This window comes from Streptomyces sp. NBC_01465 (assembly GCF_036227325.1).
GTDB lineage: Bacteria > Actinomycetota > Actinomycetes > Streptomycetales > Streptomycetaceae > Streptomyces.
In genome coordinates this window covers 3,566,426-3,623,165 of sequence record NZ_CP109467.1, presented here as the reverse complement: position 1 = coordinate 3,623,165, position 56,740 = coordinate 3,566,426, and the positions used below count along the sequence as shown (strand labels likewise).

At 68.2% G+C, this 56,740-nt stretch carries 49 protein-coding genes and 3 rRNA genes (2 of these 52 cut by a window edge); 33 read left to right on the top strand and 19 right to left on the bottom strand.

The window, feature by feature from the left end:
- Both OG707_RS17070 and OG707_RS17065 read left to right on the top strand, forming a co-directional pair.
- A protein-coding gene (locus OG707_RS17070) for an amino-acid N-acetyltransferase (protein WP_329119103.1) crosses the window boundary here: on the top strand, window positions 1–499 show its 3' portion. 23 nt of this gene lie to the left of the window's left edge; the window shows 499 of its 522 coding nt (coding positions 24–522); its start codon lies off the left edge, out of view; its stop codon occupies window positions 497–499.
- A gap of 144 nt (window positions 500–643) precedes the next feature.
- Window positions 644–976 carry a histone-like nucleoid-structuring protein Lsr2 gene (locus OG707_RS17065; protein ID WP_329119101.1) on the top strand — a complete coding sequence of 111 codons (333 nt, stop codon included), beginning with the start codon at window positions 644–646 and terminating at the stop codon, window positions 974–976.
- Here OG707_RS17065 and OG707_RS17060 read toward each other — a convergent pair.
- Window positions 955–1,509, bottom strand: a complete 555-nt coding sequence (locus tag OG707_RS17060) for an SCO3374 family protein (protein ID WP_329119099.1) — start codon at window positions 1,507–1,509, stop codon at window positions 955–957. The two genes, OG707_RS17065 and OG707_RS17060, sit on opposite strands and share 22 nt — an antisense overlap.
- Before the next feature lie 435 nt (window positions 1,510–1,944).
- On the opposite strand from OG707_RS17060, the gene OG707_RS17055 reads away from it, so the two are divergent.
- The gene (locus OG707_RS17055) at window positions 1,945–4,473 is read left to right on the top strand and encodes an ATP-dependent Clp protease ATP-binding subunit (RefSeq protein WP_329119097.1); all 2,529 of its coding nucleotides are present in this window, start codon (window positions 1,945–1,947) and stop codon (window positions 4,471–4,473) included.
- A gap of 64 nt (window positions 4,474–4,537) precedes the next feature.
- Here the strand turns inward: OG707_RS17055 and OG707_RS17050 are convergent, their stop codons facing one another.
- Window positions 4,538–5,371, bottom strand: a complete 834-nt coding sequence (locus tag OG707_RS17050; RefSeq protein WP_329119095.1) for an alpha/beta fold hydrolase — start codon at window positions 5,369–5,371, stop codon at window positions 4,538–4,540.
- Between the two features lie 90 nt (window positions 5,372–5,461).
- Window positions 5,462–8,518: an NACHT domain-containing protein gene (locus tag OG707_RS17045; RefSeq protein ID WP_443071487.1), complete on the bottom strand. Its 3,057-nt coding sequence runs from the start codon at window positions 8,516–8,518 to the stop codon at window positions 5,462–5,464.
- A 403-nt stretch (window positions 8,519–8,921) separates the two neighbouring features.
- On the opposite strand from OG707_RS17045, the gene OG707_RS17040 reads away from it, so the two are divergent.
- On the top strand, window positions 8,922–9,638 hold the full coding sequence (locus OG707_RS17040) for a M23 family metallopeptidase (protein ID WP_329119092.1): 717 nt from the start codon (window positions 8,922–8,924) through the stop codon (window positions 9,636–9,638).
- Here the strand turns inward: OG707_RS17040 and OG707_RS17035 are convergent.
- Window positions 9,628–10,203, bottom strand: a complete 576-nt coding sequence (locus tag OG707_RS17035) for a TetR/AcrR family transcriptional regulator (RefSeq protein WP_329119090.1) — start codon at window positions 10,201–10,203, stop codon at window positions 9,628–9,630. The two genes, OG707_RS17040 and OG707_RS17035, sit on opposite strands and share 11 nt — an antisense overlap.
- Window positions 10,204–10,309: 106 nt before the next feature.
- On the opposite strand from OG707_RS17035, the gene OG707_RS17030 reads away from it, so the two are divergent.
- Complete coding sequence (locus OG707_RS17030) at window positions 10,310–11,893, top strand: MDR family MFS transporter (protein WP_329119088.1); 1,584 nt, start codon at window positions 10,310–10,312, stop codon at window positions 11,891–11,893.
- A 65-nt stretch (window positions 11,894–11,958) separates the two neighbouring features.
- Here OG707_RS17030 and OG707_RS17025 read toward each other — a convergent pair whose 3' ends face one another.
- From OG707_RS17025 to OG707_RS16995, 7 genes are all read right to left on the bottom strand, one after another.
- Complete coding sequence (locus OG707_RS17025; protein ID WP_329119086.1) at window positions 11,959–13,125, bottom strand: low temperature requirement protein A; 1,167 nt, start codon at window positions 13,123–13,125, stop codon at window positions 11,959–11,961.
- A gap of 258 nt (window positions 13,126–13,383) precedes the next feature.
- Window positions 13,384–14,691, bottom strand: coding sequence for a two-component system sensor histidine kinase CseC (gene cseC, locus OG707_RS17020; RefSeq protein WP_329119084.1), 1,308 nt, complete (start codon window positions 14,689–14,691; stop codon window positions 13,384–13,386).
- Between the two features lie 10 nt (window positions 14,692–14,701).
- Window positions 14,702–15,403 carry a two-component system response regulator CseB gene (gene cseB / locus OG707_RS17015; RefSeq protein WP_329119082.1) on the bottom strand — a complete coding sequence of 234 codons (702 nt, stop codon included), beginning with the start codon at window positions 15,401–15,403 and terminating at the stop codon, window positions 14,702–14,704.
- Window positions 15,404–15,418: 15 nt separating this feature from the next.
- Window positions 15,419–16,084, bottom strand: coding sequence for a hypothetical protein (locus OG707_RS17010; protein ID WP_329119080.1), 666 nt, complete (start codon window positions 16,082–16,084; stop codon window positions 15,419–15,421).
- Window positions 16,072–16,641 (bottom strand): SigE family RNA polymerase sigma factor, encoded by a 570-nt coding sequence (locus OG707_RS17005; protein WP_329119078.1) that lies wholly within the window; start codon window positions 16,639–16,641, stop codon window positions 16,072–16,074. Before OG707_RS17005 ends, OG707_RS17010 begins: the two co-directional genes overlap by 13 nt.
- Window positions 16,642–16,782: 141 nt before the next feature.
- Window positions 16,783–17,712, bottom strand: coding sequence for an A/G-specific adenine glycosylase (locus tag OG707_RS17000; RefSeq protein WP_329119076.1), 930 nt, complete (start codon window positions 17,710–17,712; stop codon window positions 16,783–16,785).
- Window positions 17,713–17,728: 16 nt separating this feature from the next.
- Window positions 17,729–18,358, bottom strand: a complete 630-nt coding sequence (locus OG707_RS16995) for a phosphatase PAP2 family protein (RefSeq protein WP_329119074.1) — start codon at window positions 18,356–18,358, stop codon at window positions 17,729–17,731.
- Between the two features lie 164 nt (window positions 18,359–18,522).
- On the opposite strand from OG707_RS16995, the gene OG707_RS16990 reads away from it, so the two are divergent.
- Window positions 18,523–19,335 carry a hypothetical protein gene (locus OG707_RS16990; protein WP_329119072.1) on the top strand — a complete coding sequence of 271 codons (813 nt, stop codon included), beginning with the start codon at window positions 18,523–18,525 and terminating at the stop codon, window positions 19,333–19,335.
- Window positions 19,336–19,393: 58 nt separating this feature from the next.
- On the opposite strand, the gene disA is transcribed toward OG707_RS16990, so the two are convergent.
- Window positions 19,394–20,521: a DNA integrity scanning diadenylate cyclase DisA gene (disA, locus tag OG707_RS16985; protein ID WP_329119070.1), complete on the bottom strand. Its 1,128-nt coding sequence runs from the start codon at window positions 20,519–20,521 to the stop codon at window positions 19,394–19,396.
- A 44-nt stretch (window positions 20,522–20,565) separates the two neighbouring features.
- The gene (radA, locus tag OG707_RS16980) at window positions 20,566–21,978 is read right to left on the bottom strand and encodes a DNA repair protein RadA (protein ID WP_329119068.1); all 1,413 of its coding nucleotides are present in this window, start codon (window positions 21,976–21,978) and stop codon (window positions 20,566–20,568) included.
- Between the two features lie 149 nt (window positions 21,979–22,127).
- Between radA and OG707_RS16975 the strand changes: the two genes are divergently transcribed.
- Window positions 22,128–23,771, top strand: coding sequence for a BACON domain-containing protein (locus tag OG707_RS16975; RefSeq protein WP_329119066.1), 1,644 nt, complete (start codon window positions 22,128–22,130; stop codon window positions 23,769–23,771).
- Here OG707_RS16975 and OG707_RS16970 read toward each other — a convergent pair.
- The gene (locus tag OG707_RS16970; protein ID WP_329119064.1) at window positions 23,768–24,571 is read right to left on the bottom strand and encodes a hypothetical protein; all 804 of its coding nucleotides are present in this window, start codon (window positions 24,569–24,571) and stop codon (window positions 23,768–23,770) included. The genes OG707_RS16975 and OG707_RS16970 overlap by 4 nt on opposite strands.
- A 40-nt stretch (window positions 24,572–24,611) precedes the next feature.
- On the opposite strand from OG707_RS16970, the gene OG707_RS16965 reads away from it, so the two are divergent.
- The 6 genes from OG707_RS16965 to OG707_RS16940 all read left to right on the top strand — a co-directional run bounded on the left by OG707_RS16965 (window position 24,612) and on the right by OG707_RS16940 (window position 30,741).
- Complete coding sequence (locus tag OG707_RS16965; protein WP_329119062.1) at window positions 24,612–25,544, top strand: Ppx/GppA phosphatase family protein; 933 nt, start codon at window positions 24,612–24,614, stop codon at window positions 25,542–25,544.
- Between the two features lie 23 nt (window positions 25,545–25,567).
- Window positions 25,568–26,386: a sugar phosphate isomerase/epimerase family protein gene (locus OG707_RS16960; RefSeq protein WP_329119060.1), complete on the top strand. Its 819-nt coding sequence runs from the start codon at window positions 25,568–25,570 to the stop codon at window positions 26,384–26,386.
- Entirely contained in the window at window positions 26,383–27,036 is a 654-nt protein-coding gene (locus OG707_RS16955) for a TetR/AcrR family transcriptional regulator (protein WP_329119058.1), read from the top strand. The genes OG707_RS16960 and OG707_RS16955 overlap by 4 nt, the downstream gene beginning before the upstream one ends.
- A 134-nt stretch (window positions 27,037–27,170) precedes the next feature.
- Window positions 27,171–29,024 carry a dihydroxy-acid dehydratase gene (gene ilvD, locus OG707_RS16950; RefSeq protein WP_329119057.1) on the top strand — a complete coding sequence of 618 codons (1,854 nt, stop codon included), beginning with the start codon at window positions 27,171–27,173 and terminating at the stop codon, window positions 29,022–29,024.
- A gap of 75 nt (window positions 29,025–29,099) precedes the next feature.
- Window positions 29,100–29,591 carry a hypothetical protein gene (locus OG707_RS16945; RefSeq protein WP_329119055.1) on the top strand — a complete coding sequence of 164 codons (492 nt, stop codon included), beginning with the start codon at window positions 29,100–29,102 and terminating at the stop codon, window positions 29,589–29,591.
- A gap of 394 nt (window positions 29,592–29,985) precedes the next feature.
- Entirely contained in the window at window positions 29,986–30,741 is a 756-nt protein-coding gene (locus OG707_RS16940; protein WP_329119053.1) for a class I SAM-dependent methyltransferase, read from the top strand.
- Window positions 30,742–30,744: 3 nt separating this feature from the next.
- Here OG707_RS16940 and OG707_RS16935 read toward each other — a convergent pair whose 3' ends face one another.
- Window positions 30,745–31,206, bottom strand: a complete 462-nt coding sequence (locus OG707_RS16935) for a hypothetical protein (RefSeq protein ID WP_329119051.1) — start codon at window positions 31,204–31,206, stop codon at window positions 30,745–30,747.
- Between the two features lie 103 nt (window positions 31,207–31,309).
- On the opposite strand from OG707_RS16935, the gene OG707_RS16930 reads away from it, so the two are divergent.
- From OG707_RS16930 to proC, 3 genes are all read left to right on the top strand, one after another.
- Window positions 31,310–32,080, top strand: coding sequence for an ABC transporter ATP-binding protein (locus OG707_RS16930; RefSeq protein WP_329119049.1), 771 nt, complete (start codon window positions 31,310–31,312; stop codon window positions 32,078–32,080).
- Window positions 32,077–32,814 carry an ABC transporter permease gene (locus tag OG707_RS16925; RefSeq protein ID WP_329119047.1) on the top strand — a complete coding sequence of 246 codons (738 nt, stop codon included), beginning with the start codon at window positions 32,077–32,079 and terminating at the stop codon, window positions 32,812–32,814. Before OG707_RS16930 ends, OG707_RS16925 begins: the two co-directional genes overlap by 4 nt.
- A gap of 93 nt (window positions 32,815–32,907) precedes the next feature.
- The gene (gene proC / locus OG707_RS16920; RefSeq protein WP_329119045.1) at window positions 32,908–33,735 is read left to right on the top strand and encodes a pyrroline-5-carboxylate reductase; all 828 of its coding nucleotides are present in this window, start codon (window positions 32,908–32,910) and stop codon (window positions 33,733–33,735) included.
- Here the strand turns inward: proC and trpS are convergent.
- The gene (gene trpS, locus OG707_RS16915; RefSeq protein ID WP_329119043.1) at window positions 33,732–34,733 is read right to left on the bottom strand and encodes a tryptophan--tRNA ligase; all 1,002 of its coding nucleotides are present in this window, start codon (window positions 34,731–34,733) and stop codon (window positions 33,732–33,734) included. The two genes, proC and trpS, sit on opposite strands and share 4 nt — an antisense overlap.
- Before the next feature lie 748 nt (window positions 34,734–35,481).
- On the opposite strand from trpS, the gene OG707_RS16910 reads away from it, so the two are divergent.
- The 11 genes from OG707_RS16910 to OG707_RS16860 all read left to right on the top strand — a co-directional run bounded on the left by OG707_RS16910 (window position 35,482) and on the right by OG707_RS16860 (window position 47,459).
- Window positions 35,482–37,007 (top strand): 16S ribosomal RNA (locus tag OG707_RS16910).
- Between the two features lie 302 nt (window positions 37,008–37,309).
- A 23S ribosomal RNA gene (locus OG707_RS16905) occupies window positions 37,310–40,435 on the top strand.
- A gap of 77 nt (window positions 40,436–40,512) precedes the next feature.
- Window positions 40,513–40,629 (top strand): 5S ribosomal RNA (gene rrf / locus OG707_RS16900).
- Together the 16S, 23S and 5S rRNA genes form the textbook arrangement of a ribosomal RNA operon.
- Window positions 40,630–40,696: 67 nt before the next feature.
- Window positions 40,697–41,341: an HAD family hydrolase gene (locus tag OG707_RS16895; protein ID WP_329119041.1), complete on the top strand. Its 645-nt coding sequence runs from the start codon at window positions 40,697–40,699 to the stop codon at window positions 41,339–41,341.
- Window positions 41,342–41,382: 41 nt separating this feature from the next.
- The gene (locus OG707_RS16890; protein ID WP_329119039.1) at window positions 41,383–42,606 is read left to right on the top strand and encodes an MFS transporter; all 1,224 of its coding nucleotides are present in this window, start codon (window positions 41,383–41,385) and stop codon (window positions 42,604–42,606) included.
- Window positions 42,557–43,735, top strand: a complete 1,179-nt coding sequence (locus OG707_RS16885; RefSeq protein WP_329119037.1) for an acetoin utilization protein AcuC — start codon at window positions 42,557–42,559, stop codon at window positions 43,733–43,735. Before OG707_RS16890 ends, OG707_RS16885 begins: the two co-directional genes overlap by 50 nt.
- Before the next feature lie 93 nt (window positions 43,736–43,828).
- Window positions 43,829–44,644, top strand: a complete 816-nt coding sequence (locus tag OG707_RS16880) for a phosphatase (RefSeq protein WP_329119034.1) — start codon at window positions 43,829–43,831, stop codon at window positions 44,642–44,644.
- Between the two features lie 129 nt (window positions 44,645–44,773).
- Complete coding sequence (locus OG707_RS16875; RefSeq protein WP_206963731.1) at window positions 44,774–44,986, top strand: helix-turn-helix domain-containing protein; 213 nt, start codon at window positions 44,774–44,776, stop codon at window positions 44,984–44,986.
- Window positions 44,987–45,118: 132 nt separating this feature from the next.
- A complete protein-coding gene (locus OG707_RS16870; RefSeq protein ID WP_003948845.1) occupies window positions 45,119–45,217 on the top strand; it encodes a 30S ribosomal protein bS22 in 99 nt (32 codons plus the stop codon).
- 168 nt (window positions 45,218–45,385) lie between these two features.
- Window positions 45,386–46,435, top strand: a complete 1,050-nt coding sequence (locus OG707_RS16865) for an NAD-dependent epimerase/dehydratase family protein (protein WP_329119031.1) — start codon at window positions 45,386–45,388, stop codon at window positions 46,433–46,435.
- A gap of 1 nt (window position 46,436) precedes the next feature.
- Window positions 46,437–47,459 carry a lysophospholipid acyltransferase family protein gene (locus OG707_RS16860; RefSeq protein ID WP_329119029.1) on the top strand — a complete coding sequence of 341 codons (1,023 nt, stop codon included), beginning with the start codon at window positions 46,437–46,439 and terminating at the stop codon, window positions 47,457–47,459.
- Window positions 47,460–47,642: 183 nt separating this feature from the next.
- On the opposite strand, the gene OG707_RS16855 is transcribed toward OG707_RS16860, so the two are convergent.
- The 3 genes from OG707_RS16855 to OG707_RS16845 form a co-directional block, all read right to left on the bottom strand.
- Window positions 47,643–48,812, bottom strand: a complete 1,170-nt coding sequence (locus OG707_RS16855) for a DUF5667 domain-containing protein (RefSeq protein WP_329119027.1) — start codon at window positions 48,810–48,812, stop codon at window positions 47,643–47,645.
- A gap of 201 nt (window positions 48,813–49,013) precedes the next feature.
- Window positions 49,014–49,820: an ECF subfamily RNA polymerase sigma factor, BldN family gene (locus tag OG707_RS16850; RefSeq protein ID WP_329119025.1), complete on the bottom strand. Its 807-nt coding sequence runs from the start codon at window positions 49,818–49,820 to the stop codon at window positions 49,014–49,016.
- A 297-nt stretch (window positions 49,821–50,117) separates the two neighbouring features.
- The gene (locus OG707_RS16845; RefSeq protein WP_329119023.1) at window positions 50,118–51,062 is read right to left on the bottom strand and encodes an HAD family hydrolase; all 945 of its coding nucleotides are present in this window, start codon (window positions 51,060–51,062) and stop codon (window positions 50,118–50,120) included.
- Between the two features lie 116 nt (window positions 51,063–51,178).
- Here OG707_RS16845 and OG707_RS16840 point away from each other — a divergent pair, with 116 nt between their 5' ends.
- The 6 genes from OG707_RS16840 to hemB form a co-directional block, all read left to right on the top strand.
- Window positions 51,179–51,454, top strand: a complete 276-nt coding sequence (locus OG707_RS16840) for a glutaredoxin family protein (RefSeq protein ID WP_329119021.1) — start codon at window positions 51,179–51,181, stop codon at window positions 51,452–51,454.
- A gap of 274 nt (window positions 51,455–51,728) precedes the next feature.
- Window positions 51,729–52,454, top strand: a complete 726-nt coding sequence (locus OG707_RS16835) for a redox-sensing transcriptional repressor Rex (protein ID WP_329119019.1) — start codon at window positions 51,729–51,731, stop codon at window positions 52,452–52,454.
- Entirely contained in the window at window positions 52,451–53,953 is a 1,503-nt protein-coding gene (locus tag OG707_RS16830; protein ID WP_329119017.1) for a glutamyl-tRNA reductase, read from the top strand. The genes OG707_RS16835 and OG707_RS16830 overlap by 4 nt, the downstream gene beginning before the upstream one ends.
- Window positions 53,950–54,906 (top strand): hydroxymethylbilane synthase, encoded by a 957-nt coding sequence (gene hemC / locus OG707_RS16825; protein ID WP_329119014.1) that lies wholly within the window; start codon window positions 53,950–53,952, stop codon window positions 54,904–54,906. Before OG707_RS16830 ends, hemC begins: the two co-directional genes overlap by 4 nt.
- Window positions 54,903–56,561, top strand: coding sequence for a bifunctional uroporphyrinogen-III C-methyltransferase/uroporphyrinogen-III synthase (locus OG707_RS16820; protein ID WP_329119013.1), 1,659 nt, complete (start codon window positions 54,903–54,905; stop codon window positions 56,559–56,561). The genes hemC and OG707_RS16820 overlap by 4 nt, the downstream gene beginning before the upstream one ends.
- Window positions 56,562–56,643: 82 nt before the next feature.
- Window positions 56,644–56,740, top strand: partial view of a porphobilinogen synthase gene (hemB, locus tag OG707_RS16815; protein ID WP_329119011.1) — the 5' portion only. 887 nt of this gene lie beyond the right edge of the window; only the first 97 of its 984 coding nucleotides appear in the window; the start codon lies at window positions 56,644–56,646; its stop codon lies beyond the right edge, outside the window.

The following is a 56,740-nucleotide window of genomic DNA, read 5'->3' as shown; positions in this document are numbered from 1 at the left end:
CATCACAGTACGCAGGGCCAGGACGAGCGATGTGCCCGCGGTTCGCCGTCTCCTCGACGCGTACGTGCGCGACCGGATCCTCCTCGACAAAGCAACGGTGACGCTTTACGAGTCCATCCAGGAGTTCTGGGTAGCTGAACGCGACGCCGATGCCAAGGTCGTCGGTTGCGGAGCACTTCATGTGATGTGGGAAGACCTGGCCGAAGTGCGCACTCTCGCGGTGGACGGCGAGTTCCGGGGGGCCGGAGTCGGGCACCAGGTGCTGGACAAGTTGTTGCAGACCGCCCGCTGGCTCGGGGTGCGGCGGGTATTCTGCCTGACCTTCGAAGTCGGTTTCTTCGCGAAGCACGGCTTCACGGAGATCGGTGAGACTCCGGTCGACGGAGATGTCTACGCCGAGCTCCTGCGTTCCTATGACGAGGGAGTCGCGGAGTTCCTCGGTCTCGAACGAGTGAAGCCGAACACCTTGGGCAACAGCCGGATGCTTCTGCACCTGTGATCGCGGGAACGGGCCGGAACCCTATGTCCGAATCGCGTACGTTTCCCGCGTTACAGCGCTCCTGAACCTTGGACAGGGGTTTGTGTTTTCCTGGGAAAAGCGGTTTCCTTTCCGCGTACTGCATTTTCGATGAAAGGAAATCCGGTGGCACAGAAGGTTCAGGTCCTTCTTGTCGACGACCTCGACGGCGTCGAGGCGGACGAGACGGTGACGTTCGCGCTGGACGGCAAGACCTACGAGATCGACCTCACCACCGCCAACGCGGACAAGCTCCGTGGCCTGCTCGAGGAGTACACCAAGGCCGGCCGGCGTACCGGTGGCCGTGGCGTGGGCCGCGGCAAGGCGCGTATCGCTGTCGGCGGCAACAAGGACACCGCCGAGATCCGCGCATGGGCCAAGGCCCAGGGTCACGAAGTGAATGACCGCGGTCGTGTGCCCGCGAACATTCGCGAGCTCTACGAGCAGGCCAACGGCTGATTCTCGGTACAACGCAACAATCGGGCCCGGTGGCATTCTGTCGCCGCCGTGTCCACGAGCCGTACCAGGTCGGGGGCGCCCCCACGCTCCCCGAACCCGCGAAATGCGGGCAGTGTCGGCTCCACCTCGTGCCCCGGCTCGGGGGGCCGCAGCCATGTGGCGGCCCCCCGCGAGCCCGGCCACGACGGCGGTACGGGGGCGGCGATATGCCCGCCCGTACCGATCGCGGTCAGGTCCAGCGGGACCGACCCCCACTCCAGCCAGTCGAGCAGCCCCGGCAGTTCATCGGCGCTCCCGGCCCCCACGAGGAACCGCATCCGCTGCCCCAGAAGGGCCACCGGACCGGTCAGGGGCAGCCGCCGCAGCACCGCGTACCCCGCATCGGCCGGCAGCTCCAGTACGTCGAACCGCAGCCCGGTCAGCAGCTGCACCGGGTCCCCGTCCGCGGTGGCCCAGCCGAGCGAGGTCTCGTACCAGTGGGCGCAGCCCTCCTCGTCGAGCGGCGAACGCGGCTGAGGGAGGGGGAAGACCATGACCGGAGCAACGGCAGGGAACGCGCGGGAGTTACGCTGTGTTGGGGTGCGACTGCTCTCCGTTGATGCGTCAGGGGCGTACGGGCGCATTCGGGGGCGCAAGGTTGTTCGCCCGTAGCTGAGGGAACCGGGGCGCGCCGCATGGAGTGTCAGTGGTTGCGGGTAAGACATTCCTAGTGGGAAGGGGCGACACGCAGCCCGGGACGTCTCGCGTTCGCCATCGGCGTACTGGAGACAGGGGTATCTGCCTGGCCTGCGGGAACATCGTCTCGCACCATCGGGTTGGAGCAGTTGTCGGCTGTTCGGGGCAGGAGGTCCGGAACGGGTGTCGGCAGTTGGAATGAGCTGTCCCGCCCTGCGGGACTAGCATGCGGAAGGACATGGGGAGGGGACACGCCCCTCTCACGGCCCGACCGCTCTGAGGAGCGATTAACGATGTTCGAGAGGTTCACCGACCGCGCGCGGCGGGTTGTCGTCCTGGCTCAGGAAGAAGCCCGGATGCTCAACCACAACTACATCGGCACCGAGCACATCCTCCTGGGCCTGATCCACGAGGGTGAGGGTGTCGCCGCTAAGGCCCTGGAGAGCCTCGGGATTTCGCTCGAGGCGGTCCGCCAGCAGGTGGAGGAGATCATCGGCCAGGGTCAGCAGGCCCCGTCCGGTCACATCCCCTTCACCCCTCGTGCCAAGAAGGTCCTGGAGCTCTCGCTCCGGGAGGCTCTTCAGCTCGGCCACAACTACATCGGTACGGAGCACATCCTGCTCGGCCTGATTCGCGAGGGCGAGGGCGTAGCCGCCCAGGTCCTCGTGAAGCTGGGCGCCGATCTGAACCGGGTCAGGCAGCAGGTCATCCAGCTGCTCTCCGGCTACCAGGGCAAGGAGACCGCCGCAGCAGGCGGTCCCGCCGAGGGCACGCCCTCGACCTCGCTCGTCCTGGACCAGTTCGGCCGCAACCTCACCCAGGCTGCCCGCGAATCCAAGCTCGACCCGGTCATCGGGCGCGAGAAGGAGATCGAGCGGGTCATGCAGGTGCTGTCGCGCCGTACCAAGAACAACCCGGTCCTCATCGGCGAGCCCGGCGTCGGCAAGACGGCGGTCGTCGAGGGCCTGGCGCAGGCCATCGTCAAGGGCGAGGTGCCCGAGACCCTCAAGGACAAGCACCTCTACACGCTGGACCTCGGCGCGCTCGTCGCAGGCTCCCGCTACCGCGGTGACTTCGAGGAGCGCCTGAAGAAGGTCCTCAAGGAGATCCGCACCCGCGGCGACATCATCCTGTTCATCGACGAGCTCCACACCCTGGTGGGTGCGGGTGCCGCCGAGGGCGCGATCGATGCGGCTTCGATCCTGAAGCCGATGCTCGCCCGTGGTGAGCTCCAGACCATCGGCGCCACGACGCTCGACGAGTACCGCAAGCACCTCGAGAAGGACGCGGCTCTTGAGCGCCGCTTCCAGCCGATCCAGGTGGCGGAGCCTTCCCTCCCGCACACCATCGAGATCCTCAAGGGCCTGCGCGACCGGTACGAGGCCCACCACCGCGTCTCCATCACGGACGAGGCACTCGTCCAGGCGGCGACGCTCGCGGACCGGTACATCTCGGACCGCTTCCTCCCGGACAAGGCGATCGACCTGATCGACGAGGCCGGCTCCAGGATGCGCATCCGCCGGATGACCGCGCCGCCGGACCTCCGCGAGTTCGACGAGAAGATCGCGAACGTCCGCCGCGACAAGGAGTCGGCCATCGACTCCCAGGACTTCGAGAAGGCAGCTTCCCTCCGCGACAAGGAGAAGCAGCTGCTGGCCGCGAAGACCAAGCGGGAGAAGGAGTGGAAGGCCGGCGACATGGACGTCGTGGCCGAGGTCGACGGCGAGCTCATCGCCGAGGTCCTCGCGACGGCGACCGGCATTCCGGTCTTCAAGCTGACCGAGGAGGAGTCCTCGCGTCTGCTCCGTATGGAAGACGAGCTGCACAAGCGCGTCATCGGCCAGAAGGACGCCGTCAAGGCGCTCTCCAAGGCCATCCGCCGTACGCGGGCCGGTCTGAAGGACCCGAAGCGCCCCGGTGGCTCGTTCATCTTCGCCGGTCCGTCCGGTGTCGGTAAGACCGAGCTCTCCAAGGCGCTCGCCGAATTCCTCTTCGGCGACGAGGACGCACTGATCTCCCTCGACATGTCGGAGTTCAGCGAGAAGCACACGGTCTCGCGTCTCTTCGGTTCTCCCCCCGGTTACGTGGGTTACGAAGAGGGCGGCCAGCTCACCGAGAAGGTGCGCCGGAAGCCGTTCTCGGTCGTGCTCTTCGACGAGGTCGAAAAGGCCCACCCCGACATCTTCAATTCCCTGCTCCAGATTCTGGAGGACGGTCGCCTGACCGACTCGCAGGGCCGGGTCGTGGACTTCAAGAACACGGTCATCATCATGACGACCAACCTCGGGACCAGGGACATCTCCAAGGGCTTCAACCTGGGCTTCGCGGCCCAGGGCGACACGAAGTCCAACTACGAGCGGATGAAGAACAAGGTCTCGGACGAGCTCAAGCAGCACTTCCGTCCCGAGTTCCTCAACCGTGTGGACGACGTCGTCGTCTTCCCGCAGCTGACGCAGGACGACATCCTCGAGATCGTCGACCTGATGATCGGCCGCGTGGACGAGCGCCTGCGGGACCGGGACATGGGCATCGAGCTCAGCTCGTCCGCGAAGGAGCTGCTGTCCAAGAAGGGTTACGACCCGGTGCTGGGCGCGCGTCCGCTGCGACGCACGATCCAGCGCGAGATCGAGGACACGCTGTCGGAGAAGATCCTCTTCGGCGAGCTGCGCCCCGGTCACATCGTGGTCGTGGACACGGAGGGCGAGGGCGAGACGAAGGCCTTCACCTTCCGCGGCGAGGAGAAGTCGGCACTGCCCGACGTCCCGCCGATCGAGCAGGCGGCAGGCGGCGCCGGCCCGAACATGACGAAGGACGCGTCGTAGTTCTTACGCAGCGACGCATGGAGCGGCCCCGGAACCCTTGCTGGTTCCGGGGCCGCTCCGCGTTTCAGGCGGTCATGAACTCCCGCAGATCAGCGGTGAGTTGATCGGCGTGCGTGGTCATGAGGCCGTGGCCGCCGTGCTCGTACACCTTGAAGGCGGCGTCCGGGATCAGGGCGGCAGACCGGCGGCCGGTGAGGTCGATGGGGGCGGAGGCGTCGTCGGTGCCGTGGATGACGAGGGCGGGGACGGCGATCTTCGTCATCTCCGGGGCGACGTTCATCGTGACGAGGATGTCGAAGATGGCGTTCCCGGCGCGGGCGGTGGCCGCGGCGCACTTGTCGACCATGTAGCGGGCGTATCCGGGGGAGAGCTGGTTCTCCGGGAACTGCAGGGCGAAGAAGCCTTCGAGGCTGTCGTCGAAGAACGCCATCCGGTCGCGGCGGAAGGCGTCGCCGCCGGCCTGGAGGAGCGCGGGGTCGACACCCTCCGGATGATCGGCGGAGCGTGCGGGGCCCGGCGTCATTCCGGCGACCAGGGCTATGCGGTCGACCCGGCCCTCGCTGCCGTGCCGGGTGAGGTAGCGGACGGCCTCGGCGGTCCCGATCGAGTGGCCGACGAGGGTGATGCCGGTGAGGTCGAGATGGTCGACGAGTGCCGCGATGTCGCCGGCGAGCGTATCGAGGTCGAACCCGCCCCAGACGTCGTCGGACCGCCCGTGCCCGCGCCGGTCGAGACCGACGCAGCGGTAGCCGTCGGTGGCGAGGGGGAGCATCTGGCGCTCCCACATCTCCGTGCCGAAGTAGGCGCTGTTGATGAAGAGGATGGTGCGGCCGGTGGACGGGCCGTAGTCGACGTAGTGGAGGCGGGTGTTGTCGGTGGTGGTCTCGAAGTACGGCATCGGCGTGGGTCCTTCCCCGTGGTGTGGTCGGTGGGTACGGACTCATCGTGGCGGGGGATGGTTGTGGGCGCGATTACCTCTGAGGGAATGTCAGAAGCCGTACACCGGGCTGATGGTGACCTCGGCGCCGGGGAAGAGGACCGCGTAGCGCTCCGCGGTGCGAATTCTTCCTGAGGGTGACGGGGCGAGGGAGACCGTGCGGAGGTTGGGGAAGAGGCGCGCCAGGGCGGAGAGGTCCTCCGACCCGTACATGTTGTTGATGCCGAGGTGCGTGACGTGAGGGAGGGCCGGGGCACTGTCGGCGGCATCGAGCACGGTGCGGTGCAAGTAGAGGGAGTCCAGTTCGGGCAGGCTCGCGACCTCCGCCCAGTCCTCCGGGGTGAGGCGGCCCGCGTGTGGACCGAGGCTGAGCCGCGTCAGCGTCGGCCACCGGCCGAGGCCGCGCAGGCCGGTGTCGGTGACCGCGTCGTGGCTGAGGAAGAGGAAGGTCAGCGGCGCGGCTGCCGGGAGCGCGGAGAGGTCGTCGCCGGGCAGGGGCTGGCTGACACTCAGGCTGGTGAGGCGGGAGAGCGACGCCAGTCCTCCCAGGTTCGTCAGGCTCCTCAGGGCGGAGATGCTCAGCCAGGAGATCCCCGTGTCCATGAGGGGTGACAGATCGCTCACCAACGGGCAGTCGTCCAGCACCAGTTGGAAGAGTTCGGGGAAGTGCGTCAGGGGTTCGACGTCGGCCAGGCCGGGGTTGGACCTGATGTTCAGCTGGCTCAGCGTGGGCCGGTGCAGGACCGCGAGGGCGTCCGGAACGTCATGGGCGCCGATCAGGGCGATGCTGTGGTGCGGGGCCATGCGCCGGAGCGTGCGGAGCTGTTCCGGTGTGGTGATCGTGAGCTGGAGGTCTTCGGGGGCGAGGTGTGCGATCACCTCGTCCGCGTACTCATCGGCGTCGAACCGGTGCCAGGTTCCGGCCAGTTGGGCCCGTACGCGGAGATTCGGATGGGAGCGGTAGCTCTTCAGGACAGGGAGTGCCGCGTCGGTGGCGATCCGTGATGCCGTGATCGTCACCCCCAGTGCCTCCTCGTCGGTCAGGCCCTCGGGGCCGGGGAGCAGTTCCAGGACCAGCGGACCGGCTTCCGCCAGGATGCGGGCCTCGGCCGTGGTGCTCGGCGGGATGAGCTGGGCCGCACGGGACTCGACCTCTGCGCGGACCCGGGGGTCAAGTTCCGGTGCGTCCTCCAGACAGGCCATGGCGAGGAGGCGCAGCCGGGCGTTGGTCGCGGGGTCGTCGGCGGTGTCGGCCTCCGTCTTCAACTTGGCCAGGATCGCCGTCCGTTCATGGGGGCGGGCGTGGGCGACAGCCATCCGGATGACGTCCTCCCACGTGGGATCGGCTGCCCGGCTCGCCAGCACATCCAGGTGGCCGTCCTTCACGGCGGCTTCGGCGCCCAGGTAGTCCAGGAACGTGCGGTGGACGAAGTTGACGATGCCGTCGGCCGGCTGGCGCAACAGGCCGCTGCGGAGGAGGAGGTGGCGGAAGACCGCCGGGGCGTCGGCGCGGCCGGTGGCGGTCGTGATCGATGGGAGATTGCGGTCGATGATGGCCGTCGCGTCCTGCTGGTCCATTTCCGTACGGCCGCTGAGGATCAGTGCGTATGCGATGCGCTGCAGCAGTGAGCGGCGGGCCTCGGTGCCCAGGTCGATGCCGTCGGGTGCGCCCATGCCACGCTCCATGTCGCGCCGGTCCAGGAGCATGGCGAGCGCCGCGTCGTACAGCTCCTTGCGGCCTCGCGGGAGGAACCCGCGGCGCTCGCGGAAGAGGGCGCAGATGAGGCCGCACATCAGGGGGTTGGTGGCCAGTTGGGCCAGCCCGGGGCGGGTGCGGAGCGCGGAGAGCAGCCTCTCCTCGTACTCGGCCGCGTCCGCGGCCCCGTGCCAGCGCCGTACGAACGCAGCCACATCGGAGCTGGTCATGGGGGCCAGGGTCAGTTCGCGGAAGCCGTCCAGCCAGTCGGGGCGCACAGCGGTGGGGCGGCTCGTGACCAGCCAGTGGTTGCCAGGGAACGCGGTGGTGAGGTCGAGGAGCCAGGACTTGGTACGGGCGCGGTCGGGGCCGGGGATTTCGTCGAGGCCGTCGACCATGACCAGGGCGCGGCGGGAACGCAGTACGCGCTCCGCCCAGCCGTCCGGCGGGGTGTGCGGGCAGGCGACGGAGGCCAGGAAGAGGGCCGGTGTGGGGAGGGTGTCCGCGCGGATCAGGGTGCGCAGGGGGAGGACGAAAGGGATCCGGCCACGGTCCGCTGTGATCGCCAGCCACTGGACGAGGGTGGTCTTGCCGGAGCCCGCGTCGCCCCGCAGCAGTACCCGCTCGTGGTCCAGGAAGGCCTCCTCCGCGGGGAGCCTGACCGTGGTGGGCTCCAACTGCTCGCCGGGCAGGCCGAAGCTGTGCGGCTGGGTGCCGGTCGCCTCCAGGCTGAGATACGCCGCGTCCAGCGGCCACCGCTCCGGGAATTCGCGCAGGTCGATCCCGTAAATGGTGAGGGCGTTGTGCTTCTGCGTGATGTGTTCGCGGTAGCGGCTCTCGAAGGCCGCGTCCGCCGAGCCTGGGAGGGGATTGCGGGCTATCAATTCGTCGATCAGGGCTATGAGTTCGGCCTGGCGACGGCTCTGCGCGACCAGCGTCGCCGGGATGAACGTCGAGCGCTGGGTGAAGAAGTTCAGGATGTGCAGGCAGGCCGTTTCCAGGAGGCGTTCGTAGAAGTACGTGGCGTCCGCGGAGAGTTCGCGCTCCGGAGTGTCGGCCGCGCGGCGCAGTTCGCGGGCCAGGGACCGGTGGCCGAGTTCCACGGCCGCCACGTCGCTGAGCGTGAGGTCGCCGAGCGCGTAGAGCGTGGTCGTGAGGGCGTCGACCACCGCCCATTCCTCGTCCGCGGGGGCCGGGCGTTCTTCCGTACGGAAGGCCTCCTTCACCAGGGCCGCCGCCAGGTCGTGCATGTCCGTGCCCGTCAGGGTGCGTTTCTCGCCCTTGAAGGAGACGTACGACGCGATGCGGACCGGCCTGTCGACCAGGCCCGCGCCCGGGCCCTCCGCCTGGAAGAGCTTCTTGATGAGCGGGCTGGCCACGCTCGACGCGATGCGCATGACTACGGGATCCACCACGACGCGAAAGCGTAGTAAAGGCGCAGGGTCTTTGGTCCCGAAACGGACAGGCTTCGGGCCCGCCGGCGGTGACAAGGCGCACAGGCCTTTTGAGGCCTACTAGGCCCGGTAGGAGATCCGCTTGGGGTGGATTCGGGACTTTCGGGTCGGGTGGGACCGGGTCTTTGGTCCCTCGGGGGTAAAGCCGGGGGCGGGCAGGGATCGAGCTCGGGTTAAACCCGATTCGGAGGGCGGGTTTCTCGTGGGTGGAGAGGGCTGGCTAGAGGCGTATTTCCCGAGGGCTCTCTACGGCCTTTATTCGTAGATGGCTGATTTGGGGCGGTCTGGGGGGCCGCGTTACCAAGGATGAGTTCCCCCGGCCCGTCTGGCTGGGATGCCCCCTGAGTTCGGAGTACCTGCCATGTCGAAGCGCGCCTCTTCCCACATAGCCAACCGGTCCCTGCGTCGCGGTGTCGCCACCGTCGTGGCGGCCGGTATCGGCGCAACCGCGCTGTTCGGTGCGGGTGCGGCGTTCGCGGCTGACAACGACACGATCCTGGCGGGCACCACCAACGCCGCCTCCGCTCTCGACAAGCAGGCCGACGCGCAGTCCACCGCCGCCAAGAAGGCCGCGGAGGCTCAGAAGAAGTCGGCGGCCGCCGCCAAGAAGTCCGCGGACGCCAAGGCCGCTTCGGCGAAGAAGCTCGCGAGCGAGTGGGTCACGCCGGTCGACAACTACACGCTGGGCTCGACCTTCGGGACCGGCGGCAACCTGTGGTCGAGCGGTTCGCACTCGGGCCAGGACTTCGTCGTCGCGTCCGGTACGCCGGTCAAGGCCGTCCACGGCGGCACCGTCGTGAAGGCGAGCAACAACCTGGACGGCGCCGGCGACGGTTCCGCGTACGGCAACGCCATCGTGATCAAGCACGACAACGGCACGTACTCGCAGTACGCGCACCTCACCTCGGCCAACGTGAAGGTCGGCCAGACCGTCACGACCGGCCAGGTCATCGGCTACTCGGGTTCCACCGGCAACTCGACCGGCCCGCACCTGCACTTCGAGATCCGTACGACCCCGGACTACGGCTCCGCGGTCAACCCCGTCGCCTTCCTGCGCGGCAAGGGCGTCACGGTGTGACGTCCGTAATCCCTGTGTGAGCCTGGCTCATCAGCTCCGTGGCGACCTCGAGGACAGCCTTGCGCTTCTCCTCCGGGTCGCCTTCGGCGTCCTTGAGGGCGAACATGCCGGCGTGCATGGTGAAGAGCGCGCTCATGCAGCGGACCTGGTCGGCGAGTGAGGCGTCCGGGACGTTGATCAGCTCGCGCAGGCTCAGCATCCGGTCCTTGAAGCTCTCGCCGATGCTGAGTTTGTGCACCGTGCCCTGGTTCTCCTGCATGAAGCGGAAGAGAGGGGACGCGGTGTCGAGCGCCTCGCTGTAGCGGCGCAGGATCTCCTGCTTCGTCTCCAGGGTGCTGGGCTGTCCCTGCGCCCAGGTGATCAGCTCGTCGATCGGGGCGGTCCGGTCCCGGAAGAGACTGACGAGGATGTCTTCCTTGGTCTTGAAGTGGTAGTAGAGCGCCGCTTTGGTGACGTCCAGTTTCTCGGCGATCTCCCGGAGAGAGGTCTTCTCGTACCCCTGCTCGGCGAAGAGCTCCAGCGCTACGTCCTGGATGCGCTGCCGGGTGTTCCCTCTGGCCATCATGGACTCCGATACTTACTTGACGCCCGGCTAGTTACGGGTCTACCTTCCCCAGTGTAGCCAGCTTGCCGGTCGGCAAGTAAGTACCAAATGGGGAGTGGTGGGGAAGATGGCCGGGACTGCCAACGTGGCAGACGCGATACCGGAGGCGAAGGACGGACCACAGCCGCGCAGCGTGCGGGTGGTCCTCTTCGCGCTGATGATCGCGATGCTGCTCGCGATGCTCGACAACATGATCGTGAACACCGCGATGCCGACCATCGTCGGCGAACTCGGCGGGCTCGAGCACCTGTCGTGGGTCGTCACGGCGTACACGCTCGCCACCGCCGCCTCCACCCCGATCTGGGGCAAGATCGGCGACATGTACGGGCGCAAGGGCGCCTTCCTCACCTCCATCGTGATCTTCCTCGTCGGCTCCGCGCTCAGCGGCATGGCGCAGGACATGGGCCAGCTCATCGGCTTCCGCGCCATTCAGGGGCTCGGCGCCGGCGGCCTGATGGTCGGCGTGATGGCGATCATCGGTGACCTGATTCCGCCGCGGGACCGCGGCAAGTACCAGGGCATGATGGCCGGGATCATGGCGCTCGCGATGATCGGCGGCCCGCTGGTCGGCGGCACCATCACTGACCACCTCGGCTGGCGCTGGACCTTCTACATCAACCTCCCGCTCGGCGCGGTCGCGCTGGCGATGGTCACCGCCGTACTGCACCTGCCGAAGAAGCGGGCGCGCGGGCGGATCGACTATCTGGGCACCGCACTGCTCACCATCGGGATCACCTCCATCGTGCTGGTGACCACCTGGGGCGGTTCGCAGTACGAGTGGGGCTCCGCGATCATCATGGAGCTGATCTTCCTCGGCGTCGCCTCGATCGTCGGCTTCCTCTTCTGGGAGACCAAGGCCGCCGAACCGGTCGTGCCGCTGCACATCTTCCGCAGCCGCAACTTCTCGGTGATGTCGGTCATCGGCTTCATGACCGGCTTCGTGATGTTCGGCGCGATGCTCTTCCTGCCGCTCTACCAGCAGTCCGTGCAGGGCGCCTCGGCGACCAACTCCGGTCTGCTGCTGATGCCGATGCTGCTCGCGATGATGGCCGTCTCGCTGATCGCGGGTCGTGTCACCACCAGCACCGGCAAGTACAAGGTCTTCCCGATCGCGGGCGGCGCGCTGATGACGGTGGGTCTGTACCTGCTGTCGACGATGGACGTCGACACCTCGCGTCTGTCGACCGGCATCTACATGGCGGTGCTCGGCGCCGGCATGGGCTTCCTGATGCAGATCACGATGCTGGTCGCGCAGAACAGCGTGGAGATGAAGGACATGGGCGTGGGGTCCTCCACGACCACCCTCTTCCGTACGCTCGGATCCTCCTTCGGTGTCGCGATCATGGGCGCGCTCTTCACCAACCGCGTCAACGACGAGATGGCTTCGCGGCTCGGCAAGGCGGCGGGTGCGCTTCCGTCGGCGCAGCTGGACGCGGCCGGTCTGAAGAAGCTGCCGGAGCAGGTGCAGGAGGCGTACAAGTTCGCGGTCTCCTCCGGTGTCCACGCCGGGTTCCTGCTCGGTGCGTGCATCGCGGTGGCGGTCTTCGTGGCGGCGTTCTTCGTCAAGGAGGTCGCGCTGCGGGGGGCCGGTACGCCGGCTCCTGCTGCTCCGCAGGACGCTGACAAGGACAAGGCCGAGGCCTCCGTCTAGACGGTTTTGACACTCTGACCCAGCCCTCCCCGAACGGCCCCGGTGCATCCGCACCGGGGCCGTTGTCAGTGCTGGGCCTGGGCCGCCGTGGCCAGCCTTCGGCGGTGGTTGGGGGACTCGGCCGCGACCGATGCCGTGACCAGGGCCGCCAGGAGGGCGAGGAGTACGGGGACCGGAAGGTGCGTGGAGACCGGGAGCAGGGCCAGGGCGAGGGCGGCCGTGATCACGCGGATGGCGACGACCGGGTCGCGTACGCCGGTGAAGGCGGACCGGACGGCGGAGGTGGCGAGCAGGAAGAGGGCCACGCCGCCGAGGATGCAGGCCGCCGCGGAGAGGGGGAGGTGTGCGGCAGAGGTGGCTATCGCGGTGCCGAGTGCGCCGCCCGTCACGGCGAGGCCCAGCTGGACCGGCAGGTGGCCGAAGACGTACGCGTGCAACAGGCGTGGGTTCCGGGCCAGTTGGGCGTGGGCGCCGGGGCGGGTGCCGCTCGCGCTGAAGTACGACCACCAGAGGCTGGCGCAGAGTGCGAAGGCGGCGGCGGCCCCGGCTGCCGCCTCGGGGGCGGTACGGGCGTGGACCAGGCCGTTGGTGAAGCCGAGCACCGCTTCGCCGAGCACGATGATCGTGAACAGGCCGAAGCGTTCGCGCAGATGCTCCACATGGTGCGTGGCGCGGGCGATGCGGCGGCCGGAGAGCAGCGGCAGGGCCAGGTCCGTGGCCATGCCCGCCGCCCAGGCCCCGTAGCGGAGCGGGCCCGGCGCGAAGGCCAGGCCGCCGGCCCACAGGACGGCCGAGGCCGCCGAGCCCGTCGCGAACGAGCGCAGCAGTGGGGTGAGTTGGGTGTCCGTACGCGACTCCCAGGCGTACAGCGCCGCCACGCCCGCGCGGGCGCAGAGGTAGGAGATGACGAAGCCCGCGTCGGCGCCGGGGGAGTGGCCGACGCCGCCTATGAAGACCGCGAGGCCGCAGACCGCGGCCAGTCCGCACATCGTGAGCAGCCGGTGCGCGGTGTTGTCGCGGTCCGCCCTGTTGGCGCGTACGGCATAGAGCACCCAGGTCCACCAGAGCGGTACGAACAGGGCGGCGGCCGCGGCCACCGCCCCGCCCGTGGGGTGTTCGCCGATGCGGTGGGTCACCTGGCCGACGGCGGCGACGAAGACGAGGTCTCCGAACAGTTCGAACCAGGTGGCCCGGCGCTCGGTTGGGGCCTCTTCGAGGGATTCGGTGGTCACCGGCCAGACGGTAGATTCGTTCCGCCCGTCACGTCCAGCACGATTCCGGTGATGAAGCCGTTGCGCGCGATCCCCAACTGGCCGAGCTGATGCAGGAGTTCACGGGTGCACGGCGTACGGCGCTGCGGGAGCTGCCGGCGCGGGGGCAGCTGGGGAAATCAAGCCCGTCAAGGGGGTCCCCCCTGCTCGAACGAAGTTGAGAGCTTGGGGGAGATTGAGGACAAGCGGCCGAAGGTCGCTTACAGGAGGCTGAGCGCGCTAGGCCCGAGTTCGAGGCAGCACCGGATAGCTCCCCGTGTTCGTCGGCGCGTGTTCCGGAAGCCACAGCACCGCGATCGCCCCGCCCGAGATCTTCGCCCCCTCGGGCGCCGCATTGCGGAACGTGAGCCGCGCCCCCAGCACCTTCGCCTGCCCGGCCGCGATGGTCAGCCCCAGTCCGTGTCCGTGCCCGGCCCGGTCGCTCGATCCCGTACGGAAACGGCTCGGCCCCTCCCGCAGCAGATCCTCCGGGAAGCCGGGCCCGTGGTCGCGCACCCGGACCACCCGGCCCTCGACCGTGACCTCCACCGGCGTCGACCCGTGCTTGGCCGCGTTGCCCAGCAGATTGCCCAGGATCCGCTCCAGGCGGCGCGGGTCGGTGTTGACCCACGACTCGTGCACCACCCGGACCTTGACCTCCGGGTCGAGCACCGTCACGCGCCGGCTGACGAACTCGCCCAGCGCGATCTCCTGCAGCTCCGCCCGCTCCGACGCGCTGTCGAGCCGCGCCACTTCCAGTACGTCCTCGACCAGCGTCCGCAGGGCCTGCGCCCGGTTGCGTACCAGCTCCGTCGGACGGCCCGGCGGCAGCAGCTCGGCCGCCGTCAGCAACCCCGTGACGGGCGTACGCAGTTCGTGCGCGATGTCCGCGGTGACCCGGCGCTCGGCGGCCACCCGCTCCTGCAGGGTGTCCGTCAACGCGTCTACGGCGCGCGCCAGTTCATCGGTCTCGTCCCGTACGACACCGCCGATCGCGTCCCGCACCCGTAGATCCGTCTGCCCCTGGGCGATCTTCCCGGCCGCGGCCGCCGCCTTCCGCAGCCGCCGCGAGAGCTGTCCGCCGATCAGCACTCCGAGCGCGCAGCCCCCGATGACGACCGAGACCGAACCGATGACCAGCGCCCGGTCGAGGTCGTCGAGCACGCCCGCGCTGTCCCGGTAGACGTTGTGCACCGAGAGCACGTCGCCGTTGGGGAGCGGGGAGGCGGCCCAGACGTCGGGCGCGTTGTTGTGGTGCTCGTCGACGAAGGTGGAGCGCCGGCGGTCGTTGGCCTTGTCGCGCAGCGGCTTGGGCAGCAGCGGGTCGTTGATCTTCGCCCCGAGCGCCTGGGTCTTCTTGTTCGGGTCGTACAGCCGCTGCGCCCAGTCGAGGCGGCCCAGCTGGGTGTCGCGCGCGTTGTCGAGCATCGAGACCCGGGCCGCGTTGTGCACGACCAGGCTGAGAGCCACCGCGACCAGCGCGCCCACGGCCGCGATCGCGATGGAGATCTTCCAGCGGACACCCGTCCGCAGGGCCAGATGTCTCATGCAGCAGGCCTCATGCCTTGAGCTTGTAGCCGAAGCCGCGGACGGTCTCGATCCGGTCCTGGCCGATCTTGGTGCGCAGCCGCTGGACATGGACGTCCACGACCCGCGTGTCACCGCCCCAGCCGTAGTCCCAGACCCGCTCGAGGAGCTTGTCGCGCGAGAGCACGGTGCCGGGCGCGGAGGAGAATTCGAGCAGCAGCCGCATCTCGGTCGGCGTCAGCGCCACCGGCTCGCCCGCCTTCCGTACCTCCATGCCCTCCGTGTCGACCTCCACGTCGCCGAAGACCAGCACCCCGCGCGCGTCGGGCTCACCGTCCTCCAGATCGCCCGCGGCGCCTCCCGCATGACCGAAGCGGCGCAGCACCGCGCGGATCCGGGCGACCAGGACCGCGCCGTCGAAGGGCTTGGTCACGTAGTCGTCGGCCCCGGCCTCCAGGCCGAGCACCACGTCGATGGAGTCGGCGCGCGCGGACAGCATGATCACGGGGACGGTCGACTCGTCGCGGATACGGCGGCAGAGGCTGACGCCGTCGAGGCCCGGCACCATCACGTCGAGCAGGGCGATGTCGGGCCGGTCCGCGCGGAACGCCTCGAGACCGGAGAGCCCGTCCGGCATGGCGGTGACGGTGAAGCCGTCGCGCTCCAGCGCGAGCTGGGTCGCCTCGCGGATCACGTCGTCGTCCTCGACGAAGAGGACATGGGTCTCGGCCATGGTTCGGCTGCCTTCTCAGTTGTCCGTCGTCGGAGCGGAGGTCGCGGTGCCGTCCCCGCTGCTGACTGCCTTGGAGAAGTCGGTGTGCACCGAATCGGTCTCGGTGAACTTACCCGCGGCCCAGTGGTACGTGATCACGTCCTCGCTGGAGGAGTACCCCATCGCGTCGCCCTTGGCGTACTGCTGCTTCGTGACGACAAGATCGCCCCGGTCTATCTCGGAGTAGACGGGCGGCTCCTCGGCGGCGAAGACGTTCTTGTACGTACCGGACTCCTCACGGTAGACGTACGTGGCGACACCCATGGCGTCGCTGCAGGTCATCAGGTTGACCACCACATCGGGGCTGCCGCTGTTGGTGAGCGTCCCGTAACTGACGTCGATCGGGTACTCGCTCCCGCCGCACGTCTTCAGCTCCCGCTTCACCGCGGTGCTGACCTTGGGATCCCCCTTGATCAGCGCTGCCGCGTCGACCCGCTTGGCGGCCACGGCCGACTGCCCGGTGCCCGACGGCTGCGGAACGGGGCTGCGCGTCTCCGCCGCCGACCGGGCCGCTCCCGCGTCCCGCGCCCCCGTGCCGTCGCTGTCGCAGCCGGCCACCAGGAGCCCGAAAGCGGCGAGCCCGGCCACTGCCGTGGTGCCCGCCGCCAGCGTGTTCCGGTTGCCCTTGTTCAGGCCGCGCACCGCTCCCGCCCCATCTCTGCAAACTCTGAATGATCTGCTCGTCCCAGGGCCTGGTCGCAGGACTCGATGGCCCGGCTCTCCAGCTCCTGCCGCAGCCGCGCGAGCGCCCGGTGCAGTGTCGACTTCACCGTACCCGCCGACATGCCGAGCGCGGCAGCCGTCTCCTCGGTGCTCATCTGCTCCCAGTGACGCAGCACGACGACGCTGCGCTGCTTGGGCGCGAGCACCTTGAGGATGTCCATCAGCAGCGCGCGGTCGGCGCGCTGCTCCGTGCCGTCCTCGACGGACGCGTCGGGCAGCTGCTCGGTGGGCACCTCGTCCAGCTTGCGGGCGCGCCACCACTCCGTACGCGTGTTGATCATGACGCGGCGGAGGTAGGCGTCGGCGAGGGACTTGTCGGCGATGCCGTCCCAGCGGCCGTACGTACGCGCCAGGGCCGTCTGCAGCAGGTCCTGCGCGTCGACGGGGTCCGGGACGAGGCGGCGGGCACTGCGCAGCAGCGCGTCCTGCCTGGTGCGTACGTAATCTTCGAACTCGAGCACCTCACCGTGCGCCATGCCCAACCGCCTCCGTCGTCCCCGTGATGTTGCTGTGCTTCGTGGTCTGTTCTCGAAGCTACGGAGGCGGTGTCACGGACTTGTGCGCACCAGCCGTCGGAGGACGCACGGCTGCCCATCGGTTATGTAACAGGTGAAGGTTTAAGTAAGGGGAAGCCGGTAAAAGCCGTCGGCCAGGGGCTCCGCCAAACCGTCGGAAACCAGTCCGTCCAGGGCGCGCGCCCGCTGCACGGGCTCGTCCCAGACGGCATCCAGCGCCTGTTGCGGTACGGGAGCGACGGCCTCCCGCAACACGGCGAGCAGCTTCCCGCGCACCTGCCGGTCGGTCCCCGCGTACGTCTGCCCGCGCCGCGGCGGCCCCTCGTGCGCCGGCTTCCCGGCCAGCTTCCACGCGCAGTGCGCGGCCACCGGGCAGCGCCCGCAGTCCGGGCTCTTGGCGGTGCACACCAGCGCCCCGAGCTCCATCGAGGCCGCGGCCCAGCCGGCCGCCCGCGCCTCGTCCTCGGGCAGCAGGGCCCGGGCGAGACGGCGCTCGGCGGCGGTGGTCGCGTTCGGCGGGTACTCGACGCCGGTGACCGTACGGGCGAAGACCCTCCGGACGTTCGTGTCCAGGACCGCATGCCGCTGCCCGTACGCGAAAGAGGCCACGGCCGCGGCGGTGTACTCGCCGATCCCGGGCAGCGCGAGCAGCTGGGCGTGCTCGCTGGGGACATCCCCGTTGTGCCGTTCCGTTATGGCCTGCGCGGCCCCGTGCAGCCGCAGCGCGCGCCGCGGATAGCCGAGCCGCCCCCAGGCGCGGACCGCCTCGCCCGGCGCCTCGGCCGCCAGGTCGGCGGGGCGCGGCCAGCGGGCCAGCCACTGTTCGTAGACCGGCAGCACCCGGACGACGGGGGTCTGCTGCAGCATGAACTCGCTGACCATCACACCCCAGGCGCCCGCCTCGGGGCGGCGCCAGGGGAGATCGCGGGCGTTGGCCTCGAACCACGCGATGACGGGGGTGTGCAGGGCGGCGGCTGAGGCCTCGAGCCGGGTCTGCTGTGTCTGCTGGGTCTGGTCGGTGTGAGTAGTCATGGCGCCATCGATCCTCTCAGCTCCTCCGGTGCTTGGACTTCACGCCGGGCCCCGGCCCGGCGAACCACGTCACCGCGGTGTTCCCGCTCGTACGCATCGTCTCCACGAGCGAGCCCACAGGACGGGTCAGCAGCTTGGCTGCGGCGAAGGCGACGACCGCGCCGAGGAGCAGCCCCACCAGGACGTCGTGCGGATAGTGCACCCCGACGAAGACGCGCGAGAAGGCCATCAGCAGGGCGAGGGGGACGGTGAACCAGCCGAGCCGCGGCACGGCCAGCGCGAGCCCGACGGCCGCGGCGCCCGCGATCGTCGCGTGGTTGGAGGGGAACGACCAGTCGCCGACCGCCGGGCAGGTGATGAGCGAGGAGGCGGCGCCGGCGACCGCGCGGCAGGGCCGTTCCTCGTCGATCATCGACTTCACCAACTCGCTGATGACGTACGCGATCGCCGTACCGACCGGCGCGAGCAGCGCCAGCGCTATGGCACGGGAGTCGTCGCGGCGGGCGCGCCACCAGACGGTGACGAAGAGGACGCCGAAGAGCAGCAGCCCGATCTCCGTCCACACCTCCATCAGTTTCTGTACCCAATGGGGTGTCGAGTGCGCGAAGTCGAGGATGTCTTTGTAGAGCCAGGAATCACTGTGCATGGTGACGCACAGTATGAATCATCGCTCCGTTGTCACCACGAGCGATCGTCGTGCCGTGCCCCTGACGAAAGTTGGGGTTCATCAAAATGATGATCGGCAAAAGTTGTCGGTACGGGCGGCGGGTGAGGCCTGAGTTGGCCGTGATCTCTCGTACAGTTGCCGCCGTGGGATCACTGCGCAATCCGGTCGGGCCGCTTCCCTCCACCATCTACTGGCGACGGAGGGCAGTAGCGGCAACTCTGGTTGCGCTGCTCGCACTCCTGATCGCCTGGGTCGTCACCTCGGGCGGCGGCGGAGGCAAGAAGGGCAAGCCAGGGGCGGACGGCTCGCACGCCCCGTCCTCCATCACCCCGGGGCCTTCGAGCTCCGGCCCCGCGATCAGTCAAAACCCGGGCGGGCGCGACGAGTCGGGCGGCACCGGCGGCTCCGGCAGCGGTGGCGCCGACGCGGGCTCGGGCGACGCCTCGTCGGGTACGGGCACGGGCGGGACGTCCGGCAGCGACGCGATCGGCGGCGGCGCGGGCGGCGGAGCCGGAGGCGGCGACAGCGCCGGTCAGCGCGTACCGGCGGGCTCCTCGCTCCCCGACTGCACGGCGGCGGCAGTGCAGTTGACGCTGCGCAACCCCAAGAACACGTACGAGCCGGGCGAGAAGCCGAAGTTCGAGCTCGTCGCGAAGAACGTGTCGGCGACGAGCTGCAAGGTGGACTTCGGGCCGAAGGCGGCTGTGGTGACGGTCACGTCGGCGGACGACAAGGTGATCTGGTCCTCGAAGGACTGCCCCAAGGACGGCTCGCTGCTCTTCCAGGTCCCGGCCAACTCCACGATCACGCACGCCGTGCAGTGGAACCGGTCCAAGTCGGCGCCCAACTGTGCGACGCCGCCGCCCGGTTCGGCCACCCCCGGCACGTACCTGATCGAGGCGAGCCTCCCGGGCATGCCGGTCCAGCGCACGTCGATCGTCCTGTCGAAGGACTAGGTCGAAGGACTAGAGGGATCAGGAGTGGGCCGGGGGTCGCCCCCGGCCCGCCCGCTCCTCAGACGTAACGCTCGAGGATCGACGACTCCGCAAGCCGCGAAAGCCCCTCGCGCACACTCCGCGCCCGCGCCTCGCCGACCCCGTCCACGGTCTGCAGATCGTCGACGCTCGCGGCCAGCAGCTTCTGCAGGCCGCCGAAGTGCTCCACGAGCCGCTCGATGATCGCCCCGGGCAGCCGCGGCACCTTCGCGAGGAGCCGGTACCCGCGCGGCGACACCGCCGAGTCCAGCGTCTCGGGGGAGCCGCTGTACCCCAGCGCCCGCGCCACGAGCGGCAGTTCGAGCAGTTCGCCGTGGCCGAGCGTGTCCAGCTCGGCCAGCGCCTCGGGCACCGTCCGCGACCGCTTGGCCGTCGGCTCCGGTACGTAGTCGTGGACCACGAGCTCCCGCTCCGGCTCCACACCCGCGATCAACTCGTCGAGCTGCAGCGACAGAAGACGGCCGTCCGTCCCCAGCTCCACCACGTACTCGGCGATCTCCGTCGCGATGCGCCGCACCATCTCCAGGCGCTGAGCGACCGCCGTGACGTCGCGGACCGTCACCAGGTCCTCGATCTCCAGCGCGGAGAGCGTCCCCGCGACCTCGTCGAGGCGCAGCTTGTACCGCTCCAGCGTGGCCAGGGCCTGGTTCGCCCGCGACAGGATCGCCGCCGACTCCTCGAGGACCCGGCGCTCCCCGTCCACGTACAGCGCGATCAGGCGCATCGACTGCGATACGGACACGACAGGGAACCCGCACTGCTTGGAGACCCGGTCCGCGGTCCGGTGCCTGGTCCCCGTCTCCTCCGTGGGAATGGAGGCGTCCGGGACCAGCTGCACGCCGGCCCGGAGAATCTTGGTGATGTCCTTGTCGACGATGAGCGCGCCGTCGAGCTTGCACAGCTCGCGCAGGCGCGTCGCGGTGAACTCCACGTCCAGTACGAAGCCGCCGGTGCACATCGACTCGACCGTCTTGTCCATGCCGAGGACGATCAGCCCGCCGGTGTTGCCGCGGAGGATGCGCTCCAGCCCGTCGCGCAGTCCCATTCCGGGCGCGACGGCGCTCAGCGAGGCGCGCATCAGCGCTTCGGTACGGGAGGAGCCCCCGCCGGACTTTCCGGACGCTGCTGCCCGGTCGTTGGCTGCCACTGCACTCCTCCGGCTCGTACGGATGGGCGAGACCAGGGCAAAGTCTACCGGCGCGTGTCGTCCTCCCGGGGCGCCTCTGCTCGAGACCGTCGCGGAAGCACACGCAGCGCGTCCCCCATGTCGCCCACTTCGATGACCTTCATGCCCGCAGGGACCTTCCCCGGATCGGTCGGAACAAGGGCGTGCGTGAAGCCCAGACGGTGCGCCTCGGCCAGCCTCCGCTGGACCCCCGTCACCCTCCTGACCTCGCCCGCAAGCCCGACTTCGCCGATCGCGACCAGGTTCTTCGGCAGCGGTACGTCACTGGCGGCGGATGCCAGCGCGAGCGCCATCGCGAGGTCCGCGGCGGGCTCGGTGAGCTTCACCCCGCCCACCGTCGCCGTGTAGATGTCGCGCTTGCCAAGGGCGCTGATCCGGCCGCGCTGCTCCAGAACGGCGAGCATCATCGAGACGCGGGAGGTCTCCAGACCCGAAGTGGTCCTGCGCGGCGAGGGGATCTGCGAGTCGACGGTGAGCGCCTGCACTTCGGCGACCAGCGGCCGCTTGCCCTCCAGCGTCACCGTCAGACACGTACCGGGGACGGGCTCGTCGCGCCGGGTCAGGAACAGTCCGCTGGGGTCGGCGAGTCCCGTGATCCCCTCGTCGTGCAGCTCGAAGCAGCCGACCTCGTCCGTCGCTCCGTAACGGTTCTTGACACCCCGCACCAGCCGCAGCCGTGCATGCCGGTCGCCCTCGAAGGAGAGCACCACGTCGACCAGATGCTCCAGGAGCCGCGGCCCCGCGATCGCACCGTCCTTGGTGACGTGCCCGACCAGGAGCGTCGACATCCCGCGCTCCTTGGAGGCCCGGATCAGCGCCCCCGCCACCTCCCTGACCTGCGCCATTCCGCCCGGCGCCCCGTCGAGCTCGGGGGAGGCCACGGTCTGCACGGAGTCCAGGACCAGCAGCGAGGGCTTCACCGCGTCCAGGTGCCCCAGCACTGCGGACAGATCGGTCTCGGCGGCCAGGTACAGATGGTCGCTGAGCGCGCCGATGCGGTCGGCGCGCAGTCTGACCTGGCTCGCGGACTCCTCCGCGGTCACGTACAGCGTGCGGTGGTCGTCGCTCGCCGCCTTCGCGGCCACGTCGAGGAGCAGCGTCGACTTGCCCACCCCGGGCTCGCCCGCGAGCAGCACGACGGCCCCGGGCACGAGACCGCCGCCCAGCACCCGGTCCAGTTCGTCGACGCCGGTCGAGCGGGCGGTCGCCTGACGGGTGTCGACCTGTCCGATGGGCACGGCCGCCGTGCTGACCCGGCCGGCCGCCGTGGTGCGGACCGCGGGGGCGCCGCCGATCTCCTCGACCGTCCCCCAGGCCTGGCACTCGTGGCAGCGACCGAGCCATTTGGCCGTCGTGTAGCCGCATTCGGTGCAGCGGTAGGACGGCCGGTCTTTGGTGGACTTCGTACGAGCTGCCATGTCGCACACCGTAGCGGGGGCCACTGACAATCACGCCCAGCGACGGAATGCCCAGTTCCTGTCCTCTTTTGAGGGATACGTTCACCCGTAAGGATTAAAACCGGTCAAGAGGTGCGAGGGGGCCGTGCTCTGCGGCCTACCGTCGCCGGGTGACGAGCAGCAGGCTGGAGCACCCCACGCACACCACCGGCGCACACCGGGCGCAGCGACGTGCCCCCGGCCAGGCGACCCGCATCCAGCGGCCGCCCGCGCGCTACGAGGCTTATCTCGACGGCCTGTTCACCTACTGTCTCTCCGTCCTGTGCGACCACGACGCGGCGACGGCGGTCCTGGGCGACGTACTCGCCCTGTCCGAGCGGCAGTTCAGCCGCAGCCCGTCCGCCGACCCGCAGCGCCGCGCCTGGCTGTACGCGCTGGCGCGCTGGGCGTGCCTGCGCAAACTGGCCGAGCTGAAGCGCTCGCGCCCGGGGGCGCACACCGGCCGCACCACCGGGCCCGCCCCGTCCGTCCCTCAGGAGACCGCCGACAGCAGGCACCGCGAACTCGCCCTGCTGGCCTGGCCCGAGGCCGCCGGCACCACCCCCGAGCAGCGCGAGGCCCTGGAGTTGGCGGTACGCCACCGGCTCGCCCCCGCCGAAGTCGCCGCCGTCCTCGGCATGGACTCCGCATCGGCCCGCGCCCTGCTGGCCGCCGCCGCGTGCGAGGTGGAGCGGACCCGGGCCGCTCTCGCGGTCGTGGAGACCGGCAGCTGCTCCTCCGTCGCCCGCCTCACCGGCGACCGCCGGGTGCTGCTCTCCCCGGCGCTCCGCCGCGAACTCGTACGCCATGTCGACGACTGCCCGCGCTGCCGCCGCGCCGCCGAGCGCGCGGGCGCCGCGGGCCCGTGGCCGGGCTCCGTGCTGTCCACCGGGTCCCCCGCCGAACTCCCGCTGGTCGCAGCCCCGCGCCAGGCGGCGTACGTGGCGATGCTGCACGCGCCGCGGAGCAACGCCCCCCGCTTCGGGCGAAACGGTTTCCCTCTCGACCCCAAGGACCACGCGGCCCGCCGCGACCGGCTCCGCGCCAGGGCGGTCACCACCACGGTCGTGGCGACGGTGGTCGCGGCCCCCGTCCTGGCGCTCTGGGCGGCGTACCGAGGAGCGCCCTTCACCGGCGAGGGGCACGACGGTTCCCGGGTCACCGCGAGCGAGACGGACGGCCAGGGAGGCCTCAACTCCAGCCCGTACGACCACTACGAGAACGCGGGCAACGCCCGCACCGACCCGTCCCCCGGCTTCACGGCCGGCAGCCGTGCCCCCGACGTCTCGGTGGAGGTGATCAGCCCCGGCGCCGCCGCAGGCCCGAAGGCCCCCGGCGCGGGCCGTCTCACGGTCGAGGCCCAGTCGTCCGGCGAGACGACCACGATCACACTCACCAACGCGGGCGGCGCCCCCGTGCACTGGTCGGCCTGGACGGACGCCGACTGGCTCCGGTTCAGCAGCACTTCGGGAACTCTCGCCCCGGGGGGCACGTTCACGATTCAGGTGTACGTGAACCACCACCGCGATCCGGAGGGCGACTGGACGGCCCGCATCGGCATCGACCCCACGGGTGCGGTGGTCTCGGTCTCCGGCCACGGCAGGCCGCACCATCACCGCCCCCCGACGGACGACCCGACCCCGCCCACCCAGGGCCCGACACCGACCCCCACGGACAGCGCGTCGCCGACCCCGACGGACTCCCCGACACCAACGCCCACAGACAGCACGTCGCCGTCCCCCACGGAGACGGCGACGCCACTGCCCGCGAACTAGGCGACCGGATCGGCCGGATGCGGCGCCATCGGCAGCAGCGAGGACAGCCGCTCCTCGCAGAGCTCCACGAGGCGGTCGTAACCACCCTTGCCCATCAACTCGGTGAGCTCGGGCCGGTACGTGACGTACACGGGATCGCCCGCCCCGTGCGCGGACGTCGCCGACGTGCACCACCAGTGCAGGTCGTGGCCGCCGGGCCCCCAGCCGCGCCGGTCGTACTCACCGATCGAGATCTGCAGTACGCGCGAGTCGTCCGGCCGGTCGATCCACTCGTACGTCCGCCGCACCGGCAACTGCCAGCACACGTCCGGCTTCGTCTCCAGCGGCTCCTTGCCCTCCTTGAGCGCCAGGATGTGCAGCGAGCACCCCGCACCGCCCGCGAAGCCGGGCCGGTTCTGGAAGATGCACGACCCGTTCCAGCGCCGCGTCTGGCGCTCGCCGTCGTCGTCGACCTCCGTCCACCCGGAGTCGGTTCCCACGTCGTGGAACTGCCACATGTCCGGCGTCAGCCGCGCCACATGACCCGCGACGCGCTTCTCGTCGTCGTCATCGGAGAAGTGCGCACCGAGCGTGCAGCACCCGTCGTCCGCCCGCCCGGCCTGGATCCCCTGGCAACCACTGCCGAAGATGCACGTCCACCGCGACGTCAGCCAGGTGAGATCACACCGGAAGATCTGCTCGTCGTCGGCAGGATCAGGAAACTCCACCCAGGCCCGAGCAAAATCGAGCCCCTTCTCGTCACGCTTCGGCTTGGGCAGCTTTACGGCTTTGCCCGGCTTAACCTTTTTCGTCTTCGGCACACGCACAGCGTAGGTCCCCATCCGCAGTAGCGTTCCGTATATGAGACTCGGAGTCCTCGACGTCGGTTCGAACACAGTTCATCTGCTGGTCGTCGACGCCCACCCTGGCGCCCGCCCGCTGCCGGCGCATTCGCACAAGGCCGAGCTCCGTCTCGCCGAACTCCTCGACGAGCAGGGGGCGATCGGCCCCGAAGGCGTCGACCGGCTGGTCGCCACCATCAACGAAGGTCTGCAGGCCGCCGAGGACAAGGGCGCCGAAGAGGTCCTGCCCTTCGCGACCTCCGCAGTCCGCGAGGCCAGCAACGCCGACCACGTCCTCGCCCGTGTCCACGACGAGACGGGCGTCGACCTTCAGGTCCTCACCGGCGAGGAGGAGGCCCGCCTCACCTTCCTCGCCGCACGCCGCTGGTTCGGCTGGTCCGCGGGCAAGCTGCTCCTCCTCGACATCGGCGGCGGCTCGCTCGAAATCGCGTACGGCATGGACGAGTACCCCGACAAAGCCGTCTCCCTCCCGCTCGGCGCGGGCCGCCTCACCCACACCTGGCTGCCCGGAGATCCGCCCGACCCGCTGGACGTGAAGGCGCTGCGCCGCCACGTGCGCGCCCAAATCGCCCGTACGGTCGGCGAGTTCACCCGCTTCGGAAAGCCCGACCACGTCGTCGCGACGTCCAAGACCTTCAAGCAGCTGTCCCGTATCGCAGGGGCGGCCCGCTCGAACGAAGGTTTGTACATCCAGCGCCGGCTGAGTCGTAAATCACTGGAGGAGTGGGTCCCCAAGCTCGCCGCCATGACGACGGCCGAACGCGGCGCCCTCCCCGGCGTCTCCGAGGGCCGCGCCCACCAGCTCCCCGCAGGAGCCCTGGTCGCAGAGGGTGCGATGGACCTCTTCGGCGTCGAGGAGCTCGAAGTCTGCCCCTGGGCGCTGCGCGAGGGCATCATCCTGCGCCGCCTGGACCACCTCCCGCCCCGGTAGAGATGGCCCGTACGCTGTCCCTCGTGGCAGAACCAGTGGTGCGCATCCCGGATGCGAAGGTCGCGCTGTCCACGGCGTCCGTGTACCCGGAGTCGACGGCGACGGCCTTCGAGATGGCCGCGCGCCTGGGCTACGACGGCGTCGAGGTCATGGTGTGGACCGACCCCGTGTCCCAGGACATCGAGGCCCTGCGCCGCCTCTCCGACTACCACGGGGTCCCGATCCTGGCGGTCCACGCCCCGTGTCTCCTGATCACCCAGCGCGTGTGGTCCACCGACCCGTGGACCAAGCTCCAGCGCGCCCAGGCGGCCGCCGAGAAGCTCGGTGCGTCGACGGTCGTCGTGCACCCGCCGTTCCGCTGGCAGCGGCAGTACGCACGCGACTTCGTGACCGGGATCTGGCGGATGGCGAACGAGACGGACGTCCGATTCGCTGTCGAGAACATGTACCCGTGGCGCTACCGCGACCGCGAGATGCTCGCGTACGCACCCGACTGGGACCCCACCAAGGACGACTACCGCCACTTCACGGTCGACCTCTCGCACACCGCGACGGCCCGCAACGACGCCATGTCCATGATCGACCGGATGGGCGACCGCCTGGCCCACGTCCACCTCGCCGACGGCCGGGGCTCCGGCAAGGACGAGCACCTGGTCCCGGGCCGCGGCACCCAGCCCTGCGCGGAACTCCTGGAGCGCCTCGCTCGTACTTCCTTCGACGGCCATGTCGTCATCGAGGTCAACACCCGCCGCGCGATGTCCGCCGCCGAACGCGAGGCCGATCTGGCCGAGGCCCTGGCCTTCACGCGCCTCCACCTGGCCACCCGGGTCCATCAGCCGTGACCTCCGAGACCCCGCGCCGCAGGGGCCGCCCCTCCCGCGCCCAGTCCGCGACGGAACCGGACGCCAGGACCCGGATCCTCGCCGCCGCACGCACGGAATTCTCGGAACGGGGCTACGACAAGGCCTCCATGCGCGGCATCGCCAAGCAGGCGGGGGTCGACGCGGCGCTGGTCCACCACTACTTCGGCACCAAGGACGACCTCTTCGAGTCGGCCATCGAGACGACCCTGGAACCGGACCAGCTGCTCCCCGCGATCATCGGCACCTCCACCGACGGCCTCGGCGAACGCCTGGCCCGCTTCTTCATCGGCCTCTGGGAGAACCCGGCGACGCGCGCCCCGCTCCTCGCGGTGATCCGCTCGGCGCTCACCCACGAGGCGGCGGCCAAGGTGCTGCGCGGCTTCTTCCTGCGCCGCGTCCTGGAGAAGGTCGCGGCGGACCTCGACGTACCGAACCCGAAGTTCCGCGCGGAGCTCGCGGCCTCGCACATGATCGGGATCGCGATGATGCGATACGTGATCAAGGTCGAGCCCCTGGCATCGGCGGACCCGGAGGAGATCGTCGCGCTGGTGGCCCCCACACTCCAGCGCTACCTGACGGACGCGGCCCCCGTACCCCCCGTACGACCGCGCTCGGCATCCGAAGGATGAATCAGAGAGCCGAGACGGAGCGAAGCGCAGTGCATCCTGATCCCCGCGTCCCGTATCCCGGACACCCTGTCCAGATCTTGGATCCCGGGCGTAGGGTCGATCGAAGCCCCATCCCTCCTAAGGAGCGAGCGACGATGCCCGAGCTGAGGTCCCGCACAGTCACCCACGGCCGCAACATGGCAGGCGCCCGCGCCCTCATGCGCGCCTCCGGTGTACCCGGCGCGGACATCGGACGGAAGCCGATCATCGCCGTGGCCAACTCCTTCACGGAGTTCGTCCCCGGCCACACGCACCTCGCCCCGGTCGGCCGGATCGTCTCGGAGGCGATCACGGCGGCAGGCGGCATCGCCCGCGAGTTCAACACGATCGCGGTCGACGACGGCATCGCGATGGGCCACGGCGGGATGCTCTACTCCCTCCCCTCCCGCGACCTGATCGCGGACAGCGTGGAGTACATGGTCGAGGCGCACTGCGCCGACGCCCTGATCTGCATCTCCAACTGCGACAAGATCACCCCGGGCATGCTGATGGCCGCGATGCGCCTCAACATCCCCACGGTCTTCGTGTCCGGCGGCCCGATGGAGGCCGGCAAGGCCACCCTCGTCGACGGCACGGTCCGCTCGCTCGACCTGGTCAACGCGATCTCGGACGCGGTCGACGAGAGCATCTCCGACGAGGACATGCTCCGTATCGAGGAGAACGCCTGCCCGACCTGCGGCAGCTGTTCGGGCATGTTCACCGCCAACTCGATGAACTGCCTGACCGAGGCCCTCGGCCTCTCCCTCCCCGGCAACGGCTCGGTCCTCGCCACGCACACGGCCCGCAAGGCGCTGTACGAGACGGCCGGCCGCACGATCGTCGACATCACGCACCGCTACTACGACCAGGACGACGAGACGGTCCTGCCCCGCACCATCGGCAGCCGCGCCGCCTTCGAGAACGCGATGGCCCTGGACATCTCCATGGGCGGATCCACGAACACGATCCTGCACCTCCTCGCAGCCGCCCAGGAAGCCGAACTCGACTACAACCTGGACGACATGAACGAGGTCTCGCGCCGCGTTCCCTGCCTCGCCAAGGTCGCCCCGAACGTCGCCCCGGGCGGTACGTACTACATGGAGGACGTCCACCGGGCAGGCGGCATCCCCGCCATCCTCGGCGAGCTCCAGCGCGCGGGCCTGCTCAACGAAGAGGTCCACAGCGTCCACTCCCCGTCCCTCGCGGACTGGCTGAAGAACTGGGACGTCCGCGGCGGCTCCCCGTCCCCCGAAGCAGTCGAGCTCTGGCACGCGGCCCCCGGCTGCGTCCGCTCGGCAACGGCCTTCTCGCAGTCGGAGCGCTGGGACACCCTGGACACGGACGCGGCCGGCGGCTGCATCCGCGACATCGAGCACGCGTACTCCAAGGACGGCGGCCTGGCGGTCCTCAAGGGCAACCTGGCGGTCGACGGCTGCGTCGTGAAGACGGCCGGCGTCGACGAGTCGATCTGGACCTTCGAGGGTCCGGCGGTCGTCTGCGAGTCCCAGGAAGAGGCGGTCGACAAGATCCTCCGCAAGGAGATCGCGCCGGGCGACGTCGTCGTCATCCGCTACGAGGGCCCCAAGGGCGGCCCGGGTATGCAGGAGATGCTCTACCCGACGTCCTTCCTCAAGGGCCGAGGCCTCGGCAAGGTCTGCGCCCTGGTCACCGACGGCCGCTTCTCCGGCGGAACGTCGGGCCTCTCGATCGGCCACGCGTCCCCCGAGGCGGCGAGCGGCGGCACGATCGCGCTGGTCGAGGACGGCGACCGCATCCGCATCGACATCCCGAACCGCACGATCGAGCTCCTGGTCTCGGACGCCGACCTGGACACGCGCCGCGAGGCCCTGAACGGCGTCTACGCCCCCAAGTCCCGCGAGCGCAAGGTCTCGCAGGCCCTGAAGGCGTACGCGGCGATGGCCACCAGCGCGGACAAGGGTGCGGTCCGCGACATCAGCAAGCTCGGCTGACCCTTCCCCAAGCTCTCGGCTTCGCTCGAGCAGGGGAGACCCCATTCCCTCTCCCGACCGGGGATAATCGACCCCGTGAGCGAGAACTCCAGCACCACCCCCGGCGGGCCGCAGCCCGAGTCCATCCGCTTCTTCGGCACGACCTGGGTCGAGCACTCGGACGGATACGGCCTGCGGCGCGTCGCGGTAGCCGTAGGCTCCCTCGCCGCGGCGGTGGCAGCGTGTTTCGTGATGCGCTTCGCCTACCAGGGCCTGGAGATCGCCGACGTAGGCAGCTTCGTGGACCTGCTCTTCATCCTGGTCTTCTCGGTCTGCAGCGCCCTGGCGTTCGCCCGCACCTGGGAGGGCTTCCGCCGCCGCCCGGCGGACCCGTCGAGGGAAGAGGCACTGCGCAGCCTGAAGGCGATCGGCTTCATCGGATCGCTGATCGCGTACTTCTGCCGCTCGCTGATGGAGGCCCCGGGGGAGAAGCTGCGCCGGACGGAGTACGAGACGGCGCAGGCGCAGTACGAGAAGCGCAAGGGAAGCAGGACGGGCAACCCGTCGGCACGCAAGAAGCGCAAGTAGCGGAAATCCGGCGGGTCGCCCGCGAATTCCAGGCCCGGCCCGCGAAATCCGACCTCGCGTCGGCCAGATCCGGGCTCGCGCCCGCCAATTCCGGGCCCGCGCCCGCTAAATCCGGGCCCGCGCCCGCTAAATCCGGGCCCGCGCCGGCTAAATCCAAGCTCACACCCGCACAATCCAGCCCCACACCGGGCAAATTCAGCCCCTCCGGCGTTTGAGGAGCGGGGTCTGGGGCGGAGCCCCAGGAGGGGGCGCAGGGGGCGAGGCCCCCGCCCACTGGGGCCCGGGGTCTGGGGCGGGAGCCCCAGTTTCGGGAAGGGGCGGGGTGGGGGAACACCCCCCGCCGCCCACCCCGCCCCCTGGCCAACCCCGGACCACCCCCGCCAAGATGACCCGCATGACGGAAGACTTCGCGCTGTCCTTCGACACGGTGGCCGCCCAGTACGCCGCATCCCGCCCCGGCTACCCCTCCACCCTCTTCGACGCCGTGGAAGCAATGGCCGACCAGCCCCTCAAAGGGGCAAGGGTCTACGACATCGGCGCCGGCACAGGCATCGCCACCCGCCTCCTCCGCGACAGAGGAGCGCACGTCACAGCCGTCGAGCCGGGCCCCAAAATGGCCGCCCAGCTGAGAAAAGGCCTCCCCGACGTCCCCCTGATCCAGGGCGACGGAAACAGCCTCCCCCTGGCCACCGGTTCCGCGGACTTCATCACCTACGCCCAGTCCTGGCACTGGACCGACCCGTCCCGCTCCATCCCCGAGGCCCTCCGCGTGCTCACCCCGCGCGGCGCCCTCGCCCTCTGGTGGAACGTCCCGGACCCCGAGATCCCCTGGGCGGCGGCCCAGGAGGCCCGCCTCCAGAAGCGCTTCCCGGACTACCACCGCCACGGCGTGGCACCCCAGGCCGCCGCGATCATCAAGACGCTGGACGACGGCCTGCGCCCCGCCTTCCGCACCCTGCACTGGCAGCGCACGGTCCCCCTCGAAACGCACCTCGGCCACCTGGGCAGCCGTTCCTATTTCGCGGTGATGGGCCCGGAGGGCACGGCAGAGGTCCTGTCGTCCGAGCGCACCGAACTCCTCCGTACGTTCCCGGACGCCCAGATCCCCGAGTCGTACAGGCTCGACCTCACGGTCGTACGAAACACCTGACCCTCAGCGCCGCCCGAACCGCCCCACCAGCCCGACGACCCCGCCCACAACGATCCCGCGCCACAGCCCGTCGCCCACGCTCGTGAAGAAGCTCTCCGACCCGAACACCTGCCGCACGACCACATCACTCAGCGCCATCAGCGCAGCAGGCACCGCAGCGACCCGCCAGGGATGGGCCGCGGCCCAGCGCCGTATCCGGCGGTCGGACGGAGCCCCGCCCGCCTCGCCGCGCTTGCCGCCGAGCACCGCGCCCGCGCCGCCGACGACGTAAAAGAGCGTCAGCGCGACAGAAATGGCGCCGACAACAACCCCCGTCCCGAATCCGTCGGCGATCGACCCGATGCCGAGCGAGACGACCCCGCCCAGCGCTCCGACCACCGAGGCGGCCCGCCAGGGCCCGAGTGTCGCGGAGGCGACCGCCAGATTCCGTCCCTCCGCCTTGCTGATCCCACTGTTCTGCGTCATACACCCACAGTCCGCCCCCAACTGCCCCGCCCGCCATGGGGGATGACCCTGACGCACCCCTGAACCCTTGACGCCCCGCACCCACGAGCGCATTATTCAACACATGGTGAATAAAACACCGGACGCGGTCACGGCCCGCGGCCTCACCGTCGACCGCGGCCCCCGCACCGTCCTGCGCGACCTGCACTTCACGGTCCCCCGAGGCCAGATCACCGGCCTCCTGGGCCCCTCGGGCTGCGGCAAATCAACCCTGATGCGCGCGATCGTCGGCACCCAGGCCAACGTCACCGGCACCCTCGAAGTCCTCGGCCTCCCCGCCGGATCGGCAACCCTGCGCCCCCGCATCGGCTACGTCACCCAGGCCCCCTCCGTCTACGCAGACCTCACGGTCCACCAGAACCTCGCCTACTTCGCCGCGATCCTCACCCCGGGCCGCGCAGCAGCAGCCCGGCGCCGTACGGACGTGGACCGCGCGATCTCCGCCGTCGACCTCACCACGCACACCGACGCCCTCACGAAGAACCTCTCAGGCGGCCAGCTCAACCGCGTCTCCCTGGCCGTCGCGCTCCTGGGCACCCCCGAACTCCTGGTCCTCGACGAACCCACCGTCGGCCTGGACCCCGTACTCCGCCGCGACCTGTGGACCCTCTTCCACGAGATCGCGTCCCGCGGCACCACGATCCTCGTCTCCTCCCACGCCATGGACGAGGCCGAGCGCTGCCACCGCCTCCTGCTCCTCCGCGAAGGCACGCTCCTGGCCGACGAGACGCCACACGGCATCCTCACCCGCACGGCCACCACCACAGTCGAGGACGCCTTCCTCCACCTGGTCGACGAGGCAGCACCCGCACACCCCAAGGAGGAGGCCCGATGAACGCCGCCCGCACCACAGCCACCGCCGCCCGCGTCCTGCGCCAGCTCCGCCACGACCCGCGCTCGATCGCGCTCCTCCTCCTGGTCCCCTGCGTGATGCTCCTGCTGCTCCGCTACGTATTCGACGGCAGCCCCCGCACCTTCGACTCCATCGGCGCATCCCTCCTCGGCATCTTCCCGCTGATCACGATGTTCCTGGTGACCTCCATCGCGACCCTCCGCGAACGCACCTCGGGCACCCTGGAACGCCTCCTCGCCATGCCCCTCGCCAAGGCGGACCTGATCGGCGGCTACGCCCTGGCCTTCGGCGCAGTAGCCGTACTCCAGTCGATCCTCGCGACAGCCCTCGCCCTCTGGGCCCTGGGCCTGGACGTCACGGGATCCCCCTGGCTCCTCCTCCTGATCGCGCTCCTGGACGCCCTGCTCGGCACGGCCCTCGGCCTCTTCGTCTCCGCGTTCGCGACGTCCGAGTTCCAGGCGGTCCAGTTCATGCCGGCGGTCCTCTTCCCTCAACTCCTCCTCTGCGGCCTGTTCGCCCCGCGCGCCACGATGCAGCCGGTGCTCGAAGCGATCTCGTACGCCTTCCCGATGACGTACGCGGTCGACGGCATGAACCAGGTCCTCACCCACCCCGACATCACCCCCACCTTCGTCCGCGACCTGGCCGTGGTCATCGCCTGCGCCCTCGCGGTCCTGGCCCTGGGCGCGGCCACCCTCCGCCGCCGCACCGCCTGATCCACCCCTCGGACGCCGGCCCCCACCCCTCACCCCCAATGCGAGGATGACGAGACCAACAAGACCCACCCCACCGGCGAGGTGAACAGAACGATGACGAAGGCCACGGCCACGACCCAGACCGTCGCAGTCCTGGGTACGGGAAAGATCGGCGAGGCCCTCCTCTCGGGCATGATCCGAGCCGGCTGGCACCCCAAGAACCTCCTGGTCACCACGCGCCGCCCGGAACGAGCCGAAGAACTCAGCACCCGCTACGGCGTAGAAGCGGTCACCACGGCCGAGGCGGCCAAGCGCGCGGAAACCCTGATCCTGGCGGTCAAGCCCCAGGACATGGGCAAGCTCCTCGACGAACTGGCCCCCCACACCACCCCCGCGCACCTCCTCATCAGCGCGGCGGCGGGCATCCCCACCACGTTCATCGAGGACCGCCTCCCGCACGAGACCCCCGTGGTCCGCGTCATGCCGAACACCCCGGTCCTGGTGGACGAAGGCATGTCGGTGATCTCAGCAGGCACCCACGCCACACCAACCCACCTCACGCACACCACCGAGATCTTCGGCGCGGTGGGCAAGACCCTCCGCGTCCCGGAATCCCAGCAGGACGCGGCAACGGCCCTCTCCGGCTCGGGCCCGGCGTACTTCTACTACCTGGTCGAAGCAATGACCGACGCCGGAATCCTCCTCGGCCTCCCGCGCGCCCAGGCCCACGACCTGATCGTCCAGGCGGCGATCGGCGCGGCGGTCATGCTCCGGGACAGCGGCGAACACCCGGTAAAACTCCGCGAAGCGGTGACAAGCCCGGCCGGCACCACCATCAGCGCGATCCGCGAGCTGGAGAACCACGGCGTACGAGCAGCCCTGATCGCCGCCCTGGAAGCAGCCCGCGACCGAAGCCGCGAGCTGGCCTCCGGCAACGGCTAGGGCTCCAACAGCCCAATCGCCGCGTAAGCAGCATCAACAACAGGCCGAGCGAGCCCACGAGCCCGCTCGGCCCCGGCCTTCAGCACGGCCTGCACATGCCCAGGATCAGCAGCAAGCTCCGCATGCCGCTCCCGAACGGGCCGAAGCAGCTCCACCACAGCCTCGGCGACATCGCGCTTCAACGCCCCGTACCCCGAGTACTGCTCCGCGAGCTCCCCGGCCTCCTTCCCCGTACAGGCGGCCAGGATCTCCAGCAGATTGGCAACGCCCGGACTGCTCTCCCGGTCGTACACGACATCGCTGCCCCCGTCGGTCACCGCCCGCATGACCTTCTTCCGTACGACATCGGCGTCATCGAGCAGATAGACGATCCCCGCAGCCGCCCCGGTGCCCAGCGACTTCCCCATCTTCCCGCTGGGATCCTGCAGGTCCATGACCCGAGCGGCCACGGGCGGCCGAGTGGCACGAGGCACGACAAAGGTCTGCCCGTACCGCTGGTTGAACCGCACCGCCAGATCCCGCGCCAGCTCGACGTGCTGCGTCTGATCGTCCCCGACGGGCACTTCATCGGTGCGGTACGCCAAAATATCGGCGGCCATCAGCGCCGGATACGTGAGCAGCGACAGCCGCACACTCTCCCCGCGCTCCCGCGCCTGCGCGACCTTCTCCTTGTACTGGATCATGCGCCGCATCTCCCCGTCGGAGGCGGTGCACTCCATCAGGTACGACAGCCGCGCATGCTCATCCACATGGCTCTGCACGAACACCACGCACTGCTCCGGATCGAGCCCCGCAGCCAGCAACAACGTCGCCGCCTGCCGACTGAGCCTCCGCACCCGCGCCGGATCGTGCTCCATGGTCAGCGCATGCAGATCCACCACACAGAACAGCGCCTCGGCCCGGTACTGGTCGACCTCGGCCCACTGCCGTACGGCTCCCAGGTAGTTCCCCAGCGTCAGATGCCCGGTCGGCTTGACCCCACTGAAGACGGTCGTCATCTCTTCTCAACCTCCTGATCGGGCCCACCGCCACCAGCGACCGGCCTCCCGGAGGGAGATACAGAAACGGCCGCCGAAGCGGCGGCCGTTGGTACATGCGCAAGTGCCGGCCGCCGTCAGGCGGCCCACCACTGAAGGATGCACGCATGCGTTGTCATGACTCCACTGTAGCCACGAGACCTCGGCTTGACACGGGTTTCGCCGCTCCGTAATGTTCTCCGAGCTGTCCGACGTGAGTGCCGACCCCGGTCGGTCCCCGGACAGCCATCTCGCAACAACCATTTAGAACGAACGACGTCTAGTCGTTTCATTCCTATTGGCGCGCGCGAAATGAGGATCCAAACCCCGATTAGCGTCGGGGGCCAGGAATCCGCTAAAGTCTCACTCGTCGGAACGGCCCAACAGCCGGAAAGACAACCCAGATTGAATGTCCCGCCGACTGGGAATCAGGCCCGAAAGGATCTGATAGAGTCGGAAACGCAAGACCGAAGGGAAGCGCCCGGAGGAAAGCCCGAGAGGGTGAGTACAAAGGAAGCGTCCGTTCCTTGAGAACTCAACAGCGTGCCAAAAGTCAACGCCAGATATGTTGATACCCCGGCCCACTTCGGTGGGTTGGTGGTTCCTTTGAAAAAGACCTTGTCTCTTAACTGAAGGCAAGGCAACACAGCGAGGACGCAGTGAACGGTCGGTCCTATTCCGACATGACCGTTCCGCTCTTCCGATGTGTGATCCCGATTACGGGAAAACATTCACGGAGAGTTTGATCCTGGCTCAGGACGAACGCTGGCGGCGTGCTTAACACATGCAAGTCGAACGATGAAGCCTTTCGGGGTGGATTAGTGGCGAACGGGTGAGTAACACGTGGGCAATCTGCCCTTCACTCTGGGACAAGCCCTGGAAACGGGGTCTAATACCGGATAACACCGGGTTCCGCATGGGACCTGGTTAAAAGCTCCGGCGGTGAAGGATGAGCCCGCGGCCTATCAGCTTGTTGGTGGGGTGATGGCCTACCAAGGCGACGACGGGTAGCCGGCCTGAGAGGGCGACCGGCCACACTGGGACTGAGACACGGCCCAGACTCCTACGGGAGGCAGCAGTGGGGAATATTGCACAATGGGCGAAAGCCTGATGCAGCGACGCCGCGTGAGGGATGACGGCCTTCGGGTTGTAAACCTCTTTCAGCAGGGAAGAAGCGAAAGTGACGGTACCTGCAGAAGAAGCACCGGCTAACTACGTGCCAGCAGCCGCGGTAATACGTAGGGTGCGAGCGTTGTCCGGAATTATTGGGCGTAAAGAGCTCGTAGGCGGCTTGTCACGTCGGTTGTGAAAGCCCGGGGCTTAACCCCGGGTCTGCAGTCGATACGGGCAGGCTAGAGTGTGGTAGGGGAGATCGGAATTCCTGGTGTAGCGGTGAAATGCGCAGATATCAGGAGGAACACCGGTGGCGAAGGCGGATCTCTGGGCCATTACTGACGCTGAGGAGCGAAAGCGTGGGGAGCGAACAGGATTAGATACCCTGGTAGTCCACGCCGTAAACGTTGGGAACTAGGTGTTGGCGACATTCCACGTCGTCGGTGCCGCAGCTAACGCATTAAGTTCCCCGCCTGGGGAGTACGGCCGCAAGGCTAAAACTCAAAGGAATTGACGGGGGCCCGCACAAGCAGCGGAGCATGTGGCTTAATTCGACGCAACGCGAAGAACCTTACCAAGGCTTGACATCGCCCGGAAAGCCGTAGAGATACGGCCCCCCTTGTGGTCGGGTGACAGGTGGTGCATGGCTGTCGTCAGCTCGTGTCGTGAGATGTTGGGTTAAGTCCCGCAACGAGCGCAACCCTTGTTCTGTGTTGCCAGCATGCCCTTCGGGGTGATGGGGACTCACAGGAGACTGCCGGGGTCAACTCGGAGGAAGGTGGGGACGACGTCAAGTCATCATGCCCCTTATGTCTTGGGCTGCACACGTGCTACAATGGCCGGTACAATGAGCTGCGATGCCGCGAGGCGGAGCGAATCTCAAAAAGCCGGTCTCAGTTCGGATTGGGGTCTGCAACTCGACCCCATGAAGTCGGAGTTGCTAGTAATCGCAGATCAGCATTGCTGCGGTGAATACGTTCCCGGGCCTTGTACACACCGCCCGTCACGTCACGAAAGTCGGTAACACCCGAAGCCGGTGGCCCAACCCCTTGTGGGAGGGAGCTGTCGAAGGTGGGACTGGCGATTGGGACGAAGTCGTAACAAGGTAGCCGTACCGGAAGGTGCGGCTGGATCACCTCCTTTCTAAGGAGCATCTAGATTCCGCAAGGAATCCAGAGCCACTACGTCGGCAAATGTTCGACGGTGGTTAGCTCATGGGTGGAACGTTGACTACTCGGCACGGTCTCTTCAGCACAACAAGTACTGCTTCGGCGTGGAACGTTGAGCGAAGAGGGATCGGGTCGGGCACGCTGTTGGGTATCTGAAGGTACGGGCTCGTTTGAGTCTGTCCTTCGGTTGCCGGCCCCGGTACAGCACCGCGTGAGTGGTGTATGACGGGTGGTTGGTCGTTGTTTGAGAACTGCACAGTGGACGCGAGCATCTGTGGCCAAGTTTTTAAGGGCGCACGGTGGATGCCTTGGCACCAGGAACCGATGAAGGACGTGGGAGGCCACGATAGTCCCCGGGGAGCCGTCAACCAGGCTTTGATCCGGGGGTTTCCGAATGGGGAAACCCGGCAGTCGTCATGGGCTGTCACCCATACCTGAACACATAGGGTATGTGGAGGGAACGAGGGGAAGTGAAACATCTCAGTACCCTCAGGAAGAGAAAACAACCGTGATTCCGGGAGTAGTGGCGAGCGAAACCGGATGAGGCCAAACCGTATGCGTGTGATACCCGGCAGGGGTTGCGCATGCGGGGTTGTGGGATCTCTCTTTCACAGTCTGCCGGCTGTGAGACGAGTCAGAAACCGTATGGATAGGCGAAGGACATGCGAAAGGTCCGGCGTAGAGGGTAAGACCCCCGTAGCTGAAATTCATGCGGCTCGTTTGAGAGACACCCAAGTAGCACGGGGCCCGAGAAATCCCGTGTGAATCTGGCGGGACCACCCGCTAAGCCTAAATATTCCCTGGTGACCGATAGCGGATAGTACCGTGAGGGAATGGTGAAAAGTACCGCGGGAGCGGAGTGAAATAGTACCTGAAACCGTGTGCCTACAAGCCGTGGGAGCGTCGCTCATTGAGTTTACTCAATGGGTCGTGACTGCGTGCCTTTTGAAGAATGAGCCTGCGAGTTAGCGGTGTGTAGCGAGGTTAACCCGTGTGGGGAAGCCGTAGCGAAAGCGAGTCCGAATAGGGCGATTGAGTTGCACGCTCTAGACCCGAAGCGGAGTGATCTAGCCATGGGCAGGTTGAAGCGGCTGTAAGAGGTCGTGGAGGACCGAACCCACCAGGGTTGAAAACCTGGGGGATGACCTGTGGTTAGGGGTGAAAGGCCAATCAAACTCCGTGATAGCTGGTTCTCCCCGAAATGCATTTAGGTGCAGCGTCGTGTGTTTCTTGCCGGAGGTAGAGCACTGGATAGGCGATGGGCCCTACCGGGTTACTGACCTTAGCCAAACTCCGAATGCCGGTAAGTGAGAGCACGGCAGTGAGACTGTGGGGGATAAGCTCCATGGTCGAGAGGGAAACAGCCCAGAGCATCGACTAAGGCCCCTAAGCGTACGCTAAGTGGGAAAGGATGTGGAGTCGCAGAGACAACCAGGAGGTTGGCTTAGAAGCAGCCACCCTTGAAAGAGTGCGTAATAGCTCACTGGTCAAGTGATTCCGCGCCGACAATGTAGCGGGGCTCAAGCGTACCGCCGAAGTCGTGTCATTCCAGCACATACCCCCAACGGGGGCTGGGATGGGTAGGGGAGCGTCGTGTGCCGGGTGAAGCCGCGCCGGAAGGCAGTGGTGGACGGTTCACGAGTGAGAATGCAGGCATGAGTAGCGATACACACGTGAGAAACGTGTGCGCCGATTGACTAAGGGTTCCTGGGTCAAGCTGATCTGCCCAGGGTAAGTCGGGACCTAAGGCGAGGCCGACAGGCGTAGTCGATGGACAACCGGTTGATATTCCGGTACCCGCTTTGAAACGCCCAATACTGAATCAGACGATGCTAAGCCCGTGAAGCCGTCCTGATCTCTTCGGAGTTGAGGGAAGTGGTGGAGCCGGTGACCCAGATCTGTACTAGGTAAGCGATGGGGTGACGCAGGAAGGTAGTCCAGCCCGGGCGGTGGTTGTCCCGGGGTAAGGGTGTAGGCCGTGTGATAGGCAAATCCGTCACACATTAAGGCTGAGACCTGATGCCGAGCCGATTGTGGTGAAGTGGATGATCCTATGCTGTCGAGAAAAGCCTCTAGCGAGTTTCATGGCGGCCCGTACCCTAAACCGACTCAGGTGGTCAGGTAGAGAATACCGAGGCGTTCGGGTGAACTATGGTTAAGGAACTCGGCAAAATGCCCCCGTAACTTCGGGAGAAGGGGGGCCATCACCGGTGAAGGAACTTGCTTCCTGAGCTGGGGGTGGCCGCAGAGACCAGCGAGAAGCGACTGTTTACTAAAAACACAGGTCCGTGCGAAGCCGTAAGGCGATGTATACGGACTGACGCCTGCCCGGTGCTGGAACGTTAAGGGGACCGGTTAGTGACCTTTCGGGGTTGCGAAGCTGAGAACTTAAGCGCCAGTAAACGGCGGTGGTAACTATAACCATCCTAAGGTAGCGAAATTCCTTGTCGGGTAAGTTCCGACCTGCACGAATGGCGTAACGACTTCTCGACTGTCTCAACCATAGGCCCGGTGAAATTGCACTACGAGTAAAGATGCTCGTTTCGCGCAGAAGGACGGAAAGACCCCGGGACCTTTACTACAGTTTGATATTGGTGTTCGGTTCGGCTTGTGTAGGATAGGTGGGAGACTTTGAAGCTGTGACGCCAGTCATGGTGGAGTCGCCGTTGAAATACCACTCTGGTCGTGCTGGATGTCTAACCTCGGTCCGTGATCCGGATCAGGGACAGTGTCTGATGGGTAGTTTAACTGGGGCGGTTGCCTCCTAAAGAGTAACGGAGGCGCCCAAAGGTTCCCTCAGCCTGGTTGGCAATCAGGTGTTGAGTGTAAGTGCACAAGGGAGCTTGACTGTGAGACCGACGGGTCGAGCAGGGACGAAAGTCGGGACTAGTGATCCGGCAGTGGCTTGTGGAAGCGCTGTCGCTCAACGGATAAAAGGTACCCCGGGGATAACAGGCTGATCTTCCCCAAGAGTCCATATCGACGGGATGGTTTGGCACCTCGATGTCGGCTCGTCGCATCCTGGGGCTGGAGTCGGTCCCAAGGGTTGGGCTGTTCGCCCATTAAAGCGGTACGCGAGCTGGGTTTAGAACGTCGTGAGACAGTTCGGTCCCTATCCTCTGTGCGCGTAGGAATATTGAGAAGGGCTGTCCCTAGTACGAGAGGACCGGGACGGACGAACCTCTGGTGTGCCAGTTGTCCTGCCAAGGGCATGGCTGGTTGGCTACGTTCGGAAAGGATAACCGCTGAAAGCATCTAAGCGGGAAGCCTGCTTCGAGATGAGTATTCCCACCCCCTTTGAGGGGTTAAGGCTCCCAGTAGACGACTGGGTTGATAGGCCAGATGTGGAAGCCCGGTAACGGGTGGAGCTGACTGGTACTAATAGGCCGAGGGCTTGTCCTCAGTTGCTCGCGTCCACTGTGTTAGTTCTGAAATAACGAACAACCGTGTCCATATCCGGTGGTTCAATTTCATAGTGTTTCGGTGGTCATAGCGTTAGGGAAACGCCCGGTTACATTCCGAACCCGGAAGCTAAGCCTTTCAGCGCCGATGGTACTGCAGGGGGGACCCTGTGGGAGAGTAGGACGCCGCCGAACAATTTTTAGCCTCAACCCCCGAGCGTTTGCTCGGGGGTTGAGGCATTTTTGCGTTTAGGGTCAGGACATGCGATACGACCTGGTCATCTTCGACAACGACGGCGTCCTCGTGGACAGTGAGCCGATCTCCAACACCATCCTCGCCGGATATCTCACCGAGCTGGGACACCCCACCACCTATGAGGAGTCGCTTCGCGACTACATGGGGGCCGCCGTGCACCGGGTGCACGATCTCGTGCTGGAGCGGACCGGGCAGCAGCTGCCCGACGGGTTCGACGACGCGCTGCACGCTCGTGTCTTCGCCGCCTTCGAGCGGGAGCTCGAGCCCGTCGCCGGGGTCGTCGACGTGCTGGGCGGGCTCGTCGCGGAGGGGGTGCCGTACTGCGTGGCCTCGTCCGGGACGCACGAGCGGATCCGGGTGGGGCATCGGAGGACCGGGCTCGACGAGTGGTTCGAGGAGGAGTGGGTCTTCAGCGCCGAGGACGTGGGGCGCGGGAAGCCGGCGCCCGATCTGTTCCTGCATGCCGCCGAGCGGATGGGGGTGTCGCCGGAGCGGTGTGTGGTCGTCGAGGACAGTCCGCTCGGGGTCGCTGCCGCCCAGGCCGCGGGGATGGATGTGTACGGGTTTACGGCGATGACTCCCGAAGAGCGGCTCGCGGGGGCGCAGGGGTATTTCTCGAAGATGGCGGATCTGGGGCAATTGCTTGCTTGATCCATCTACCCATGGGTAGGGCGGGGGCCTAATGTGCGGCCATGACGACAGATGTTCGCCTGCGGCACGGCAGGGTGTCCCTCGGGATCAGCTTCTTCGCGCAGGGCGCGGCCTTCGCTCTGCTGGTGACGAGGATTCCTGCCATCCAGGACCGCTACGAGATATCCGACGGGCTGCTGCCCGTCTTTCTTGCGGCGGTTCCGGTCCTGGCCGGCGTCAGCAGCGTCGTCACGGAGAAGCTGGTGGCGCGGGTGCGGCCCAGTTCCGTACTGCGGTGGGTGCAGCCCGTGGTGATGCTGGCTCTGCTCGGGGTCGCGGCCGGGGACCAGTTGTGGCAGGCGGCCGTGGCGCTGGGGGTGTTCGGGCTGTCCGTGGGGGCGCTGGACGCCTCCATGAACATGCTGGGGGTCAGCCTTCAGCGGGCGTACGGGCGGAGCATCATGCTCGGCTTCCATGCGGCGTACAGCCTCGGCGGGATAGCCGGGGCCTCGCTGGCCTGGGTCGGGGCGCACTGGCATCTGTCGCTGGTGGTGCTGTATCTGCCGGTGGTGGCCGTGCTGGTGCCCGTGTGTCTGGTGGCGAGCCGGTGGTATGCCGATGCGAAGGGTGGGGCTGGCGACGTCGGTGCCGGTGAGGGTGCCGGCGGGGGCGTTGTCTTCAAGATGCTGCTGCCGCTGTGCCTGGTGATGTCGTTCGCGTACATCGGGGACTCGACCGTCTCCAACTGGAGCGCCAAGTATCTGCAGGACGTGCTGGGGAGCTCCGAGCAGCTGGCCACCGTTCCGTACAACGTCTATATGGTGACGACCCTCCTGGGGCGGGCTGTCGGGGACCTCGGGGTGCGGCGGTTCGGGGCTGTGGCGGTCGTGCGGGCGGGGAGTGTGGTGGCTGCTGTGGGGTTCGGGGTGGTGGCTGTGGCGCCCGGGCCCTGGGTGGGGATGGCCGGGTTCACCTTGCTGGGGTTCGGGTTGTGCGTGATCGTGCCGCAGACCTTCGCGGCGGCGGGGCGGTTGTTTCCGGGGAGCAGTGATGCCGCTGTCGCCCGGCTGAACGTTTTCAACTACGTCGGGTTCTTGGTGGGGTCGCCGTTGGTGGGGGCTCTGGGAGACGCCTGGAGCTATCGCGGGGCCATGATCGTGCCGATGGTCCTGGTGCTGGTGACGCTCTTCTATGCCAGGTCGTTCGGGGCCGGGGACGCCCGATACGGTGGCGGGCATGAGCGGCCGCGGACTGTTGATGTGGGACGAAGCAGTAACGAAGTATGACTTCGGGGCCGGGCATCCCATGGATCCGGTGCGGCTGGCGCTGACCATGGGGCTCGTGAGGGCTCTGGGGCTTGATCAGGCTGTTGAGGTTGTTGCGGCGCGGGCTGCCGGGGACTCTACGCTGGGGCTGGTGCACCGGGCTGACTACATCGAGGCCGTACGGGCTGCTTCGGCGGACCCTGGGAGCGCTGATTCCGCGTACGGGATCGGGACCGCTGACGATCCGGCGTTCGTGGGGATGCACGAGGCCTCCGCTCTGATCGCGGGGCAGTCCGTGGGGGCCGCGGAAGCGGTGTGGCGGGGGGATGCCGAGCATGCGGTGAACTTCGCGGGCGGGCTGCATCATGCGATGCCGGGGGCCGCTTCGGGGTTCTGCATCTACAACGATGCCGCTCTGGCTGTGGCGCGGTTGTTGGAGCTCGGGGCCGAGCGGGTCGCGTATGTGGATGTGGACGTCCATCACGGGGACGGGGTCCAGGCCGCATTCTGGGACGATCCGCGGGTGCTGACCATTTCGCTGCACGAGCATCCCCGGATGCTTTTTCCCGGGACCGGGTGGGCCGAGGAGACCGGGGGCGACGGGGCCGGTGAAGGGTCCGCGGTGAATGTCGCGTTGCCGGCGGGGACCGGGGATGCGGGGTGGGTGCGGGCCTTTCATGCGGTGGTGCCTGAGCTGTTGGACGACTTCCGGCCTGATGTGCTCGTTACGCAGCATGGGGCCGATACGCACTTCGAGGATCCGCTGGCGCATCTGGCTGTGTCCGTCGACGGGCAGCGGGCTGTGCAGGTGGCCTGTCATGAGATGGCCCATGCGTATGTGGAGGGTGGGAAGTGGGTTGCTCTGGGTGGGGGTGGATACGCGGTGGTGGATGTGGTGCCGCGGTCCTGGACCCATCTGGTGGGGATCGCCGCGCATGCGGAGGTTGATCCGGAGACGGTAATTCCGGCTTCTTGGCGGGATGAAGTGTTCGCCCGTACGCGGGAGTTGGGGCCCGGTCGGATGACCGATGGGCGGTGGCCCGTGTCGTGGCGGGAGTGGGAGTCGGGGTACGACCCTGCGGATCGGCTCGATCAGGCTGTGCTGGCTGCTCGGCGGGCGGCGTTTCCCTTGCGGGGGTTGCTGGCGTAGCGGGGTGGGATGCGCGCTCGGGCGTTACGCCAACTGTGGGGCGTATTTGGGGTTTTGGCCCCTGGTGTGACCTGGTGCGGCAGCATCGGGAGGGTGTTGAGCACTGGGGCGCTGCGTGCGCATTTGCTGGCCGCCCGGTTGGCCGGGCCCGTGGCCACCTCTCGGGAGGAGAGTCTGCGGAGTTATCGGTTGTTCGCCGCCCGCGATCCTCGTGTGACCCTCGGCCTCGATCCCGAATGGGGGTGGGGGGAAAGGGATTTGTTGCGGCTGATGGCTGACAAATGCGGGGTCTCCGACGATCCTGACCATCGGGCCGGGCCCGATGTCATTGATCCGGAGCTGACGTTGGCGGCGCTCGACGCCTTCGCCGCGCGGCTTGCGGAAGCTGTTGTGCAGGAGGTTCCGGTGCTCTTCGGGACCGGGCATCCGCACCGGCTTCTCGGGTTCTACGCCGAGTTGGCAGACGCTTTGTCGGCGGCGGGGTGTGAGGTTCTCACCCCTGCGCAGGGCCGGAGTGTCGACATAACGACCCGGTTCGGCGTACGTACGTACAACCTTGACTACGTACGGGGAGTCGCGCTGGTGCGTGAAGCAGGCGCGCGAGCCCCCGGTAGTGAGCCCGGCGTGCACACCCATTCTCCACTGCCGGTTCGGGTCGCTCTGGAGGGTGCCGCAGGGGGTGGCGGCAGGCTTCCGGGGCTCGTTGTGGGGGATCACGGGTGGGTCTGCGGTGCAGGTCAGCTGGGTATTGAGGCCATCGGACTGGCGGATACGGATGATCCCGCGCTGTTCGTCGGAGAGGCTGAGGGGCGGGTGTCCGTAGCCGTTCCGCTTGATGACGCTGTGCGGTCTGATTACTACCGACCGCTTACTCGCTATGTACTCAATCGAGCGTGTCTGTCACGGTAGGCGTCCGATGGCTGCTCCTCTTCCCCACTCGCACCACCCGCCCCTAGTCTGGGGAGTGAGCGCACAACGACGAAGAGTCACCGGAAGGGGAAGCCGGTGCCCGTCGTGTGCGGAAGGTTCAGGTGGGTCATGGCTGCTGGCAGTGAGAGGCCTCTCAACGAGGTCAAGTTCCTGACCGTGGCGGAAGTCGCCTCGGTAATGCGAGTGTCCAAGATGACCGTGTACCGACTGGTGCACAGCGGTCATCTGCCGGCGATCCGGGTGGGAAGGTCCTTCCGGGTGCCGGAGCAAGCGGTTCACGAGTACCTTCGCGAGTCCTTCGTGGGGGTCGAAACAGCGTAGAAAGGCCTAGGGGGGCCTGGGGTCTTCCCTCGGATTACGTCCCTCACTCGGCGGCAGGTAGGCTAGGCCGACGTAGGTCGTGTGGGCCCAGACGCCCCGCACCGAGTGAAAATGAAGTGAGCGAGGGTAGTCGTGGGCTCTGTTATCAAGAAGCGGCGCAAGCGGATGGCTAAGAAGAAGCACCGCAAGCTGCTCAAGCGCACCCGCGTTCAGCGTCGCAACAAGAAGTAAGCGGCAGCTGTACGTGTTTCCGAAGCCCTTCCACCAGCACGGTGGGAGGGCTTCGGTGCGTTCTGGGGGCAGTGGGGGCGGTGACTTCATGCATCGTGCGGTCATCACAGCGCAACATCGAACCGATACGGTGGCCGTTGTGGCAGACCGAAGGGGGAGGCGCTGATCTTGGGGAAGGTCGTGCTCGTCACCGGAGTGGCCCGGCAGCTCGGGGGCCGGCTTGTACGGCGTATCCAGCGCGATCCCGAGGTGGACCGGGTGATCGGGGTGGATGTCGTACCGCCCGGGCACAGTCTGGGCGACGCCCTGTTCGTACGGGCCGACATCCGCCAGCCCACGATCGCCCGCGTCCTGGCCGAGCACGAGGTCGACACCGTCGTGCACATGGACGTCACGGGGACGCCGCTGGGCAAGGGCGGCAGCCGGGCGTCGGTCAAGGAGAACAACGTCATCGGCACCATGCAGCTGCTGGGTGCCTGCCAGAAGTCGCCGACCGTCAAGCGGCTGGTGATCAAGTCCAGTACGAGCGTGTACGGGTCGGCGCCGCGGGATCCGGCCGTCTTCACCGAGACCACGCCGCCCAAGTCGCTGCCCAGCGGTGGCTTCGCCAAGGACGCGGTCGAGGTCGAGGGGTATGTGCGGGGCTTCGCCCGGCGGCGGCCCGATGTGGCCGTGTGTGTGCTGCGGTTCGCCAACATCCTGGGGCCCAGGGCCGATTCGCCGCTGGTCGAGTATCTGTCGCTGCCGGTCCTGCCGACGGTTTTCGGGTACGACCCGCGGCTGCAGTTCGTGCACGAGGACGATGTCGTCGACGTGCTGCGGGTCGCTGTGCACGAGCCTCGGCGCGGGACCCTCAACAGCGGGACCTTCAATATCGCGGGTGAGGGCGTACTGCTGCTCTCGCAGTGTTCGCGGCGGCTGGGGCGGCCCACGGTGCCGGTGCTGCTGCCGGCCGTGACCTGGGTGGGATCCGCGTTGCGTACGGTGGGCGTGACCGACTTCTCGCCCGAGCAGATCCGGTTGCTGACGCACGGGCGGGTCGTGTCGACCACGCAGATGCGGGAGACGCTCGGGTTCGTACCCGCCTACTCGACCGCGGAGGCCTTCGAGGACTTCGCGTGCAGCCGGGGGGTTGGGCTGCTGCCGCCCGAGGTACTCGCCCGCACCGTCGACCGGGTCTCCGGATTTGTCTCTTCTGCCGGCAAGGAGCGCAGCTGACATGGCCGATGCCAAGGTCATCCCCTTCGGTGACGAACCGAGGACCAGGCGGGCCAGGAACACGAAGGCCAAGCGGACCTCGGGGCGCAGTGCGGCGACGCCCTCGCCGCTCGCGCCCGTACCCGAGCGGGAGCCGGAGCAGGCCGAGACGGTCCCTGCGGAGGCTCCTGAGGCGGCCGGCGGCGCGGGGTGGGAGCGGAGGATCGCCGGGGGGCTGTCCTTCCTGCGGAGGCGGATCACCGGGGACTACGAGGTCGACGAGTTCGGGTACGACAAGGAGCTCACCGACCAGGTCCTGATGTCGATGGTGCGGCCCCTGTACGAGAAGTACTTCCGGGTGGAAGTGAAGGGGATCGAGAACATCCCGGCCGAGGGCGGTGCGCTGGTCGTCGCCAACCACTCCGGGACGCTGCCGCTGGACGGGCTGATGCTTCAGGTCGCGGTGCACGATCACCATCCGGCACAGCGGCATCTGCGGCTGCTGGCCGCGGATCTGGTGTTCATGCTGCCGGTCGTCAATGAGCTGGCCCGCAAGGCCGGGCACACGCTGGCGTGCGCCGAGGACGCGGAGCGGCTGCTGCAGCGGGGCGAGGTGGTCGGGGTGATGCCGGAGGGGTTCAAGGGCATCGGGAAGCCCTTCGGCGACCGGTACAAGCTGCAGCGGTTCGGGCGGGGCGGCTTTGTGTCGACGGCGCTGCGGGCGGGGGCGCCGATCGTGCCGTGCTCGATCGTGGGGGCGGAGGAGATCTACCCGATGATCGGGAACGCGAAGACGGTGGCGCGGGTGCTGGGCTTCCCGTACTTCCCGATCACGCCTACGTTTCCGTGGCTCGGGCCGCTGGGGATGGTGCCGCTGCCGACGAAGTGGACGATCCAGTTCGGCGAGCCGATCCCCACGGACGGGTATCCGGCGGAGGCGGCCGAGGACCCGATGCTGATGTTCAACCTGACCGATCAGGTCCGGGAACAGATTCAGCACACGTTGTACAAGTTGCTGGTGCAGCGGCGGTCCGTGTTCTTCTGACCGGGCCCTCCGGGTCGGCGGCCGGAGGCCGGCGCAGCTGTCCGAAGCCCGCGGAGCGGTGCGAGGGCAGCAGATGGGAGGGGCCGCTTCATAAGTTGCTGGTGCAGCGGCGGTCGGTCTTCTTCTGACCTTGCAGGGACAGCAAATGGCCGGGCCCCTTTCGGGGTCCGGCCATTTTTCTTGCTACTTGGCGTCCTCGCCGTCGATGCCCAGGCCCGGCAGGAGGCCGGGGAGCAGCGGCGGGAGGGTGACGTCCGGGGGCGTCGTCTTCTTGCCGTCCTTGCCGGTGGCGGGGGTGCTGCTCGTGCCCGTTTCCGGGGGGTTGAGCAGGCCGCCCGTGTTGCCGCCGATGAGGCCGCCCGTGCCCGTGGAGCCGGAGGCTGACGGGTGCGGGGTGTTGCCCGTCGTGCTGCCGCCGTGGGTGGGGGCGGAGGAGGTCGACGGGTGGGTGGTGCCCGTGGAGTCCGTGGTGGAGCCGCCGGTGCCCGTACGGCCCGTGCTGCGGCCGGGTGGGCTCGGCAGCAGGGACTGCAGGGGGGCGACTTCCTGGTCTATGGCGTCGAAGACCGAGTTGACCTCGTTGCTCATGTCGGTGAGCTGGGCCGGCAGTCGGCGCTGGAGCTGGCTCCAGGTGTCGCGGTGGGACTGCGCGAAGGAGGAGAGGGCCTGGATCGGGCCCAGTGCTCCGTTGCGCGCGTACGCCTCGTGGAGGAGGCGGTGTCCCTCGGTCGCGTCGTGCTTCATGCCGGTCAGGGCGCGCCTGACCTCGCCCAGCTGCTCGTGGTCGAGCTGGCCGGCCTTGTCCCGCTCCATGAGGCGGCGTGCCTCCTGGAGGCGGGTGGACGCCTGGTCCAGGTAGATCTCGCCGCGGTCGGCGTTGTTGTCCGCCATCCCGAGTTTGAGATCTTCCATGCCCCGCTTCAGCCCGTACAGCGAATCACCGGGGAGGGCGTTGGAACTGGCAGCGGCCACGCCGCTGAAAGCCCCGGCCGCGACACCGACGGTGAGTCCGCCCGCAGCGATGCCCTTGGACCAGCGGGAGCGGGGGCGCAATTTCCGGAGCGAGGTCGCCCTGTGGGCGCCGCGGCCGGTCCGCTGCTCGGGCACCTGAGGGCCCGCCGATGCACCTCCCTCGGCGAACATGGCCTCCATGGCTGCCACGAGCTGGGCTCGTTGCACCACTTTGACCTCAGGGTCCAGCTCGGGCGTCGGCCGTGCGCCGATGCTGTTCGCCAGGGACAGCAGCCCCTCGGGGTCTGGCTGTTGCTCAGCCGCCGTGTCCTGGAGATTCTGATCCTCCAGGGCCTGGGCGAAGGCGTTCGCCCGCCGGTGTGCCGAAACGTGTCCGATCACTGGCGGCACCTCCTCTCGTCATGACCATCGACTCCCCTCGGGGTCCAGAAGGTTGCACACCTTGAGCGCTTGCACACTTTCGAGTGAGCGCCTGCGGGCGTGGCGTGACCACAGGGAGCCTGCATCCCGCTCAACGAGCCGCACGGCACTTGGGTTACGGACGAAGGATGATCGGACCGCAGCGCCAAGGGAAATGTCGGGTCAGCGGGCATCGTCGGGAAGGAGCCGGGCCAGTGTTCGTACGGCCCGGTACTGCAAGGTCTTGATCGCACCCTCGTTCTTGCCCATGACCCGTGCCGTCTCCGCGACCGACAGGCCCTGGAGGAACCGGAGCGTGACGCACTCCTGCTGCTGGGGGTTGAGCTTGCGGACCGCCTCGAGGAGGGCCGCGTTGGAGAGGGATTCGAGGACGGAGTCCTCGGGCGATCGCTCGACCTCGTTGGCGTCGAGCATTTCGCCCGTGGTCACTTCGAGCCTGAAACGGCTCGACTTGAAGTGGTCGGCGACCAGGTTGCGGGCGATCGTGACCAGCCAGGCGCCGAAGTCACGGCCCTGCCAGGTGAAGGTGGAGATACGGCGCAGGGCGCGCAGGAAGGTCTCGCTGGTGAGATCCTCCGCCGTCGCCTTCCCGCCGACGCGGTAGTAGATGTAGCGGTAGACGGTGTCGCTGTACTGGTCGTACAGGCGGCCGAAGGCGTCGGCCTCGCCGGCCTGGGCCCGTTCGACCAGTTCCATCATGCGGGCGCTGTCGCTGTCGGCCGTGGGGCGCTTTGGTGTCGGCGCAGCGGTTGTTGCGGTGGACGTGCCGCCACGGGCGCTCCGTCTGCCGACCGCCGCGCTGCTTTCGGCGAGCGCGTAGCAGGGGCCGACGGGCGTGAGCGTGGCGGGCACAGGGGTGGCGAAGGCGGGTACGGCGTACGCGGTGGGGACGAAGCCGCGCAAGCGGTCGGCGACCGTTGCGCGCAGCGTAGCCAGGCCCGAGGCGTCAACCCCGACGTGTGGGTACACGGGACTCCCAGAGGCAGAGCTTCCATCACGTGCAGTGCTGGACCGGTCACCCGAGGTGTTGGTGGGTGGGGTCCGGTATGCGTCTGAGGAGAATAACGCTTCGTACAGGCAGTGCTACACCCAGTTGCTCAAATCATCGATTCCGTCGCTTCTGTTACGTCTTGGCGGCGGATCAAGTAGCACTTCGTGACCGATTGTTGATCAGATTGCGTCACGATCTGGTTGGCTGCGAGGGCACTTGTGGCCGAGTCGTGGGAACGGGACTGGCGGGGGCCCGGCGCGGGTACGACGTCCGGTTCAGCGGCGGCGGCGGTGCAGGGCCACCGCGGCGGCCGTGCCGCCCGCGATCGCGCCGACGCCGGCGGCGGCCGGGATGCCGACCTTGGCCGCCTTGCGGCCGGTGCGGTAGTCGCGCAGACGCCATTCGCGCTCGCGGGCGTGGCGGCGGAGTTTGGCGTCCGGGTTGATCGCGTACGGGTGTCCGACGAGCGAGAGCATCGGGATGTCGTTGTGCGAGTCGCTGTACGCGGCGCAGCGGGCGAGGTCGAGGCCCTCGGCGGCGGCCAGGGCGCGTACGGCCTCTGCCTTCGCGGGGCCGTGCAGGGGCTCGCCGACCAGGCGTCCCGTGTAGACGCCGTCGACGGACTCGGCGACCGTACCGAGCGCGCCGGTCAGTCCGAGGCGGCGCGCGATGATCGTCGCGGTCTCGACGGGGGCGGCGGTGACCAGCCAGACCTTCTGGCCCGCGTCGAGGTGGGCCTGGGCGAGGGCGCGGGTGCCGGGCCAGATGCGGTCGGCCATGTACTCGTCGTAGATCTCCTCGCCGATGGACATCAGCTCGGAGACGCGGTGGCCCTTGACGATGGACAGGGCGCTGTCGCGCGCGTCCTGCATGTGCTCGGGGTCCTCGATGCCGGCGAGCCGGAACCAGGTCTGCTGCCAGGCGAACTTGGCGAGCTCGCGGCGCTGGAAGAACTTGCGCTTGTAGAGGCCCCGGCCGAAGTGGAAGAGGGCGGCGCCCTGCATCACGGTGTTGTCGAGGTCGAAGAAGGCGGCGGCGAGGTCGTCGCCGACGACGGGGAACTCGGGCTCTCTCGCGGTGTCCTCGTCGCCCTGTTCCTGCTGGGCGTGTGCCAGCTCTTGCGACGACTTGCGGGCTGCCTCGGCTGCGGCCTCGCCTGCCAGCACACTGCGTGCCGTGGCGGAGCGCCTACGAGGGGTGAGCCATCCCAGTGCGGCCATGTCGTGAGCATAGCCAGTCTGTTCGGTGCTTCCCGACTCGTGGGGATGCCATGGCGTGAACTCTCTGGGGCGGGGTTGTTAACCGGGTGACCTTGGGACGGGCCGAGAATGGGGTCATGAGTCCCTTGCTGCGGCGTGCCAAGAAGAACCCCGGTGAGCGTGTGGTCACCTTGATCGGGAAGAGCGGGTGTCATCTCTGCGACGACGCGCGTGAGGTCGTCTCCCGGGTGTGCGGGGAAGTGGGCGCCGGCTGGGAGGAGAAGAGCATCGAGGAGGACGCGGAGCTCTACCGGGAGTACTGGGAGCAGATCCCCGTCGTACTCATTGATGGGGAGCAGCACACCTTCTGGCGGGTCGATGCCGATCGGCTTCGACGCGCACTGGGGGCTTAATCGCGAAAAACGGCTACCATCGTGGGCGATTTGAGCGGTCTCGGGGGCGTAGTCGTGAGGAGTGTGTGCGGTTTTGCCCCCTTCGGGTTCTCAACGGATCGGAATGGCCTGCGGTTCCAAGATCGCGGTGCCGAAGTGCGTGACCCCGGTCACTTTGGTCGGACAAAGCGGACACCATCTTTGTGCACGCGTTCACAAAGACATAGCCTGCATTCGACGGGGCGGTCCTGGGACAAGTGGCCGCCTGCAGCCTCGCTCATCCCGCAGGAGCACCGTGGCAACTGGCCGAACTCACCGACCGGCGACCCGTAGCCGAGGAATCCCCGAGGCCACCGTCGCCCGACTTCCGTTGTACCTCCGCGCCCTCACCGGGCTTTCGGAGCGTTCCGTACCCACCGTTTCATCCGAGGAACTGGCCGCTGCGGCCGGGGTCAACTCCGCGAAACTGCGGAAGGACTTCTCGTATCTCGGGTCCTACGGGACGCGTGGGGTGGGATACGACGTCGAGTACCTCGTCTATCAGATCTCGCGCGAGCTGGGGCTCACCCAGGACTGGCCGGTCGTGATTGTCGGTATCGGTAATCTCGGTGCCGCGCTGGCGAATTACGGGGGATTCGCCTCCCGCGGGTTCCGGGTCGCGGCCCTGATCGACGCCGATCCCGCGATGGCCGGGAAGCCCGTCGCCGGAATGCCCGTGCAGCACAGTGACGATCTCGAAAAGATCATTACGGACAACGGTGTCTCCATCGGGGTCATCGCGACTCCGGCCGGCGCCGCGCAGCCCGTGTGCGACCGGCTGGTCGCAGCGGGTGTCACCTCGATCCTCAACTTCGCGCCCACCGTGCTGTCCGTGCCGGAAGGCGTGGACGTACGGAAGGTCGATCTCTCCATCGAGCTGCAGATCCTCGCCTTCCACGAGCAGCGCAAGGCCGGCGAGAGCGCTGCGGCCGACGAGCGGAAGGGACCCGACGGGGAGCTGCCCGCCGTGATGCCGGCATGAGTCTTCTGGTCGTCGGGCTGAGTCACCGCAGTGCGCCCGTGAGCGTGCTGGAGCGGGCGTCTCTCTCCGCTGATGCGCAGGCCAAGCTGTTGCAGGACACGCTCGCTTCGGAGCCCGCGGTCGAGGCCGCGGTGCTCGCGACGTGCAACCGCATCGAGCTCTACGCCGACGTGGACAAGTTCCATGCGGGTGTTGCCGAACTGTCGACGCTGCTCGCCCAGCACAGCGGGGTGGGGCTCGACGAGCTCACTCCGTATCTCTATGTGCACTACGAGGACCGCGCCGTCCACCACCTCTTCTCGGTGGCCTGCGGGCTCGACTCCATGGTCGTCGGCGAGGGGCAGATCCTCGGGCAGATCAAGGACGGTCTGGCGCGCGGGCAGGAACTGCACACCGCCGGGCGGCTGTTGAACGACCTCTTCCAGCAGGCACTGCGCGTCGGCAAGCGCGCGCACTCCGAGACCGGCATCGACCGGGCGGGCCAGTCGCTGGTCACCTTCGGTCTTCAGCAGCTCTCCGATGGTGCTGAAGTGGCTGACTGGGCCAAGGGGAAGCGCGCGCTGGTGATCGGCGCGGGCTCCATGTCCTCACTGGCCGCCGCGACGATCGCCCGCGCGGGGGTGGCTGAAATCGCCGTCGCCAACCGGACGTTGACACGTGCCGAGCGGCTCGCGGAGATCCTCGGGTCCGCCGGCACGGGAGTTGTGGCGCGCGCCATCCCGATGGAGGACGTACGGGACGAGCTGTCCCGCGCCGACGTCGTCATCTCCTGTACGGGCGCGACCGGCCTCGTACTGACCGCGGACGCGGTGGCAGAGGTGCTCGGCCAGGACTCCGTACCGGCCGCGCGGCCTTCGGTGCCTGCGCCGGGCCGTGAGGCTCGCGCCGACGCGATGGAGCAGCACGGCGCGTGGGCCGAGGAGGTTGCCCCCGCCGTACGGGAGCGGGCTGCCGCCGCGGGCGGGCCCGTACGGCTCGCGCTGCTCGACCTCGCCATGCCGCGTGACATCGACGGTGCCGTGCACCACCTCGAGGGTGTGCGGCTCGTCGACATCGAGTCGCTCGCCGATGCTTCCGCCGACGCCCCGATGGCCGCCGACGTGGACGCCGTGCGCGCCATCGTCTCCGACGAGGTCGCCGCCTTCGGCGCCGCTCAGCGCGCCGCGCACATCACCCCGACCGTCGTCGCCCTGCGCACCATGGCCGCCGGCGTCGTCGCCGGTGAGATCGCGCGGCTCGACGGGCGCCTTCCCGACCTGGACGACAAGCAGCGCGCCGAGATCACGCAGACCGTGCGCCGCGTCGTCGACAAGCTCCTGCACGCGCCCACCGTGCGGGTGAAGCAGCTCGCGAGCGAGCCCGGCGGCGCCGGGTACGCGGACGCGCTGCGTGAACTCTTCGACCTCGACCCGCAGACGGTCGCCGCCGTCAGCCGGGCGGATCTGACAGAGCTGACCGACCTGAAGACCGCTGATTTGAAGAACCGAGGGCAGGCATGAGTGATGCCTTGAGGCTCGGGACCAGGCGAAGCAAGCTCGCCATGGCCCAGTCAGGAATGATCGCCGAGGCGGTGCAGCAGATCACCGGCCGTGCCGTGGAGCTCGTCGAGATCACCACGTACGGGGACACCTCGCGTGAGCACCTCGCGCAGATCGGCGGCACGGGAGTCTTCGTGACCGCGCTGCGCGATGCGCTGGTGCGAGGTGAAGTCGACTTCGCCGTCCACTCGTTGAAGGACCTGCCGACCGCGCAGCCCGACGATCTGGTGCTGGCCGCGATTCCCGTACGGGAGGACCCGCGCGACGTCCTCGTCGCACGCGACGGGCTGACCTTCGAGCAGCTGCCGGACGGGGCCCGCGTGGGCACCGGTTCGCCGCGGCGCATGGCGCAGCTGAACGCGTACGCGCGCAGCCACGGGCTGCGCATCGAGACCGTGCCGATCCGGGGGAACATCGACACCCGCGTCGGATACGTACGAAGTGGTGAGCTGGATGCGGTGGTTCTTGCCGCCGCCGGGCTCAACCGCATCGGGCGGGGCGCGGAAGTCACCGACTTCCTCCCCACCGACACCATCCTGCCCGCCCCCGGCCAGGGGGCCCTGGCAGTCGAGTGCACGGCAGCCGATGCCGACCTCGTTGCCCAGCTCGCCGAGCTCGACGACCCGTACACTCGGGCCGCCGTGACCGCCGAGCGATCTCTGCTCGCCGCCCTGGAGGCCGGTTGCAGTGCGCCTGTTGGTGCACTGGCCGACGTCCTGGCCGACGGGCAGAACCACACTGAAATGCGCCTGCGCGGCGTCGTCGGCTCGATCGACGGCTCCGAGCTGGTGCAGCTGTCCACCACCGGTCCCGTACCCACGTCGCACGAAGGCATTGTGGCTCTGGGGCGCGAACTCGCGTCCGAGATGCTCGCCAAGGGTGCGGCCGGTCTTATGGGGGAGCGAGCACGATGAACCCCACCGCCCCGAACCTTCCCGCCATTCCCGGACACGGGCACGTCACCTTCCTGGGTGCCGGGCCCGGCGATCCGGGGCTGCTCACACTGCGCGCCGTCGAGGCGCTCGCTCGTGCGGACGTACTCGTCGCCGAGGAGGATGTGCTCGGTGTCGTACGCGGGCATGCGCGCGCGAACGTAAGCACGCCTCAGCTGACGGTTGTTGACGAAGCGTCAACAGCCGCCGGTATCCCGGCCATCCGAGATGCCGCCAATCTTGTCATGGAGGCCGCGAGGTCCGGCAGGCGGGTCGTCCGTGCTGTCGCCGGTGACCCCGGGCTCGACGGGTGGGCGGGCGAGGAGATGCTCGCCTGCGCCGCCGAGGGGATTCCCTTCGAGGTCGTACCGGGTGTGGCGACGGCGGTGGGCGTGCCCGCGTACGCCGGTGTGCCGCTGCGTGACGCGCACGGTGCCGATGTGCGGTTCGTGGATGCGCGTACGGCTTCCAGCCGCTGCTGGACGGAGGTCGGCGCGAGCGATGCGACGGCCGTCGTCACCACGACGCTGGACACCGTGGCCGCGGCCGCCGGTGAGCTGGTCTCCGCCGGGCGCAAGCCCGACACCCCGATGACCGTGACGGTCGCGGGCACCACGACCCGGCAGCGGACGTGGTCCGCGACGCTGGGTACGGTCGCCCAGGTGCTGAAGCAGGCCAAGGTGCTCCCTTCGCCGGACGGGCACCAGTCGGTCATAGCCGTGGTCGGTGAGCGCAGTGCCGCTGCCCAGCGCGACCAGCTCGCGTGGTTCGAGTCGAAGCCGCTCTTCGGGTGGCGGGTGCTGGTTCCGCGTACGAAGGAGCAGTCGGCTTCGCTCTCCGACCAGTTGCGGAGCTATGGGGCGGTGCCTCATGAGGTGCCGACGATCGCTGTTGAGCCGCCCAGGACGCCGCAGCAGATGGAGCGGGCGGTCAAGGGGCTCGTCACCGGTCGGTACGAGTGGATCGCTTTCACGAGTGTCAACGCCGTGAAGGCGGTGCGTGAGAAGTTCGAGGAGTACGGGCTCGACGCGCGGGCCTTCGCCGGGATCAAGGTCGCGGCGGTGGGCGAGCAGACCGCTGCCTCGCTGGTGGAGTTCGGGGTCAAGCCCGATCTGGTGCCGAGCGGTGAGCAGTCGGCTGCGGGCTTGTTGGAGGACTGGCCGCCGTACGACCCGGTCTTCGACCCGATCGACCGTGTCTTCCTGCCGCGTGCGGACATCGCGACCGAGACGCTGGTCGCGGGGCTCATCGAGCTCGGGTGGGAGGTCGACGACGTCACGGCTTATCGGACCGTGCGTGCTTCGCCGCCGCCGGCCGATACGCGTGAGGCCATCAAGGGCGGGGGATTCGACGCTGTTCTCTTCACGTCGTCGAGCACTGTGCGGAACCTGGTGGGCATTGCGGGCAAGCCGCACAACGTGACGGTCATTGCCTGTATTGGTCCTGCTACGGCGAAGACCGCAGAGGAGCACGGGCTGCGGGTCGACGTCATGGCGCCCGAGCCGTCCGTGCACAAGCTGGCCGAGGCCCTCGCGGAGTTCGGCGCGGCGCGCCGGGACGCGGCGAAGGAAGCGGGCGAGGTGCCGTGCAGGCCGAGCGAGCGGCGCCCCGGGGGGCGTCGGCGGCGTACGACCTGAGGCGTAGCCTCGTGGGGGGCCCGGGTGTTGACCGGGCCCCCGACCCTGAAGTTGCTGGACCCTGAACATGCTGGAGACGTACGTGAGTTCTTCGTTCCCGGGGGCCAGGCCCCGCCGACTGCGCACCAACCCCGCGATGCGGCGGATGGTCGCGGAGACGCGGCTGCACCCGTCCGATC

Excerpts from the sequence above, each read along its gene's own strand:
- ilvD (WP_329119057.1), top strand. The coding sequence starts at position 27,171 with ATGCCCGAGCTGAGGTCCCGCACAGTCACCCACGGCCGCAACATGGCA.
- OG707_RS16860 (WP_329119029.1), top strand. The coding sequence starts at position 46,437 with ATGGCCGATGCCAAGGTCATCCCCTTCGGTGACGAACCGAGGACCAGG.
- OG707_RS16965 (WP_329119062.1), top strand. The coding sequence starts at position 24,612 with ATGAGACTCGGAGTCCTCGACGTCGGTTCGAACACAGTTCATCTGCTG.
- OG707_RS16890 (WP_329119039.1), top strand. The coding sequence starts at position 41,383 with ATGACGACAGATGTTCGCCTGCGGCACGGCAGGGTGTCCCTCGGGATC.
- OG707_RS16885 (WP_329119037.1), top strand. The coding sequence starts at position 42,557 with ATGAGCGGCCGCGGACTGTTGATGTGGGACGAAGCAGTAACGAAGTAT.
- radA (WP_329119068.1), bottom strand. The coding sequence starts at position 21,978 with ATGGCAGCTCGTACGAAGTCCACCAAAGACCGGCCGTCCTACCGCTGC.
- OG707_RS16840 (WP_329119021.1), top strand. The coding sequence starts at position 51,179 with ATGAGTCCCTTGCTGCGGCGTGCCAAGAAGAACCCCGGTGAGCGTGTG.
- OG707_RS17030 (WP_329119088.1), top strand. The coding sequence starts at position 10,310 with ATGGCCGGGACTGCCAACGTGGCAGACGCGATACCGGAGGCGAAGGAC.
- cseB (WP_329119082.1), bottom strand. The coding sequence starts at position 15,403 with ATGGCCGAGACCCATGTCCTCTTCGTCGAGGACGACGACGTGATCCGC.
- OG707_RS16875 (WP_206963731.1), top strand. The coding sequence starts at position 44,774 with ATGGCTGCTGGCAGTGAGAGGCCTCTCAACGAGGTCAAGTTCCTGACC.
- OG707_RS17000 (WP_329119076.1), bottom strand. The coding sequence starts at position 17,712 with ATGACTACTCACACCGACCAGACCCAGCAGACACAGCAGACCCGGCTC.
- OG707_RS17055 (WP_329119097.1), top strand. The coding sequence starts at position 1,945 with ATGTTCGAGAGGTTCACCGACCGCGCGCGGCGGGTTGTCGTCCTGGCT.
- trpS (WP_329119043.1), bottom strand. The coding sequence starts at position 34,733 with ATGACGACCGTCTTCAGTGGGGTCAAGCCGACCGGGCATCTGACGCTG.
- OG707_RS17060 (WP_329119099.1), bottom strand. The coding sequence starts at position 1,509 with ATGGTCTTCCCCCTCCCTCAGCCGCGTTCGCCGCTCGACGAGGAGGGC.
- OG707_RS16940 (WP_329119053.1), top strand. The coding sequence starts at position 29,986 with ATGACGGAAGACTTCGCGCTGTCCTTCGACACGGTGGCCGCCCAGTAC.
- OG707_RS16995 (WP_329119074.1), bottom strand. The coding sequence starts at position 18,358 with ATGCACAGTGATTCCTGGCTCTACAAAGACATCCTCGACTTCGCGCAC.
- OG707_RS16830 (WP_329119017.1), top strand. The coding sequence starts at position 52,451 with ATGAGTCTTCTGGTCGTCGGGCTGAGTCACCGCAGTGCGCCCGTGAGC.
- OG707_RS17040 (WP_329119092.1), top strand. The coding sequence starts at position 8,922 with ATGTCGAAGCGCGCCTCTTCCCACATAGCCAACCGGTCCCTGCGTCGC.
- OG707_RS16895 (WP_329119041.1), top strand. The coding sequence starts at position 40,697 with ATGCGATACGACCTGGTCATCTTCGACAACGACGGCGTCCTCGTGGAC.
- OG707_RS17035 (WP_329119090.1), bottom strand. The coding sequence starts at position 10,203 with ATGATGGCCAGAGGGAACACCCGGCAGCGCATCCAGGACGTAGCGCTG.
- OG707_RS16925 (WP_329119047.1), top strand. The coding sequence starts at position 32,077 with ATGAACGCCGCCCGCACCACAGCCACCGCCGCCCGCGTCCTGCGCCAG.
- OG707_RS17005 (WP_329119078.1), bottom strand. The coding sequence starts at position 16,641 with ATGGCGCACGGTGAGGTGCTCGAGTTCGAAGATTACGTACGCACCAGG.
- OG707_RS16930 (WP_329119049.1), top strand. The coding sequence starts at position 31,310 with ATGGTGAATAAAACACCGGACGCGGTCACGGCCCGCGGCCTCACCGTC.
- OG707_RS16935 (WP_329119051.1), bottom strand. The coding sequence starts at position 31,206 with ATGACGCAGAACAGTGGGATCAGCAAGGCGGAGGGACGGAATCTGGCG.
- hemC (WP_329119014.1), top strand. The coding sequence starts at position 53,950 with ATGAGTGATGCCTTGAGGCTCGGGACCAGGCGAAGCAAGCTCGCCATG.
- OG707_RS16820 (WP_329119013.1), top strand. The coding sequence starts at position 54,903 with ATGAACCCCACCGCCCCGAACCTTCCCGCCATTCCCGGACACGGGCAC.
- cseC (WP_329119084.1), bottom strand. The coding sequence starts at position 14,691 with ATGAGACATCTGGCCCTGCGGACGGGTGTCCGCTGGAAGATCTCCATC.
- proC (WP_329119045.1), top strand. The coding sequence starts at position 32,908 with ATGACGAAGGCCACGGCCACGACCCAGACCGTCGCAGTCCTGGGTACG.
- OG707_RS17050 (WP_329119095.1), bottom strand. The coding sequence starts at position 5,371 with ATGCCGTACTTCGAGACCACCACCGACAACACCCGCCTCCACTACGTC.
- OG707_RS16845 (WP_329119023.1), bottom strand. The coding sequence starts at position 51,062 with ATGGCCGCACTGGGATGGCTCACCCCTCGTAGGCGCTCCGCCACGGCA.